Consider the following 56,973-nt stretch of genomic DNA (forward strand, 5'->3'; position numbering starts at 1 on the left):
TGACGCTGGCGGAAATCGTCGCGAAAGTGGATACCGGTGCGGAAAAACGCGCGGCGGAAGAGCTGAACAAACGTGATGTTTACGATGTGCTGATCGTTGGCTCCGGCCCGGCAGGCGCGGCGGCAGCGGTGTACTCCGCGCGTAAAGGCATTCGCACCGGCCTGATGGGCGAACGCTTTGGCGGCCAGGTGCTGGACACCGTAGATATTGAAAACTACATCTCCGTACCGAAAACCGAAGGCCAGAAGCTGGCGGGTGCGCTGAAGCAGCACGTTTCTGATTATGAGGTTGACGTCATTGATTCCCAGAGCGCCAGCAAGCTGACGCCAGCGGCCAGCGAAGGCGGCCTGCATCAGATTGAAACCGCCTCCGGCGCGGTGCTGAAAGCCCGCAGCATCATCATTGCTACCGGTGCAAAATGGCGCAACATGAACGTACCTGGCGAAGATCAGTATCGCACCAAAGGCGTGACCTACTGCCCGCACTGCGACGGCCCGCTGTTTAAAGGCAAACGCGTGGCGGTGATCGGCGGTGGCAACTCCGGTGTGGAAGCGGCTATCGATCTGGCGGGTATCGTTGAACACGTGACGCTGTTGGAGTTTGCGCCAGAAATGAAGGCTGACCAGGTGTTGCAGGACAAAGTCCGCAGCCTGAAAAACGTCGATATCATTCTGAACGCGCAAACCACCGAAGTGAAAGGCGACGGCAGTAAAGTGGTTGGCCTCGATTACCGCGACCGGGTGAGCGGCGATGCGCACCACGTCGAGCTGTCGGGCATCTTCGTCCAGATTGGTCTGCTGCCGAACACCACCTGGCTGGAAGGCGCGATTGAGCGCAACCGCATGGGCGAAATCATCATTGACGCCAAATGCGAAACCAACGTGAAAGGCGTGTTCGCGGCGGGCGACTGCACCACAGTGCCGTACAAGCAAATTATTATCGCCACGGGTGAGGGCGCGAAGGCTTCCCTGAGCTCGTTCGATTACCTGATACGCACCAAAACGGCGTAATACAAAAAAAGTAAGACACACCTGCAATGTGAAGAGGCTACCGAAAGGTAGCCTCTTTTTTTGTTTCAGCGCATTGTCGGGTCGTCGATCGCCTGGCGGCGCTGCGCTTGCACAGGCCTACAAAACCCGTAGGCCGGGAAAGCGAAGCGCCTCCCGGCAAGACGTCACCGAACCACCAGCACCGGAATATGCGCATGGCGAATCACGCTGGAGGCATTCGACCCCAGCAGATGCGTAGCAATGGATGGATTGCGTGAGCCAATTACCACCACGTCGGCGTGCAGCTCTTCGGCAAGATCGTTGACTACGTCGCGCACGTTGCCCATTCGCACGTGCATTTTGATGCGCGAAGGGTCGATGCTGAAATGGTCCACCATGGTCTTCAGGCGCGTTTCCGCCTCCTGATGCAGATGCTCTTCAAAGCGGCGTAAGTCGGCAGCGAAACGGCTCATGGTCAGGCTGGCGGAGCCGGGCAAAACGTGTAGAAGGTGGATAACGCCTTCCTGCTGGGCAAGAAATTCCGCATGACGAACGGCCTTATCGCTCAGCGCCATTTCAAAGACGTCCACCGGCATAATGATCGTGTTGTACATAGCAATTCCCTCCTTGTAACAGATGATTTAATACAAGCATATCCGACGAAGAATTTATGACATTCAGGTCGCAAATATGGGTAACGCAGCGCAAAGGGAGGGTAAAGTTTTGTTAGAAGGAGAACGGAAAGAGGATGTGGGTACATCCTCTGAAATCGGCGGGTGAGCGGCGATTAGCGGTGAAATTCACCGGCGGCTTCAGGCTGGTAGATAAGCTCCAGCACCTCGAGGTGGGTTTCGGTGCCGTTGGGCAGCGTCCAGTGAATGGCATCACCTACGCGCAGGCCAAGCAACGCCGCGCCGACCGGGGCCAGGACGGAAAGCTGCGTTGCGCTGTCAGTCATATTGGCTGGGAACACCAGCGTGCGCACGCGCTCTTCGTTGGTGGTTAAATCGCGAAAGCGAACCTGGCTGTTCATGCTGACCACGTTGTGCGGCATCTCCTGCGGAGGACACATCTGCGCGCGATCCAGTTCATCATTCAGCGCCTGAGCGACCGGGGAGTTCGCCCATTCTGGTTTCTCAAGAAGCCGGTCGATGCGTTCGGCATCAAACTCGTTAATGATAATGGTGGGTCTGGTCATTGGTTACTCCATGTTTTTCCAGGAACCTGTTTCCAAAAGAAAACCCTCGTCGTACAGGACGAGGGTTTAGGGTCCGATCATCATACTGACTGTGATCGGTTCTTTGAAGTGATTTTGCTCACATTAGGCGATCGAATGCGTTCCGTATTCTTTTTCTGCTGGATGAATGTTGTGCGAAAAACGTTACCGATTTCAAATCTGGCATATCCTTGTTATGCAGCGCTGTGCCGCCCGGTATCAGCACATCCATGAAACAGGAGATCCCATGAGTGGTTATGACGCATTGACCCTGAAAGATGGCAGCACGCTCCACTTCAAAGACTGGGGAAGCGGGCAGCCAGTGGTATTCAGCCACGGCTGGCCACTGACGGCCGACGCCTTCGAAGATCAAATGTTGTTTTTAGGCAGTAAAGGTTTTCGGGTGATTGCCCACGACAGGCGAGGCCATGGGCGCTCTTCGCAGCCCTGGGACGGCCACACGATGGATCAGTACGCCGACGATCTGGCGGAGCTGACGGCACAGCTGAATCTGAAAGAGGCGGTCCACGTAGGGCATTCGACAGGCGGCGGTGAAGTGGCGCGCTACATTGGCCGTCACGGCACCTCGAGAGTGGCGAAAGCGGTGCTGATTGGTGCGGTTACGCCGATCATGGTGAAAACCGATTTTAACCCCAATGGCGTGCCGAAAGAGGTCTTCGACGGCATTCGTGACGGCGTGGTGAACGATCGCGGCGCATTTTTCCATGAGCTGACGATGGCCTTTTACGGCTACAACCGGCCCGGAGCGAACGTGTCCGAGGCCGTGCGGGCGAGCTTTGTCGCGCAGGGGCTTCAGGGCTCCATCAAGGCGCTTTATGACTGCGTGAAGGCATTTTCCGAAACCGATCTGCGTGAAGATCTGAAGCGTATGACCATCCCGACGCTGGTCATTCACGGCGATGACGATCAAATTGTGCCGTTTGAAACCTGCGGCAAAGCGGCGGCGGAGATTCTGCCAGATGCGCAGCTGAAGGTTTACCCTGGCGGCTCCCATGGGATTTGCACCACCCACAAACAGCAAATCAACGACGATCTGCTGGCCTTCCTCAAAGGCTGAACCCGTGGCCCGGTACGTGATGTGCCGGGCATACAGCCGCTCTGCTACCGGTTACACTCTCATTTTTCGACTCTTCAGAGCAAAACGATGCCTTTTACTGACCTGCCCGCCGACCGCCGCTTCTTCGCCGACCTGCTGAGCGGGCTGGTGCTCAATCCGCAGAGGCTTGGCCGCGTGTGGTTTGCCGGTGCGCCGAAAATGCTGCCCGCGGGCGCGCTATGTCTCGACATGCCGCGTCTGGAAGTGGTGCTACGCGGGGAGTACGGCAACCGGCTTGATGAGGGTCAACGGCATATGACTCAGGGTGAAATGCTGTTTATCCCGCCGCGCGCCGCTAATCTGCCCGAGTTTACCCGTCCGGCGATGGTGCTGAGCATGGTGTTTGCCCCGGCGTGGACCGGCATGGCGTTTTACGACAGCCGCGGCGGCGGCACGCCAGCACCGCTGCGTAAAATCGACGTGCCGCATCAGCAAAGAGGCGAGGGTGAGGCGATGCTGACCGCATTGACGTTGCTGAGCCGTTCGCCGCAGGATCAGGCGATTATTCAGCCGCTGGCGCTGAGCTTTCTGCACCTGTGCCGCAAAAGTTTGCTGACGCAGGATGATGTAACCCCCTCACGCCCGCAGTTTCTCTATCAGAGCATCTGTAACTGGATTCAGGATAACTACGCCCGTCCTCTGACGCGCGAGGACGCTGCCGCCTTTTTTAACATCACGCCGAACCACCTTTCCCGCCTGTTCAGCCAGCAGGGAACGATGGGGTTTGTCGACTATCTGCGCTGGGTGAGGATGGCGAAGGCGAGGATGATTTTGCAGAAGTATCAGCTGTCGATTGGCGACGTGGCGCTGCGCTGTGGCTATCCGGACGGGGACTACTTCAGCCGATTATTCCGGCGCCAGTTTGGCCTGACGCCGGGAGAGTATCGCGCGCGTTTCCAGTAAACGCTTAAAAGGTCAGTTCCTGATTGAGCAGATCCAGGATGCCCTGGGCATCCGGGGCTTCCATCAGCGACTGCCGGAAGGTTTTGTTCACCAGCTTGCGCGCCAGTTGCGAAAAGACCTTCACGTGGTTGAGGCCTTCGTATTCGCCAAGCGTGAGCATAATCACCAGCTCCACTTCACCCATTTCTGACTGCCAGTCGGTGAGGGCCGGAAGCCGTGCGATACTGATGCTCGAGTGGCGGATCCACGCCGATTTGGTATGCGGGATCGCCACGCCGAACCCGACGCCGGTAGTGACAATCTCTTCGCGCTGCCAGATATCTTCTTCCAGCTCCAGCGGGTGCTCCGTGCGTCCGGTTACCGCCAGGTTGCCGCACAGCAGCTGGATAATCTGCTCTTTGCGATAAGGCTTGTCGGTGAACAGAATGTTCTCCAGCGCCAGCAGCGGACGTGCCTCCTCCTGCGGCGTGAAGTCGCGCAGTAGCGTTTCTATCTCTTCGGCGCTGCGGCATTCGCAGGCTTTATCGGCCAGTTCCCGGCAGGCGTCGCTGTCGAGCTGGCGCAGCAGGCTTTTCACGGCCGGAATGCGCGGCCCGCTCATGCTGAGTTCATCCAGTCCCAGGCCAAGCATCAGCGGCAGATAGCGGCTTTCTCCACCCAGTTCGCCGCAGATACCGACCCATTTCCCGTGACGGTGGGCGACGGTGACAATCTGGCTCAGCATACGCAGGAAGGACGGCGTGATGGGGTTATACAGCGGTGACACCCGCGGATTGTTGCGGTCGACGGCGTAGAGATACTGCGTCATATCGTTTGAGCCGATGCTGAAGAAATCCACCTCGTCGCAGAAGTGATCGATGATGTAGCACACCGACGGCACCTCCACCATGATGCCGAGCGGCAGCGATTCGGCGTAGCGCAGGCCCTCAGCCTGCAGCTCGGCTTTAACTTCTCTTAGCTGATTTTTTACCCACAGGATCTGATCGAGGCTGTGCACCATAGGGATCATTAATTGCGCATTGCCCTGCGCACCAGCGCGTAATACGGCGCGCAACTGGGTGCGAAACAGCCCGGCAAATTCAGGATAAATGCGCACTGCGCGATAGCCGAGGAACGGGTTCTCCTCCTGCGGAATATTCAGGTAGTTCAGCTGCTTGTCGCCGCCGATGTCCATGGTGCGGAAGATGACGGGTTTGTCGCCCGCCGCCAGCAGCACCTGCTGATAGGCCTCAAATTGTTCCTGCTCGTCGGGGGGAGCCTGGCGGTCCATATAGAGCATTTCGCTGCGGAACAGGCCAATGCCCTCCGCGCCGGACTCAAACGCGCCGGGAGCTTCCAGTGCGCTGCCGATGTTGGCGGCAATTTCCAGTCGATGCCCGTCCCGCGACAGCGCCGTTAAGGCGGCATCGCGGATCTGACGCTCAACGCGTTTATCCGCCAGCTCACGGGCAAGCCGGTAATAGCCCATCACCGCCTCGTCGGGCTCCGGCACCAGTACGCCGCATTCTCCGTCAAGCACGGCCTGGCGGTGCTCCAGGGCGCTCAGCTCCGCCACGCTAAAGCCGCTCAGCACCGGAATGGACGATGCGCGGGCGAGGATCAGCGTATGCGAGGTTCGGCCCGTTTTCTCCAGCACCATGCCCTTAAGCTGCGTTAAATCGAGCCCCAGAAACTGGCTTGGGGTCAGATCTTCTGCCACCAGCAGGGTCGGCTTAGTCAGACGCAGCACGTTCTGATTGCGGTATTCGGGCCAGGTAATGTGCAGCAGACGTTCGCTAATATCGCGAATGTCGCTGGCGCGCTCACGCAGATAATCGCTGCTGGAGGCCAGCAGTTTGTCACAGATGGCTTCCATATTGTCGATGATGGCGGCAGCCAGCCCCTGCTTTTTGTCGCGCATCAGGCGTCGAATGTTGCTGGCAAATTCCTCATCCTGAATCAGCGACAGGTGCGCGCTGAGGATCGTTTTGCTCTCGCCGCCGAGCAGACGCAGCTGCTGGTTGAGGCTGTCGGCAAGCTCCGCCAGGCTGTGTTCCAGTCGGGTCATATCCTCCGGGCTGGCGGGAATGGTGCGGTAGCGCTCAAGGCTGTCGCTGCGCCAGAGCGTAATCTCACCAAAGCCGATGCCGCTTGCGAGGAGGGTGCCTGGCAGAATATGCGGATGCAGCCTTGAGAGCGAGCGCGGCAGCGGATAGCTTTGCGGCGCGGCGCTCGCCGGGATTTCGCTGTCGCTGTCGATAAAATCTTTATCGATCCAGCTTTCCAGCGCCCGGCGTGCCTGCTCTTCATCGCTGCCGCTGATCTCCAGCGAACAGCTGTCGTTAAACAGCGTACCGGTGCTCACCAGCGCCAGTGAGCTCTTCGCATCGGCGTGGCTGTTCAGGCGATGATTAATAAAGCGGATGTCGCTTCGCCACGCGCTGCATTGCTCTTTCAGCGCCCAGGCGGGGCGGGCGTGCAGGCCGTTGGGCAGCGGGCAAAGAAAATCGAGAGTCAGCATAACAGTTCCTGTAAGCGCAAAATCAGCATCTGAAGTCCGTCAGATGAGAAACGGTTTTGGCATTCACGTCATGAAGCAGGGCCACCAGCAGCTGGTGGGTTAAATCAATATCGCCCACGTCGGCGATAGACGCCGCGCAGTGTCCGTGGCGGGTTGGCGGGCCCAGCACCACAGTCGGGATCCCGGTGCCGCTCAGGTGTACCGCACCGCCGTCGGTGCCGCCGTTGCTGAACATATCCCGCTGCAGGGAGATGGCGTGGCGGGCGGCGGTCTCTTCGACCCAGGCGGTAAGCTTCGGTGGGGCGATCAGCGTTTTGTCGTACATCACCAGCATCGGGCCTTCGCCAATCTGGCGATGGTTGTCGCTGCCGTAATCAAAATTTTTTGCCCAGCAGGCGGTGTCGAGTACGAGGGCCAGATCGGGATTGAGCTTGCGGGTTGCGGTTTGCCCGCCGCGCAGGCCGACTTCCTCACTGGAGCTGGCGACCAGCCAGACTTCGGCGTTCAGCGGCGTGGCGTGCAGCTCTCGCAGCAGGCTGACCAGCAGATAACAGCCAAGGCGGTCGTCAAACGCTTTGCCCATCACCCGGTTATGCGGCAGTTCGGCGAAGGGGGTAGCGAAGGCGACGCGATCGCCGGGTTCCACGCCCGCTTCGGCAACTTCATCGGCGCTGCATGCGCCAATATCAACCCGCAGTTTTGTCACTTCAGCGCCGTGCCGCTCTCCGTCGAGCAGCCCCTGAATTTTACGGCCATAGCGCGTGGTGATGCGCACTGGCTGAAGTTCGCGGGCGGTCATCCTGACGTTACCGACAGGGATGACGTCGATGGCGCCTTCGCGGGAAATGCTGCGCACCATAAAACCGACTTCATCCATGTGCGCGCAGATCATCACCTTTGGGCCTGCGCTTTCGTTGAGGCGGATCAGCACTGAGCCGAGCCCGTCGAACTGCACCTCTTTGCCAAGCGCATCGGCTTCCCGCAGCAGAATTTGCCGCACTTCCTGCTCGGAGGCCGCAATGGCGTCGGCTTCGCTCAGCGCTTTCAGTAAGGCAATATCCATTAATTCTCCCCCGTCAGAAGCAGCGTTTTCGGCATCCGGTAGAGCACTTCAGCGCCGGTTTCAGTGACCAGCACCACGTCTTCTATGCGCACGCCACCTTCATTTTCGAGATAAATGCCGGGCTCCACGGTCAGCAGCATGCCGGAACGCAGCAGCGTGGTGTCCGTTGGCGAGAAACGCGGATCTTCGTGAACGTCAATGCCGATAGCGTGTCCGGTGTTGTGGCCAAAGTTCGGACCGTATCCGGCGCGGGAGATGTGCTCACGCGCGGCGGCATCTACCGTGTGGCACGCCACGCCGGGGCGCACCGCAGCAATGGCGGCCAGCTGCGCTTCCAGCACGGTCTGATACACCGCATACAGCGGAGATTGTTCAGGATACTCATAGCGCCCCGCGACCAGGAAGGTACGGGTCATGTCAGAACAATAGCCCTGGTATTGGGCACCAAAATCAAGCGTCACCAGTTCGCCCGCGACGATAACTTTCTCAGACGCCTTGCCGTGGGGCAGCGCGCCGCGAGGGCCGCTGGCCACGATGGTGTCGAATGAGGGCTTCTCCGCCCCCCGTTGCTTCATAAACCATTCCAGCTCTGCGGCCACTTCGCGCTCGCGCAGGCCGGGCTGAATAAAGCGACGGATATGGCTGGCGGCGGCATCGGCTATCCGGCAGGCTTCGCGAATAAGGGCGATTTCGCCGGTGGTTTTCACCTGACGCAAAGGCTCCAGCGATACGCTGACCAGCTCCGGACGCAGGGCTTCGCGCCATGCGTTACCGCTCTGCCAGCTCACGTGTTCGCCCTCAAAACCAATGCGTTGCAGACCTTCCTCCCCGGCAATCAGGTTGACGATGTCCGCCATCGACCGCCCGCTTTCCAGCCGATGAAGCTGATAGCCGTGCGTGCGGGCCGCGATTTCACCGTAGTAGCGAAAATCCACCAGAATATGCGCGTGCTGCCTTGTTACCAGCACGAAGCCGGAGCTGCTCGAAAAGCCAAAGTGCGGCAGCTTGTTTTGCCGGGACGAAATGAGCATCGCGTCGGTGCGCTGGTGCATCATCCTGTCGCGGATCGCCGTCAGAATTGCCATATCCGTCTCCTTCTCAGATGCCGTCGATAGCCAGCTTGCCGCGCTTGTGCATGCCATTACGGATTAACACGACCAGCAACGCCGTGATAATTGCCCCTACCGCGATGCCCGCCATGTAGCCGCCAAGGTTGCTGACCAGCGGCCAGGCCCAGATGGCGGATTCCGGGAACCATTGCACGGCCCCGAAGGCGGTGGCTGTCATCGCCCCGGCAATCGCGCCAACCATGTAGGCAGGCAGCGTTGCAATCGGGTTCTCCAGCAGGAACGGAATAGCCCCTTCGCTGATGCCCATAAACGCCAGAAACATCGCCGTTTTCCCCTGCGGATAGAGCTGCGGGCTGAACAGACGTTTGCCGGTCAGGCGGTGGTCAATCAGCGTGGCGAGCCCCAGGCCGATCGGTGGGATCACGATAGCCACCGCGCGCGAAGTGATGGGCAGTACGTGATCGGTGGTAAAACCGAGAGCCACGAAGCCAGCCGCTTTGTTGATTGGGCCACCGAGGTCAATCGCCGTGGCGGCCGCCATGCCGACGGCATACATCACCGAACCTGCCTGGCCTGCTGCCAGCAGCAGCGTGCGCATGCCGCCGTTCAGCCAGCCGCCAATGGGTGTGATGACGTAATACATCGCCAGCATCACGAACAGCGCGGAAAGAATGGGGATCAGGAAGGTGCTTTTGAACGCCAGAAGATACTGCGGCACCGAGATTTTCGCGTTCAGCCATTTGACCAGATAGCCTGCCGCAATGGCGATGATCAGCGCGCCAATAAAGGTGGAAGGCACGGGCTTAGTGGCAAGCCAGCTCAGTTTTTCCGGATCGAAGTTCAGCACCAGCGTCGGCTGCGTGGCGACCAGGCCGCCGATAAAGCCCGCCGGGAACGCCAGTTTGCCGCCGATGGAGTTGGCCACAAAGGCCGAAAACATCGGGATGGCAAAGCTGAACAGCAGCCCGCCGAAGGATTCCGTCAGGTAGCCAAACTTCAGCACAGACAGGTTAAAGCCGGTAAATTTTCCGGAGTTCAGGGCGTCCAGAATGCCGGTATCAGGCGGGATCTCCAGCCAGACGTAGGCGATAAGCTGTGATATGGCGAGGATCACCCCGCCCATGATGAGGGTCGGCACCATGCGGGAAATCCCCGACATGATGTGCTGTGGGAGCTCTTTCCAGAAGGCGGAACCGGATTCTACGGGCGCTGTTGCCAGCGCAATGGCTTCGCCGTCAGGCGAAGCAGGACGAATGGCACTGCGTTTTTTTATTGCCATTTCTGACACCCTTGCGGTTGAGGATTATGGTTATTCAGCGGCGATCAGCTCTTCGATCTCTTTCAGGGTGCCCGCAGCATTTTTAATGGCGTCCTGGAGGGAGATTTCGTACACGTCGCGCGTCTCGAAGCGCTCGTTGTCTTCGGGCGTGATGGCGATGGCGTGGATAATGACATCTGCGCTGGCAATATCCTGAGCGGTCAGGCGGTTCTGGATCCCGTCTGCGCCCTGGGTTTCAATCTTGACTTCGTAACCGGCTTCGATCGCTGCTTCTTCCAGCGCCTGTGCGGCCATAAATGTGTGGGCCAGCCCCATCGGGCAGGCGCAAAGTGCAATCAGTTTCTTCGCCATGTTCAGCTCCCGGTTCTTTGAAATAATGCTTTGAATAAGACATATCAGACAGGGCGATTATGGTCAGAGTTTTCTGGGGAGAGTTACCGGGCAGATGATGCATTTTCATGACATTTGATGCGTTTATGGCGAAGTGTGATACAGGTCCGGCTATAAGGAAAGGCGATGAAAGAGGGGACTTGTTGAGGGGAATTGCCCGGCGGTGCTGGCGCTTGCCGGACCTGCAAATCGGGTTGATGTTGATTTTGTAGGCCCGGTAAAGCGTAGCCGCCACCGGGCAATGGAAACTCAGTTTCCTGCTTTATCAATCACAAACTGCTGGCCGCAGTTGCCCGGGTGAGGCTGAGGCAGCAGCGAGCCCTCTGCCAGCGGGGCATTGATGGCCTCAGCTTTGATGGCAATCTGTATTTCGGTTAACCAGGCAGGGTGACCGTTACAGGTGAGTTTGAACGCTTTTACGCCTTCTTTACCGTAGCTTTTGGCAACGGCCGCGTTGAACGCATTGCGGGACACGGTTTTGCCATAGTTTTGCGCCAGGAACGTGCCTAATGCGCTCTGCTTCACTTCGCCGTTCAGGCGTACCATGGTGCCGAAGTAGGCGTCCGGGTCGAAGCCGAAGCAGACACCGTGCTTGGCGTATTCATAGCGCTCAAGGCAGGAGTCGCCGCCGCTTCCCGGCATGACGTTATTAAGCTTGTTCGCCATCTCAAGCGACAGTCCTGTTTCGGCCGCCGAGCATTTACGGCTGGCGCGAGCTTCAGGCAAGTTCGGTACCGGGCGCGTTGCGCAGCCGAAGCGCATCCAACGACGATCGTCCACGCCGCGGCTGGCAACAGATTTCGGCAGGCCTGGCCACAGACCGTGTACCGTCAGATAGCTGGTTTTATCCTTCACCTCTTTTTGCAGCCGACATTCGTCAGGCTCGTTCCGATCGCGATCCTGCATGCTCTGGCAAAAGCCGGTTTGCCAGGAAAGCGCCAGCACGTAGCGATCAAAATCGCCGTACTTTGTTGCGGTTAAAGGGTCGGCGTGCGTGAGCGGGGCACCCAGAATGAGCGCCATGGCGCAAAGGGCGGCTATATCCTTCCTGAACATGGTTTTTCCTGATAACGGGATGAAAGATTTCTGGAAATATTAAAGCACAAAAAAGGCGCCCTCAGGCGCCTTTTCGTTGCTGTCAGTAATCAGTGAACCATGGCGGCAGGCACCATCAGTTCAGTGGCGATGATGACCACGATCAGGCCTACCAGAATCGGAACGGATGTGCGTTTTACCACTTCAAACGGCGAGATTTTTGCCATCCCGGATACCGCCACCACTACGCCAGAAACCGGGGAAATAGTGCGGCCCAGGTTGGAGGCCTGAAGCATGGGAATCGACAGGTACGCCGGGTTGATGCCGGAGCTGTGCGCCAGTTTCGGGATCATCTCGACAAAAGCGTAGAACGGCGCGTTGCCGGAACCGGTGGTCATGGCCGCCAGCATGGTCAGCACCACCAGCACCAGCATCAGGATGATGCTTGCGGAGCCGAACGAGGTGGCAATAGAGATCAGGCTGTCGATAAAGCCGATAGTGCTGAGGCCCTGGGCAAAGACGCCCGCCGCCACCAGCAGCATCACAACGCCCGCGAAGGCATCAGCCATGCCGCGGTAGGCGACTTCCAGGCCAGAGAACACCTTCTGGGTGTTAAAGCCACGGCAGAATTCCAGAATTGCCGCCAGCAGCATGCAGATTACCAGAATGGTAATAATGTGCAGTTCCGGGCCCCATTTACCGTCAAAGATCAGCACGCCGATAATCGGGGTAAACGGCAGGATGGCGTAAAATGACGGCGCATTGGTGGTGATTTCGTTGACGTCGAGCATCTCGTGGGAGATGTTTTCTTTGTTATCGAGATAGCGCTGCCAGAAGAAGTGCGCCACCGCCATACAGACAATGGCGGCAATGGAAATCGGCAGAGTGGTTTTGAAGGCAAAATCGATAAGCGGCATTTCCGCGGCCTTAGCGGCCAGCACTACGTCGCCGGAGGTTGGCGAGAGAATAATCGCCGCTGGAGAGGCGCAGATGGCGGCAGCCGCGCCGCGACTAATGCCGACGTTTACCATCACCGGGAACAGCGTCCCCATCAGCAGCACGCCAAGACCCGTCGCGGAAGAAACGGCCAGCGACATCAGGCACGCCACAAAGTAGGCGGCAATCATCAGGATGTACGGGGAGTTGATGTAACGCAGCGGTTTGGAGGTCAGTTTGACCACCATGTCGTTAGCGCCGATGTGGGTCATGTAGGCGGCAAACCCGCACAGCATCATGATCATCATGCCGAGGTCGCCGCCGCGGCTCATCAGCAGAATTTTGATGTATTCGACAATGTCCGTCGCTGAGTAGCCGGTGCTGCTGGCGCTGGCTGGCAGGATTTTGTGGCCCATCAGGGCGCTGGCAATCAGCAATGCCAGGCCGCCGACAAACAGCACGCCCGTCGCGGAATAGCCCTTAATGATATAGCGGGCGACGCCCACAATGACGACCACTCCGATAAGGAGTTCAAACAACGTTAGCATGATGGATTCCTGTCTTCCTGCAGCCCAAAGAAAATATTGAATAAGAGAATATTGAAAAAAAGAAGTCTGGGAATGTGCCCAATAAACGGCCAAAACTTACTGACGGAAATCAATAAACTGACGACAACGACCTTCCTGAACGCGGAAACAAAAGCCGCTATCACATTATATCTCCTTATTGGGTGAATATTTCAGGCATCCATTGATACACGAATGAAAAATAAAAGTTAAATAAAATCAGTCTCTTTCTCGCGTTGTGTAAAGAGTTTAAAAATCGCTTCCGGTGTCGTTTTTGTGCTGCGTATACTCGGGGCACTTTCACTTAACGACGCTGATAATGAACGCACACTGGACCTGGCAACTGCGCTTTTTCCGGCGGCATCTTGCGATGCTGCTGGTGGCCTTTGGCGCGCTGGTCCTGCAAAGCCAGCTGGCGCTGGCCGCGCATCAGTGTGACCTCAACCCGCTCGGCGACAGCGTGATGCTCCAGCATGTTGAGCATCAGGGCATGTCGTCGATGGCCATGAAAACGCCGCTGTGTGAAAAACACTGCGTGCCGGACAGCGCTCAGAAAGTGGCCGATCATCCGCCCGTCGTCGCGCTACCGGTCACGCTGACGCTTGCTGTAGTGGAGCACCCTTGCCAGTCCGTCACCCGCACTGACTGGTCCCTTAAACCCCCGGCTATGGGGCCGCCGGCGACGATCCGTTTCTGCCGGTTCCGAGAATAAACACTCCCGATAACTCGCTTAATTTTCATACTTTTAACGATTATCTGGAGAACACCATGACATTCCTGATTCCTGCTGCGCTCGCTGGCGCACTGCTTGTCTCTGCCATTTCCCCGGTACAGGCCGCTGATACCGCGCCTGCTGCTGCACAATCTGCCCCTGTTTATCACGTGAAGGGCGTAATCAAAGCCATCTCCGCCAATGCGCTGACCCTTGAGCACGATGCCGTACCCGAGCTGCAATGGCCGCCGATGACGATGCCGTTTGCGCTGGCTAACGGCCTGGCGCTGCCCGCGATTAACGTCAATGAACCGGTGGATTTCGACGTCAGTCTGGTTGATGGCCGCTACGTAATCACTGCGCTGACCGTTCGCCACTGATCCGGGGATAACCATGAAAAAATTGACGCTGAGCCTGTGGCTCGGCGGGGTGCTGTTCGCGTCCGGACAGGCTTCTGCATTTGCAGAGTCGTGGACGCTCGCTCAGACCCTGACTGCCGCACGCCGCTATTCCGCTGAACTTTCGGCCAGCCGCAATGAAGCACGCGCGCTGGAATCTATGGCTGATTCTGCCCGCCAGTTGCCCGATCCAAAGCTCAAGTTCGGCATTGAAAACGTGCCGGTGCAGGGCAGCAACGACCGCCGCTTCACCCGTGAAGGAATGACCATGCAGCGCATTGGCATCATGCAGCGCTACGTGAGCGAAGAGAAACGTGACCGCAAGGCGCAAACCCTCGAGGCGCAGTCGCGCGGGGTGAACGCGCAGGCGCAAACGCTGCTGGCTAATCTGCAACGCGATACCGCCCAGGCGTGGCTGGATTTGGCGCTGTCGCAGCAGGCCCTTTCTGCGGCCCGCACGCTTGTAAGTGAAACTGAACGCCAGCTTGGGGTGCAGAAAGCAAGCGTAGGTGCGGGATCGTCCGCGCCGGACAGCGTACTGACGCTGCGTGTGGGCTTAAGCGAGATGCACGACAAGGTCACGCTTGCAGAACGTGATGTGCGCCTGGCGCAGGCCCGCCTGATGCAGCTGACCGGCGAAGAGGTTACCGATATCAGCGGGGCTATGCCTGCCTGGCAGCGGCTGCCCGCCGACGAAAAAACGCTGAACGAAGGGATTGCGATGCATCCGGAAGTGATTGCGGCGGTGCGGGAGGCCAATACGGCGAAAGCCCGCTCGTCAGAGTCGGCGATTGCGGCGATTCCTGACGTTGACGTGGAGGTCTACTACGCGCACCGCTCGGAGGACTACGACGACATGGCCGGGGTGATGTTCACCGTTGATCTCCCGCTGTTCCAGTCTAAACGGCAGGACAAAGATCACGCCGCTGATGTTTCCCGCACGATGCAGGCGAACGATCGGCTGGCCCTGATGCAGCGCGCGCATGCCGCACAGCTCAGCACGCTGATTGCTGAGTATCAGGCTGCGCAAACGCTGTGGCTGCGTCAGCGCGATGAGGTGCTCCCTTTGCAGCAGCAGCGGGTGAAGCTGCTCAACGCTCAGTACCGCGCGGGGCAGTCGGACCTGTCGGCGTTGCTTTCTGCCCGCCGCGATCTGCTGGATTCTACGCTCGCCACCAGCGTTGCTGAAAAAGCCGTTGCCCGTAACTGGGCGGCCATTAACTACCTGATCCCTCAGGAGAGCGCCCTGTGAAAAAAATGATTTTGATGACGGTGAGTGTTGCCCTGCTGGCGGCAGGCATCGGGTATTATGCGGGCTCGCGTGGTGAGGAACCCGCTGAGCATCCCGGGAAAGCAGAGCGCAAAGTCCTCTACTGGTACGATCCTATGGTGCCAGGCCAGCGTTTCGATAAACCGGGTAAATCGCCGTTTATGGATATGCAGCTGGTGCCGCGCTACGCCGATGAAGGCCAGAGCCCGGCGCAGAGCGGCGTGAGCATCAGCCCTCAGCAGCAGCAAAATTTAGGGATGGTGGTGCAGGCGGCGCAGATGCGCAGCCTGACGCCTGCATTTCAGGCCTGGGCGACGGTGACAACCGATGAGCGCAGCCTGCAAACCGTGCCGTCGCCCGCCAGTGGGGTGGTGGAAAAGCTGTTTGTCCGCGCGCCGCAGCAGTGGGTAAAAGCGGGAGAGCCGCTGGCGCAGCTTTGGATCCCGGCGTGGACCACGGCGCAGCAAGAGTATCTGGCTGTCCGTCAGCTGGGCGATGCCGCCCTGACGCGTGCGGCCCGCGAACGGCTGGCGCTGCAGTTTATGCCGGAGGCGATTGTCCGCGAGGTGGAGCGCAGCGGAAAACCGCAGACTCGCCTGACGCTTCGGGCACAGAACGCCGGGTATGTGGCAAAACTCGATACCCGTGAAGGCGCACAGGTGGCCGCGACCGCACCGTTGTTCGAGCTGGCAAGCCTCGATCCGATCTGGCTGGTGGTTGATTATCCGCAAAGCCAGGCGGCGGGAGTGGCGGTGGGCAGTGAAGTTATCGCCACGTCGGAAAGCTGGCCGGGGCAGACGTTTCACGGTCGCATCAGCGAACTATTGCCACAGATGGAAACCGCCACCCGCACGCTGAAGGCTCGTATCGTGCTGGATAACCCGGAGCAAAAGCTGAAACCGGGGATGTATCTGCGCGTGGAGCAGGCTAAAAAGCCGGCGTCTGCGCCGGTTCTGGCTGTTCCTGAAGAAGCGCTGATTGCGACCGGGAGTAGCAATCGGGTGATTGTTGCCGGGGAAGAGGGGCATTTCCAGGCGGTGAACGTCACGCCGGGCCTGAGCGCCGACGGCTGGACCGCAATCCGCAGCGGCCTCAAAGAGGGCGATCGCGTAGTGACTTCGGGGCAGTTCCTGATTGATTCCGAAGCGAGCCTGCGCAGCGCGCTGCCGGAGGCGCCTGCCGCAGATACCCATGCGCATCATGACGGGGAGGCTGCACAATGATTGCCGCAGTGATTCGTGGTGCGTTGCGTAATCGCCTGCTGGTGATTGTGGCGGCGCTGGGTATGGCTCTCTGGGGCTGGTGGTCGGTGCAGCGTGCGCCGCTGGATGCATTGCCTGATCTCTCGGATGTCCAGGTGATTGTCCGTGCGAGCTATCCTGGTAAAGCGCCGCAGGTGATTGAAGATCAGGTCACCTGGCCGCTGACAACGACCATGCTTTCCGTGCCCGGAGCGAAAACTGTGCGGGGCTTTTCGATGTTTGGTGACGCCTATGTGTACGTGCTGTTTGAGGACGGGACGGATATCTACTGGGCGCGCTCGCGCGTACTGGAGTATTTAAGCCAGATTCAGTCGCAGTTTCCTGAAGGCGTCAAGGTGGCGCTGGGGCCGGATGCCACAGGCGTCGGCTGGATTTATGAATACGCGCTGGTGGATAAAAGCGGTAAGCACAGCCTGGCGGATTTGCGTGCGCTTCAGGACTGGACGCTCAAGTATGAGCTGAAAACCGTGCCGAACGTTTCAGAAGTGGCGAGCGTTGGCGGCATGGTGCGCCAGTATCAGGTGGTGGTGGATCCCGACAGGCTTCGCGCGCTGAACGTCACCCATCAGCAGTTGGTTGCGGCACTAAAAGCCGCAAATCAGGAAAGCGGCGGCGCAGTCATGGAAATGGGCGAAGCCGAGTACATGGTGCGTACGACGGGCTACCTGAAGGGGCCTGACGATTTTCGCCATGTGGTGATTGCCAGCCGTGACGGCGTGCCGGTGATGCTGTCTGACGTCGCTAAGGTGCAGATCGGACCGGAGATTCGTCGTGGCGTGGCGGAGCTGAACGGTGAGGGTGAAGTTGCGGGCGGTATTATCGTCATGCGCTATGGTAAAAACGCGCTCGATACGTTGCACGCGGTGAAGGCTAAACTTGCCGATCTGCAAAAAACGCTGCCGCTGGGTGTGGAGATTGTGCCGGTTTACGATCGCTCCGGGCTGATTGAGCATGCGGTTGAGACGCTCACCCATAAGCTCATCGAGGAGTTTATCGTGGTGGCGCTGGTCTGCACGCTGTTCCTGTTCCACTTCCGTTCGGCGCTGGTGGCAATTGTTTCGCTGCCGCTCGGTATTCTCGGCGCGTTTATCGTGATGCACTATCAGGGCATTAACGCCAACATCATGTCGCTGGGCGGGATAGCGATTGCCATTGGCGCGATGGTCGATGCGGCGATTGTGATGATCGAGAATATGCACAAGGTGCTGGAGCAGTGGCGACACGACTATCCCGACGATGAGCCGAACTACTGGCGAATCGCCGAAAAAGCCGCGGTGGAAGTGGGGCCCGCCCTGTTTTGCAGCCTGCTGATTATCACGCTGTCGTTCATTCCGGTGTTTTCGCTAGAGGCGCAGGAAGGGCGGATGTTCTCGCCGCTGGCGTTCACCAAAACCTGGTCGATGGCGATGGCCGCCGGGCTTGGGATCACGCTTATCCCCGTGCTGATGGGCTATTTTATTCGTGGCAAGATCCCCGATGAGCAGGCCAATCCAATTAACCGTGGGCTGATTCGCGCTTATGAGCCTCTGCTCGATAAGGTGCTGGCCTGGCCGAAAACCACGCTGGTGATGGCGATGGCGCTCCTGGTGCTGACGCTCTGGCCGCTGAGTCGACTCGGCAGCGAGTTCATGCCGCCGCTCGATGAGGGCGACCTGCTGTATATGCCGTCCACGCTGCCGGGCATTTCGGTGCGGGAAGCGGGGCGACTGCTTCAGCAGACGGACCGGATGATCAAAACGGTGCCGGAAGTGGAGAGCGTCTTCGGGAAAGCGGGGAGGGCAGACAGCGCAACCGATCCTGCGCCGCTGACGATGCTGGAAACCACCATTCACTTCAAACCACGTGACCAGTGGCGGCCGGGCATGACCACTGAAAAGCTGATTGAGGAACTCGATAAAACGGTGCAGGTGCCGGGCATTGCTAATGTCTGGGTGCCGCCGATCCGTAACCGTCTTGATATGCTGGCGACGGGAATCAAAAGTCCGGTAGGTATCAAGGTGAACGGCAACAATCTGGCGGATATTGAGCGCGTTGCGCAAGAGATTGAAGGCGTGGTGAAAACCGTTCCGGGCGTGACCTCTGCGTTGGCTGAACGCTTGTCCGGCGGACGCTATGTCGATATTGCCATCAACCGCCAGCAGGCTGCTCGCTACGGCGTTTCGGTGCAGGAGCTACAATCGCTGGTCAGCACATTGGTTGGTGGGGAAAACGTTGGGCAGACGCTTGAAGGACGTGAGCGTTTTCCGATTAACGTTCGCTATCCCCGCGATCTGCGTGACAACGTTGAAAAGCTGCGTCAACTGCCGGTGGTGACGGCGAATGGCAGCCAGGTCACCCTCGACGAGCTGGCTGACGTGCGTATCAGCGAAGGGCCGCCGATGCTCAAGAGCGAAAATGCCCGCCTGTCGAACTGGATTTATGTCGACCTGCGTGGGAGAGATCTGAAGTCCGCCGTGGAAGAGATGCAGCAGCGGGTGGCGCAGCAGGTCAAACTGCCGCAGGGTGTCTCGCTCGCCTGGTCTGGGCAATTTGAATATCTTGAGCGGGCAATGGCAAAACTAAAAATAGTATTGCCGGTGACGCTGATGATAATTTTCATGCTTTTGTGGCTGACTTTTCGTCGTATTTCCGACGTGTTACTGATTATGGGGACGCTACCATTCTCCTTGATTGGTGGCGTCTGGCTCTTGTGGCTGCTGGGATATAATTTATCGGTTGCGAGTGCGGTTGGGTTTATTGCTTTGGCGGGGGTCGCGGCTGAGTTTGGGGTTATTATGGTGCTATACCTGAATACGGCGCTGACTAAATATCAGGATCCAAAAGGGAAAATGGGAAATGCCGCGTTATTGCACGCCATTCACGAAGGCGCAGTGCTTCGCGTTCGCCCGAAGGTGATGACCGTGGCAACCATCATGGCTGGCCTGCTGCCGATTATGTGGGGCAGTGGCACCGGGTCCGAGGTGATGAGCCGCATTGCGGCACCGATGATTGGCGGTATGGTCACTGCACCGCTGCTTTCGATGCTGGTTATTCCGGCGGTCTATAAACTGCTGCATCGAACGCGCCAGGATATTTCCTAATATCATCTCTCTAATTGATATATAAACAGCGCCTTAACGGCGCTGTTTTTTTACAAAAGAGATTATTCCGCTGTCGTTAAGGTTTCATTAATTTTAAGATGGTTACACTGTTCAGGTATGAACGTTAAATGGTTATTTTTGGTGTCCAGATTGATTAAATTCTTAACGCTTGCAGGGTTATTGACAAGCCAGCTGCTGTTCGCCGTTTCGGCCAAGGCAAATATGACGTCCAGCGTCAGCGATGCGTTTTCTACGCTCGGCGATAACATTGCGCAAACGTGGCAGTCGCCAGAACACTATGATTTATATGTGCCTGCGATTACCTGGCATGCGCGCTTCGCCTACGACAAAGAGAAAACCGATCGCTATAACGAGCGTCCCTGGGGCGCGGGTTTTGGCCAGTCGCGCTGGGATGACAAAGGGAACTGGCATGGCCTCTATCTGATGGCCTTTAAGGATTCCTATAACAAGTGGGAGCCTATCGGCGGCTACGGCTGGGAGAAAACCTGGCGCCCGCTGGCAGACGATAAGTTTCATCTGGGATTGGGTTACACGGTCGGTGCGACGGCTCGTGATAACTGGAAGTACATCCCGATCCCGGTGCTGCTGCCTTTGGCTTCCGTCGGCTATGGCCCGGCGACGTTCCAGATGACTTACATTCCGGGCACTTATAACAACGGCAACGTTTACTTTGCGTGGATGCGTTTCCAGTTTTAAGGTGCAAAAAATGTGATTGACGGCAGTGGTGCCAGAGACGCGTGTAAAAACAACGACTAACTCCCGGTTTAAGTAAAAATAAGCGACTTTTATCACTTTTTCGTTAACTTAAGCTGGACAAAAGGCACCACAATTGCTGTACTGTTAGCCGACACAGCATTTGTGTCCATTTTCATGTAAAGGTAATATTGATGTCTAAGATTAAAGGTAACGTTAAGTGGTTTAATGAGTCCAAAGGCTTTGGTTTCATTACTCCGGAAGATGGCAGCAAAGATGTATTCGTACACTTCTCTGCAATCCAGTCCAACGGTTTCAAAACTCTGGCTGAAGGTCAGCGTGTAGAGTTCGAAATCACTAACGGTGCCAAAGGCCCATCTGCTGCAAACGTAATGCCTATCTAAGCATTTCGTCAGTAGAATACAAAAACCCGTCATTGACGGGTTTTTTTTCGTCTGTTGTTTCTGATGATCGTTCCGGTAAATTGTTAGCGCGCCGCTGAAAAAATCCACATTGCCGCTGCCGTCATGGCAAACGAACCCAGCAGGTTAACGGCCACGTTCATCAGCGCCCAGCCAAAACGCCCGTCCTGCATCAGGAATACCACTTCCGCTGAGAATGTCGAGAAGGTAGTCAGGCCGCCGCAAAAACCCGTTGTGATAAGCAGTTTCCACATCGGATCGATATGAGTCATCCGGTTAAACCACGCCAGCCCGGCGCCGATAATAAACGCCCCAAGCAGGTTAGCGGTCAACGTACCGAGCGGGAGTGCATGATGCAGTGGATTCAGACGCATACCGAGTAACCAGCGCATGACGCTGCCGGTGCCCCCGCCAATAAAAACTGCTAAAAGGATTTGTAACACCGCCAATTCCTGCTATTTGAATACTAAAGCGGATATCTTAGCGTCGTGCCGCACAATTGGCTACGACGAGAACCCTGGAGACTTTATGCGCGTTGCTGCCGGACAATTTGCGGTCACCCCTGACTGGCCCACGAATGCCCAGACCTGCGTATCTTTGATGCAGCAGGCACAGGCCTCTCAGGCGTCGCTTCTGGTGCTGCCAGAGGCGTTGCTGGCCCGGAGTGATAATGACCCTGACATGTCAGTGAACTCGGCTCAGGGGCTGAATGGCGGCTTTTTAGCGCTATTGCTCGAAGAGAGCCGTTGCAACACACTGACGACCGTTCTGACTCTGCACGTGCCGACGAGCGAAGGGCGTGCCGCTAATACGCTGGTGGCGCTGCGCGGGGGCGAAATCATCGCGCAGTATCAGAAACTTCATCTCTACGATGCGTTCAGTATTCAGGAGTCAAAGCGGGTAGACGCCGGGAACGCACTACCGGAGCTTATCGAGGTGGAGGGCATGAAGATTGGTCTGATGACCTGCTACGACCTTCGTTTCCCCGAAATGGCTCTGGCGCAGGCGCTAAAAGGCGCAGAGCTTCTTGTTTTGCCGACCGCCTGGGTACGCGGCCCGTTGAAAGAGCATCACTGGGCTACTCTGCTGGCGGCGAGAGCGCTCGATACAACCTGCTACATTGTGGCGGCGGGCGAATGCGGCAACAAGAATATTGGGCAAAGCCGGATTGTAGATCCATTGGGCGTGACGTTAGCGGGGGCTGGCAGTATGCCGCAGCTGATTTTCGCTGATATTCAGCGTGATGTGGTTCAGCAGGTCCGCGACCAGCTGCCGATCCTTAAAAACCGGCGCTTTGCGCCACCGCAAATTATGCGCTGATTTTTTAATCAATGCTTGATTCACCTTGTTACAGATTGCTATTGTGTGCCCTCGCGAAATGACCGTTAATTAGCTACGGTTTTGTTGGCGCGTTTTGTAGCCTGTTTTAATCAAGAAGGTATCTATGGGTGAGATTAGTATTACCAAGCTGCTGGTGGTGGCCGCACTGATCGTGCTGGTGTTCGGCACCAAAAAATTGCGTACGCTGGGCGGAGACCTGGGTTCGGCAATTAAAGGCTTCAAGAAAGCCATGAGCGAAGACGACACCGCCGCGAAGAAAAGCGCGGAAGACGAAGTCCCGGCAGAAAAACTCTCTCATAAAGAGTAACGGCGCAGCCGAAACAGCCGGAAGTTAGCGTTTCTCTTCACAGGTCTGTTTACCGACGCCACGAGTTTAACAGAGAGGCCGCAACAGGGTCCGTTGCGGCCTCTTGTCGTTTTTCAGGTCATTGACTGAAAACGTTGCAACTAACTGTTACACCACTTCGTTGGGCTGGGTTTAGCAGGACGAGAAAACAAAAAGGCCGCTGCTTTTACGCAGCGGCCTTTTTGTCAGCAGAGCGAATTACTTCACTTCCATGCCTTTGGCTTGCAAATCTGCATGGTAAGAAGAACGCACGAAAGGCCCGCAGGCGGCGTGGGTGAAGCCCATCGCCAGCGCTTCGGCTTTCATTTCATCAAACTCATCCGGGCTGACATAGCGCTGTACCGGCAGGTGGTGACGGCTAGGCTGCAGATACTGGCCCAGGGTCAGCATCGTTACGCCGTGGCGACGCAGATCGCGCATGACTTCAATGATTTCAGCGTTCGTTTCGCCTAAGCCAACCATCAGACCTGATTTCGTCGGGATATCCGGATGCGCTTCTTTAAAACGCTCCAGCAGCTTCAGAGACCAGTTGTAGTCTGCGCCTGGACGTACCTGGCGGTAAACGCGTGGAACGTTCTCCAGGTTGTGGTTGAAGACGTCTGGTGGCGTGGCGGTGAGGATCTCCAGCGCGCGATCCATACGACCACGGAAATCCGGGACCAGCGTTTCGATTTTAATATTCGGGCTTTTTTCACGGATGGCGTCGATGCAGTCCGCAAAGTGCTGAGCACCGCCGTCGCGCAGATCGTCGCGGTCAACGGAGGTAATCACCACGTAGCGCAGCGCCATGTCGGCGATGGTTTGTGCCAGCTTCTGCGGCTCATTAGCATCCGGTGCAACCGGGCGGCCGTGGGCTACGTCGCAGAACGGACAGCGGCGGGTGCAAATTGCACCGAGGATCATAAAGGTGGCTGTGCCGTGGTTAAAACATTCCGCGAGGTTCGGGCAGGAGGCTTCTTCGCACACTGAGTGCAGGCCGTTTTTACGCATGGCCGCTTTGATACCCTGAATACGGGTGGAATCAGCCGGCAGTTTGATTTTCATCCACTCCGGTTTTCTCAGCAGCGCTTCGCGCTCAGTAGCCACGTTTTTAACCGGGATAAGGGCCATTTTATCGGCGTCGCGGTACTTAACACCGCGTTCCATCACAATGGGTTTACTCATAGCGTGCGTGTTCCAGTTGCGAGTAACGAAGGAAAGCGTTTCAATTCAAGGGAATGTTGTATTTATCAACTATTTTTGAATCAGATGGCTGGCAGTATAGCATTAATCAGGTGGATAAAGCAGCCTGCCAGCCCGGCAATTTGTAAAGCAGATGTTGCTTTATGTGCTTAATCACGCTGGATAAAGCAGATGAAAGGCGGGGTTCAGCCGGCTCAGAAGGCCTGGCGAATAGCGGTAATGACGCTTTGCAGTACCGGGTCACGCATGCTGAGCTTATTGTAATGCAGTGAAAAATCGACAGATTCATCTCTTAATGGTGCGAAATCCACCACCTGCAACGGCCAGCAGCGGGCGAAAAGTTCAAAGCAGCGGGCTGGCATCAGGCCAACGAGTTCGCTGCTGCCGATCAGGGCGGCAATCGTCACAAGGTTGTAACTGCTGAAGCTGATACGCTGATCGGGGAACATTTCATGCAGCCGCTTGCGTAAATCGGTATGGGCGGCGCCCTCCATCATCAGCAACGTATATTCATAGTGACTCAGCGACTCTTTGGTGTGCGGCGTTTTAAACAGCGGGTGCCCGGCGCGTGCCACCAGCACGATCCGGTCGTTATACAGCACATGATGGCTCAGGGCGCGTGCGTTGTGAACATTGCTGTCGATGATGAGATCCGTCTGGAACTGGCTCAGCTGGAGGCCGACGTCGGTGATCGGGATATTACGCAGCAGAAGCTGCGGGAATTTATCTTTAATGGTCTGGTAGATGGCTGGCATCACCACAGCACCTACCGTTGGCGACGTACCAATGGTGATGGTGCGCTGTTTATCATAGCTGCCGGTTAAATCGAGCGCGCCCAGAATCGACTCGAGGCCCTGGCTGATGTATTCATGGAGATGCGTGGCGTAGGCCGTGGGGGTCACGCCCTGGCCTTTGCGGATGAACAGCGGATCGGGAAATATTGTGCGCAGCTTCTGAATAGACTGGCTAATAGCCGATGGCGTGAGATTCAGAATTTTCGCAGCATTAACGATGCCTTTGTGTACATATACGGCTTCGAAAATCGTCAACAGGTTGAGATCGATATTTCGCAGCGTCCGGAAGATTTGCGGCGTATCACTCTCAAGACGAGGATTTATTCGGCTTTCCGGCTGATCGTTATATTCCACACTTGTACTCCGTATTCATTCACAATATGAATGATAGTTGAAAAGGTATTTATTGTTATTATGCTTTTGAGAAATCGGTTTACGCGGAGACAGGATTTAGTTCACGTTGAACAATGAGTTACATCTTGGACTGCGGAACCTTCTCGCTTTTTGGTGGTGGTGTTAATGTAAAATTTTGTTTGTGGCGAAGTAACTTTGCCGCCTGGCGAAGGAAAAATATAGAAAGTCAGGTTTAATGTAAAGGAAAACCAGGCAAAAGGGGCTGGGACCCGACACAATATCAGGTCCGCTATATAATATATTAAGCCGTAATATATTTATGAGGTGGATTGTTTAGCAGTGCTAAAAACTTAGAGATAAGGACCGGTGAAATATTTTCCGGTCTGGCGTCCGCACGCCATTGTTGCATTTGCGTCATTTCCATCCCGGCATAGCCACACGGGTTTATGCGTAAAAACGGCGATAAATCCATGGCGATATTCAGCGCCAGCCCATGAAATGAGCAGCCTTTACGGATGCGCAAGCCCAGAGAGCAAATCTTCTTTTCCCCTACGTAAACGCCCGGGGCATCGGCACGAGGGTGGGATTCAATATCAAACTCTGCCAGGGTGTTAACCACGGTTTGCTCAAGCAGAGTGACCAGTTCGCGCACGCCCAGCTTGCGGCGTTTTAAGTCCAGAAGTACATACATGACCTGCTGGCCTGGCCCGTGGTAGGTCACCTGGCCGCCGCGATCGCTCTGAATAACGGGAATGTCGCCCGGCACCAGTACATGCTCCGCTTTCCCGGCCTGGCCCTGGGTAAACACAGGCTGATGCTCAACCAGCCAGATTTCGTCCGGAGTGGTTTCATCGCGCTGGTCGGTAAAGTCATGCATCGCCTGAGAGACAGGCTCATAGGGCTGTACGCCAAGCTGGCGGACGAGAAGGGTGTTGAGATCCAAAACGACAACTCCGCGGAAAGGGAAAACAGGAGTGGGAGTATATCACAGCGGGAGGAAGAGATTGCCCGGCGTGTGCCGGGCAAAGGGATTACAGCACCATACGAACGATTTCGATATTTCCCAGCTCTTCGTACAGGGTTTCAACCTGCTCGATGTGGGTTGCGTTGATGGTGATAGAAACCGAGTGGTAGTTGCCTTTGCTGCTCGGTTTTACCTGTGGAGAGTAATCACCTGGCGCATGGCGCTGCACCACTTCCACCACCTGGTCAACCAGCTCAGGCTTCGCCAGACCCATCACCTTGTAGGTGAATGAAGTAGGGAATTCAAGCAGTTCGTTAAGTTTGGTTTTCATGTCAGCTCCGGTGGTTTTAAAAGCACTGCTCCCGCGCAGGGCACGGGAGCAGTAATAGTCATGCGTAGTATATGGGGATGGAAATCACACTTTCAAGCGTCTATTTTTTAACCAAACCAGTGGTGGAACATTAATTTAATGTAATCAATGATCTTACCGAAGAAGTTGCCTTCCGGGATTTCCTGGAGCACCACCAGAGGACGCTGTTCAATGGTTTTGCCATCAAGCTGGAAGTTGATGGTGCCGACGACCTGGTTTTTCTGCAGCGGAGCGTGCAGCTCGGTGTTGTTCAGCACGTAGCTTGCTTTCAGATCCTTCATGCGACCGCGTGGAATAGTCAGGTAAACGTCTTTATCTACGCCCAGCGAGGCGCGATCGGTGTCACCAAACCAGGCGGGTTCAGAGGCAAACTCTTTGCCTGCTTTCAGTGGGTTGACGGTTTCGAAGAAGCGGAAGCCCCAGGTCAGCAGCTTTTTACTTTCCGTTTCGCGGCCCTTGAAGGTACGTCCGCCCATGACGGCAGAGACCAGACGCATCTGTCCTTCCGTGGCGGAAGCCACGAGGTTATAGCCCGCTTTATCCGTGTGGCCGGTTTTGATGCCGTCCACGTTCAGGCTGTTATCCCACAGTAAACCGTTACGGTTCATCTGGCGGATGCCGTTAAAGGTAAACTCTTTTTCTTTGTAGATGGTGTACTCGTTCGGCACGTCACGGATCAGCGCCTGGCCAATCAGCGCCATATCGCGCGCCGAGCTGTACTGACCGTCAGCATCCAGGCCATGAACGGTCTGGAAGTGGGAGTTTTTCAGGCCCAGCGCGGCGACGTAGCTGTTCATCAGACCGACGAACGCATCCTGACTTCCGGCAACGTAATCGGCCATCGCGACGCAGGCATCGTTGCCGGACTGCAGGTTGATCCCACGAATCAGCTGGGAAACCGGCACCTGCATGCCTGGCTTGAGGAACATCAGGGAAGAGCCTTTGAATACCGGGTTACCGGTCGCCCAGGCGTCGGTACCCACGGTCACCAGATCGGATTCCTTGAACTTACCCGCTTTCATTGCCTGACCGATGACGTAGCTGGTCATCATTTTGGTCAGGCTGGCAGGATCGCGACGAGCGTCTGCGTTCTGCTCGGCGAGGACTTTGCCTGAGTTGTAATCGATCAGAATGTAGGATTCTGCGTCAATCTGCGGAACGCCAGGAATCATGGTTTTGATGTTCAGGTCATCAGCGTGTGCGGCGGAAGTCAGTGCGGCAACGGACAGCGCAGTGATGAGTAAACGAGCAGAGAAAGAGGTCTTCATGGTCAGAACAACGACATCCGTGATGGAGTGAAAAAAGTGCCTAACTATAGCAAATGCGCTGAGGGCAGGCATCCTGCAATGCGTATGAGATTGTTAATGGTTATAACATTCGCACGGCGTTAAGGATGCCTTTCCCGATTAGTTGGCGTGAGTAATGAATGACTGCAGCTGCGCCTCGCTTTGCAGACGCTGCTGTAAGGTACCTGCCTCGGTCTTGCTGCTGAACGGACCTAACTGGATACGCCAGACGGCACCGTTTTGCGTCACACGGCCCGGCACGGAAAATTGCTGGCTCAGACGCTGCTGGTATTGCTGTGCACGGCCCTGATCGCTGACGGCGCCCACCTGAACAACGTAGCTGCCGCTGGATGCAGCAGGCGCGGCAACTGGCGCAGCTGCCGGAGCTACGGCACCTTGCGTAGAGCCAGGTGCCGTAACCGGTGCGTTCTGCGTGGCGACAGGCTGAGCTGCGGGTTGTGCAGTAACCGGCTGTGCAGCAGCAGGTTGTGCAGCAGGTTCGCTGCCTTCCAGAACGCCGTTGTTAAGCGGTGTTGGCGCGCCGAGGAAGCCGCTGCTGTTAACTGGTGCGCCCGTGCTGTCCTCCGGTTTTAGCGTGTCGTTGCTTATCGCGCGCACGTTGCCCTGCGGAGTCTGATCTTGTGGAACCGAGGAGGCGCTACCCATGCCGCCATTCAAATCCGGGCGAGCGGGCAGGGCGTAAGTCTGTTTGGCGATGGTCGTACAGGTGGTACCCGGGCCGGACATCGTGCCGTCCTGCGCCACAATAATCGGGTCGATCCGCACTTTGGTGTTGTTCGACGTATTCAGGCGATCGGCTGCGGCGCGGGAGAGCGAGATGACGCGATCGTTGCCATAAGGGCCACGATCGTTAATGCGCACAATCAGCATGCGACCGTTCGCCAGGTTGGTGATACGTGCGTAGCTTGGGATTGGCAGCGTTGGATGCGCCGCAGTGAGCTGTGTCGGGTCAAAGGCTTCGCCGGAGGCGGTCAGGTTACTGCCGGGTTCCGCATCGTAAATTGCCGCAAAGCCTGCCTGGCTGAAGTTGGCCGGATCCTGAACGATTTTAAAGTTCTTGCCGTCGCGCTGGTAATCCTGATTCACCGTTGGATTCGGGAGTTCATAGCGTGGCTCAGCGCCCGTGATTTCTGTTACGGGGCCGTTGCAGACTGCCGGCTGCGGTGCGGTGATGGTCTGCTGCTGCTGCCCATCATCACTTGAACACGCGGCGAGCATACCCGCGGCAATACAGATCCCAAGCCATTGTTTACGCATCATTGCGCACCCCTTATACGCTTTTCGACAACATTTTTCTGTGGGTGTGGATCGACATCACGATACCAAACCCGGCCATCAGTACGATCAGGGCAGAGCCCCCATAGCTGACCAGCGGCAGCGGTACGCCAACCACCGGCAGGATCCCACTCACCATACCAATATTTACGAAGACATAAACGAATAAAATCAACATTAAACCTCCGGCCATCACGCGACCAAAGGTAGTTTGTGCCTGGGCGGCAATCCACAGGCCACGCATGATGAGCAGGACGTAAAGCGCCAGCAGCACCAGGAAACCTATCAGGCCGAGCTCTTCGGCAAGGACCGCAAAAATAAAGTCGGTATGGCGTTCGGGCAGGAATTCAAGCTGCGACTGGGTGCCGTGCAGCCAGCCTTTACCGCGCAGGCCACCGGAGCCAATCGCAATTTTAGACTGGATGATGTGATAGCCTGCGCCGAGCGGATCGGTTTCCGGGTCGAGCAGCATCATCACGCGCTGGCGCTGATAATCGTGCATCAGGAAGAACCAGAGGATTGGGATAAACGCCGCCACCAGCACCACGGCAACGCCAATCAACCGCCAGCTCAGGCCGGAGAGGAACAGCACGAACAGGCCGGAGAGGGCAATCAAAATGGAGGTGCCAAGATCGGGCTGTGCAGCAACCAGCAGCGTTGGCAGGAAGATCAGCACCAGCGCAATAGCCGTGTTCTTGAGCGAAGGAGGACACACGTCACGGTTGATAAATCGGGCTACCATCAGCGGCACGGCGATTTTGGCTATCTCAGACGGCTGGAAGCGCACCACGCCCAGATCGAGCCAGCGCTGTGCGCCTTTCGAGATGGCGCCGAAGGCGTCTACCGCGACCAGTAAAATGATACAGAAGATATACAGCCACGGCGCCCAGCCTTCGTATACGCGAGGCGGGATCTGCGCCATCACCACCATGATGACAACGCCCATCGCGATCTGGCCGATTTTGCGCTCCATCATGCCAATGTCCTGTCCGCTGGCGCTCCAGATGACCAGCGCGCTGTAGGTCAGTAGCGCCAGCAGGATCAGCAGCATGGTCGGATCCAGGTGGATTTTATCCCACAGCGATTTCTTGTTCGGATTGTCCGTCATAATTATTGGTCCTCCGCCGCGGTGGCTGCCGGGTTTTCCGACGGCAGTACGGTATTGTTATCACCAAGCATGATGTGATCGAGGATCTGGCGCATTAACGTCCCGACTGCCGGGCCCGCGCCGCCGTTCTCGAGGATGATGGCGACGGCGACTTTCGGGCTGTCGTATGGGGCAAACGCCGTCATCAGCTTATGGTCACGCAGGCGTTCCGCAATGCGGTGCGCGTTATAGGTTTCGTTTGCTTTCAGGCCAAAGACCTGGGCTGTACCGGACTTGGCCGCCACTTTGTAAGGTGCGCCCGCGAAGTATTTGTGCGCCGTCCCGTTAGGGCGGTTAGCAACGCCATACATTCCGTCTTTGGCAATTTCCCAGAAGCCGGAGTGAATGTCGCCGACGGGCGTTTCCTGCGGCTGCTGCCACGGCACCTGCTTCCCTTCCTCGGTAGTGCTCATCAGCAGGTGCGGCACTTTCACCACACCGTCGTTAATCAGGATCATCAGTGCTTTGCTCATCTGAATCGGCGTCGCCGTCCAGTAACCCTGGCCGATACCTACCGGAATGGTGTCACCCTGATACCACGGTTTTTTAAAGCGTTTCAGCTTCCATTCGCGGGTTGGCATATTCCCGGAGCGCTCTTCGGAGAGGTCAATGCCGGTGTAATGGCCGTAGCCAAATTTGCCCATCCACTCAGACAGGCGGTCGATACCCATATCGTAGGCGACCTGGTAGAAGAAGGTGTCGGCAGATTCTTCCAGCGCTTTGGTGACGTTCAGGTGGCCGTGGCCCCATTTTTTCCAGTCACGATAGCGTTTATCGGAGCCCGGTAGCTGCCACCAGCCCGGATCGAACAGGCCTGTATTACGGGTGATCACGCCTGCGCTCAGGGCAGAAACGGAGACGTAAGGCTTAACCGTTGACGCTGGCGGGTAAACGCCCTGCGTGGCGCGGTTCACCAGCGGCGTATTCGGGTCGTTCAGCAGAGAAGAGTAATCCTTGCTGGAGATCCCATCCACAAACAGGTTCGGGTCGTAGCTTGGCATGGAGACCAGCGCGAGGATGCCGCCGGAACGCGGATCGGTCACGACAACGGCGGCGCGGCTCCCGGCCAGCAGCGTTTCGATATACTGCTGCAGCTTCAAATCGAGGGTCAGGTAGATATCGTGCCCGGCCTGCGGAGGCACTTCTTTCAACTGGCGAATCACGCGGCCGCGGTTGTTGACTTCGACTTCTTCATAGCCCGTCTGGCCGTGCAGCACGTCTTCGTAATAGCGCTCAATACCCAGCTTGCCGATATCGTGCGTGGCGGCATAGTTGGCGAGCTTGCCTTCTTTATCGAGGCGGTCGACGTCTTTATCGTTAATTTTCGACACATAGCCGATGACGTGCGTTAGTGCCGAACCATACGGGTAGTAGCGGCGCTTATAACCTTTTACTTCCACGCCGGGGAAGCGGTACTGGTTGACGGCGAAGCGGGCGACCTGCACTTCGGTCAGGTTTACCTTGACCGGAATCGAGGTGAAGCGGTGCGAACGGGCTCGCTCTTTCCTGAAGTTGGCGATGTCGTCGTCGGTGAGATCAACGACGCTGCGCAGATCGTTCAGCGTCTGCTGCAGGTTATCGACCTTCTCCGGCATCAGCTCCAGCTGATAAATGGTGCGGTTCAGCGCCAGCGGCGTGCCGTTGCGATCGTAAATGATGCCGCGGCTGGGCGGGATGGGCACCAGCTTGATGCGGTTTTCGTTAGAGCGGGTTTGATAGTCAGTGAAACGGACAATTTGCAGATTATAGAGGTTAAACACCAGCACGCCGCTGAGTGCTAAAATCCCAAGAAAAGCGATTACCGCCCGGCGCACAAACAGCGCGGACTCAGCCGTGTAATCGCGAAAAGAATTCTGTAATTTCATCCGCTGCTTAATCTAACCTGGTCATCATTACTCGCGGTGGTAAGGGTGGTTGGTGGTAATGCTCCACGCCCGGTACAGGCTTTCGGCGACCAGTACCCGAACAAGCGGGTGAGGGAGCGTCAGCGCGGAGAGGGACCAACTTTGTTCTGCTGCGGCTTTACAGGCGGGCGATAAGCCTTCCGGACCCCCGATAAGCAGGCTCACGTCACGGCCATCCTGCTTCCAGCGCTCGAGTTCCTGAGCAAGCTGAGGGGTGTCCCATGGGCGGCCTGGAATATCCAGCGTGACAATGCGGTTCTTACCCGCCGCCGCCAGCATCAGCTCACCTTCTTTCTCCAGAATGCGTTTGATATCGGCATTCTTGCCGCGCTTACCGGCGGGAATTTCCACCAGCTCGAACGGCATATCTTTGGGAAAGCGGCGCAGGTACTCCGTGAACCCGGTCTGAACCCAGTCCGGCATTTTTGTGCCCACGGCAATCAGCTGCAGCTTCACGCATTAACCCCAGAGTTTTTCCAGTTCGTACAGGCGACGGCTCTCTTCCTGCATCACGTGGACGATGACGTCACCCAGATCAACCACAACCCAGTCGGCGACGTTTTCGCCTTCAACGCCCAGCGGCAGCATGCCAGCAGCGCGGGATTCCTGAACGACGTGGTCTGCAATAGACATCACATGGCGGGTGGAAGTACCGGTACAAATGATCATGCAGTCGGTGATGCTGGATTTGCCGTGAACATCGATAGCCACGATATCCTGGCCTTTAAGATCGTCGATTTTGTCGATAACAAAATCCTGAAGTGCTTTACCCTGCAAGTTTCCCCCTGGTCAGGTGATAAAAAAGATAAACAGCCCGTAAGTATACCTGAAACCAGGACGAAGTCGGACAAATGTCGCCAGCCGGACATAACCGGCGGGCTATCATCCCATCCCATGGCCATGATTGCATCGCCATTTTTGTAAAACAATTTCTGTAAATCAGCGGGGTGGGATGAGTCAGGCTGCGGAGAATAGCAGCCTGTCAGGGGGTGTTCAATGGTCTGGAGGGGCGTCAGTAAAGAAAATGGAACATTCGTATCGATTACGGATATTTCGCGAGCGTTATCGGTACAGTCCCTGTTGATTGATGTAGTCGAGCACGGCCTGAGGCAGCATCTGCGCGCAGGATTCACCGTGCTGTAAACGTTCGCGAATGAGCGTCGCGGAAATATCAAACCACGGCGTTTCCGCGAGGTAAATTTTTCCGGCAGGTGTGTGGTGCAGATCGTCAGCGTGGTGAGTGAGGTGGCGTTCTAGCCACTGCTGATGCGCCTCCTCTTTCATCGTCATCGGGTAGCCTGGGCGGCGGCACACCAGCAGGTGTGCGTTTTCCAGAATGCTTTCATAGTCGTGCCAGGAGGGAAAATTGAGCAGCGAATCCTGGCCGATGATAAAGGCTAATGGCTGCACAGTCCCCTGTTCCAGACGCCACTCTTTTAGCGTCTCTGACGTGTACGAGGGTGTATCACGATTAAGCTCCCGTTCATCGAGTTCAAACAGCGGCTTGTCCGCAATCGCCAGCTCCAGCATGTGTTTGCGCTGAGTACTGGTCGCTTCCGGCTGAGGGCGATGGGGAGGGACGTTGTTCGGCATGATTATCACGCGGGACAGACCAATGAGATTTGCCAGAATCTCAACCGGTTTGAGGTGTCCGTAGTGAACGGGATCGAATGTGCCGCCGTAAAGCGCCTTTAACGCCGTCATATTATCCTTCGAAGAAAACGTCGGGCAGGTTTTTGTGGCACAGCAGCAGCGACAGGCCGTCAAGTTCGGCCCAGACTGACTGGCCGTAATCCTGCTTGAGCGTCAGCTCGGTGCGTGCCAGCAGAGCAACCGCATGGCGCAGCTGTTCCTGGCTCAGGCGGTTCAGCGCTTCCGTAAACAGGGGACGACGGTTCTGCCAGACGCGGTGCTTATCAAACAGCGTGCGAAGCGGCGTGGAAACCGACTGACGTTTCATATTCACCAGCAACAAAAGCTCACGCTGGAGGGTGCGCAGCAGGATCACCGGTTCGCTGCCTTCCTGACGAAGCTGCTGAAGAATGTGCAGCGCACGCTTACTTTTTCCGGCTAACAGCGCATCAAGCCAGTGGAACGGCGTGAAATGGGCGGCGTCGTTTACCGCCTGCTCAACGCGCGGCAGCGTAAGCTTGCCGTCAGGCCACAGCAGCGCCAGGCGCTCAAGCGCCTGAGCCAGTGCCAGCAGATTGCCTTCATAGCAGTAGCAGAGCAGCTGGCTTGCGGCCTCATCAAGCTGAAGATTGTGCTGCTTAGCACGAGCCGCCAGCCAGCGAGGCAGCTGCGCCTGTTCTGGCGTCTGGCAGGAAACCTGCACTGAGCGTTCAGACAGCGCACTGTACCAGGCGGCGTTTTCCTGCGCTTTGGTCAGCTTATTACCGCGAACGATCAGCAACAGGTCGTCGTGGAGCCGTCCTGTCAGCGCGGTAAGCTGCTCGTTAATCGCGGCGTTGGGGCCGTTTTCCGGCAGGATGAGCATCAGCGTCTGACGGCTGGCAAACAGGCTACGTTCCTGGCTCAGGGAAAACAGCGCATTCCAGTCCGTGCTGGTATCGATGGAAACGGTATGGTGTTCATCAAAGCCCTGCGTAGCCGCCGCGTGGCGGATGGCGTCCTGGCTTTCCTGAAGCAGAAGGGGATCGTTACCGAGGAGAAGATACGCCGCGCGCAGTCCTTCAGAGATCTGCGCGCGGAGTTGTTCCGGGTACAACCGAATCATCAGTTACCCAGCGTGGTGGAGACGCGAGTGGAGTCAGGAGCCGCGGTGCTGCTGGCGGCTGACTGCTCTTCCTCTTTAGTGGCTTCAGCATCCGCCACTTTGATGCTTGGCAGCTTACGAATCAGCTGTTGAGCGGCTTTGTCATACATTTCCTGAATGATGATGTCCTGCTCGGAATCTTTCGCCAGCGCCTTTTGCGGGTTATCGAAGAACGAACGATAGACCTTAGTGCTGATTGGATAGATATCGTGGCCCGGGATCAGCACGCTGGCCCTGACGGTCATCACCATCTGGTATTCTGCCGTCTGACCGTTCTGGAATACCGATGCGGTATCTTTGCCGATAGACGCACCGCCCAGACGCAGGGACGGAATGTCCTGACGTATGGAGCTACCTTCAACGATCTCAATGCCGTTCAGACGAAGCTGGTTACGGACTGAACGACTCAGCGGACCGTTAGGATCGCTTGAGACAAAGATCATCTTTTTCATGTTGTCCGGCACCTGCGTGGTACTACGCAGATGCCAGCCACAGCCTGCGGTGACCAGCACCGCAAGAGTGACCACTAACGTTGTCAGAAATCGCACGCTTCCTCCCGCGCTTAGCCAACGACCAGGTTGAGCAGTTTGCCCGGTACGTAAATGACTTTACGCACGGTCACGCCGTCCAGATATTTTGCGACCAGAGGTTCCTGGCCTGCACGTTCACGAACCTGTTCTTCCGTTGCATCCACCGGCACGGTGACTTTACCGCGGACTTTACCGTTAACCTGTACCACGACGAGCGTGGTGTTTTCCACCATCGCTTTTTCGTCTGCGACCGGCCACGGTGCATTGTCCACATCGCCTTCGCCGCTGAGGATCTGCCACAGGGTGAAGCTGACGTGCGGTGTGAACGGGTTGAGCATGCGCACGACGGCCAGCAGCGCTTCCTGCATCAGAGCGCGATCCTGCTCACCTTCAGCCGGGGCTTTCGCCAGCTTGTTCATCAGCTCCATAATCGCCGCGATAGCGGTGTTAAAGGTCTGACGACGACCGATATCATCGGTTACTTTGGCGATAGTCTTGTGAACGTCACGACGCAGCGCCTGCTGATCTTCGCTCAACGCATCGACGTTCAGCGAGGCAACCGGGCCTTTAGAGGTGTGCTCGTAAACCAGTTTCCAGACGCGTTTCAGGAAGCGGTTTGCACCTTCCACGCCGGATTCCTGCCACTCGAGCGTCATATCTGCTGGTGAAGCGAACATCATGAACAGACGCACGGTGTCTGCGCCATAGCGCTCAACCATAACCTGCGGATCGATGCCGTTGTTTTTGGACTTGGACATCTTGCTCATGCCGGTATACACCAGCTCATGACCTTCGGCGTCTTTCGCCTTAACAATACGGCCTTTGTCGTCGCGCTCAACAATTGCATCAACCGGAGAAACCCAGTTGCGCTCGCCGTTTTCGCCGACATAGTAGAACGCATCGGCCAGCACCATGCCCTGACACAGCAGCTGTTTGGCTGGCTCGTCAGAGTTCACCATGCCCGCATCACGCATCAGCTTGTGGAAGAAGCGGAAGTAGAGCAGGTGCATGATGGCGTGTTCAATACCGCCAATGTAGATATCAACTGGCAGCCAGTAGTTTGCGGCATCGGAATCCAGCATGCCTTCCTGGTAGTCCGGGCAGGTGTAGCGTGCGTAGTACCAGGAGGACTCCATGAAGGTGTCGAAGGTATCAGTTTCGCGCAGCGCAGGCTGGCCGTTGACGGTGGTTTTCGCCCACTCAGGATCGGCTTTAATTGGGCTGGTGATACCGTCCATGACCACGTCTTCCGGCAGGATAACCGGCAGTTGATCTTCAGGCGTTGGCATCACGGTGCCGTCTTCCAGGGTCACCATTGGGATTGGCGCGCCCCAGTAGCGCTGACGGGACACACCCCAGTCGCGCAGGCGGAAGTTGACTTTACGCTCACCCACGCCCATTGCTGCGAGCTTATCGGCGATGGCGTTGAAGCCTGCTTCGTAGCTCAGACCGTTGAATTCACCTGAGTTGAACAGCGTGCCTTTTTCGGTCAGCGCTTGTTCAGACAGATCGGGCTCGGAGCCGTCGGCTGCGAGGATAACCGGCTTGATGTTCAGGCCGTATTTGCTCGCAAATTCATAGTCGCGCTGATCGTGGCCCGGAACGGCCATCACGGCGCCTGTGCCGTACTCCATCAGCACAAAGTTAGCGGCCCAGACCGGGATGGCTTCGCCGGTCAGCGGGTGAATCGCTTTGAAGCCAGTGTCGACGCCTTTCTTCTCCATGGTCGCCATGTCTGCTTCGGCAACCTTGGTGTTGCGGCACTCATCGATGAAGGACGCCAGCGCCGGATTGTTTGCCGCTGCCTGCTGTGCCAGCGGATGACCCGCCGCCACGGCCAGGTAGGTGCAGCCCATGAAGGTGTCCGGACGGGTGGTGTACACGGTCAGTTTGTCCGCGTAATCCGCTACGTCAAAGGAGATTTCCACACCTTCGGAACGACCGATCCAGTTGCGCTGCATGGTTTTCACCGTGTCAGGCCACTGATCCATTTTGTCCAGATCGTTCAGCAGTTCATCGGCATAGGCCGTGATTTTGATGAACCACTGTGGGATCTCTTTACGCTCAACTTTGGTGTCGCAGCGCCAGCAGCAGCCGTCGATAACCTGCTCGTTCGCGAGAACGGTCTGGTCGTTCGGGCACCAGTTAACGGCGGAGGTTTTTTTGTACACCAGACCTTTTTTGTAGAGCTCGGTGAAGAACTTCTGCTCCCAGCGGTAATATTCCGGGGTGCAGGTTGCCAGCTCGCGGCTCCAGTCATAGCCAAAGCCCAGCATTTTGAGCTGGTTTTTCATGTACGCGATGTTGTCGTACGTCCATGGAGCTGGCGCGGTGTTGTTTTTCACCGCGGCACCTTCAGCCGGCAGGCCGAACGCATCCCAGCCGATTGGCTGAAGCACGTTTTTACCCAGCATACGCTGGTAGCGGGCAATCACATCACCGATGGTGTAGTTACGCACGTGGCCCATGTGTAGTCGGCCAGAAGGATAGGGGAGCATCGACAGGCAGTAGTATTTCTCTTTACTGTTGTCTTCGGTCACTTCAAACGTGCGCTTTTCGTCCCAGTGTTGCTGGACTTTCGATTCTATCTCTTCCGGGCGGTATTGCTCTTGCATGGCAGCCAGTGGTCCTGTTTTCAATACAGCTACAAACGTAGCCAATGGATGTGGTCATTCAGATCCGCATAGCATAGCCCAAACGGGCACGTCAAAACAGCCTTTCACACACTCCGGCCTTGCGTTTATTTACCGGGTCTGTGGCGTAGCTGACAAAGCTTCCGGGAAATAAGGTCTATCATTAGAGGACGTTAACCGTCCGGGAGATGAAACAATGAACAAGGTTGCTCAATATTATCGTGAACTGGTGACGGCGCTGACCGAGCGGCTGCGTAATGGAGAGCGCGATATTGACGCGCTGGTTGAGCAGGCAAGAGCGCGAGTCAGCCAGACCGGGGAGTTAACGCGAACAGAAATTGACGAGCTGACCCGGGCCGTCCGCCGCGATCTGGAGGAGTTTGCGGTTAGCTATAACGAAAGCCAGGATGAAGTGAAGGATAGCGTGTTCCTGCGGGTGATTAAGGAGAGTATCTGGCAGGAGCTGGCGGATATCACCGACAAAACGCAGCTTGAGTGGCGAGAAGTGTTCCAGGACCTGAATCACCACGGCGTTTATCACAGCGGAGAAGTGGTCGGGCTGGGGAATCTGGTCTGCGAGAAATGCCATTTCCACCTCGCTGTTTACTCGCCGGATGTGCTACCGCTGTGCCCGAAATGCGGTCATGACCAGTTCCAGCGGAAGGCCTTTGAGCCCTAGGTAAATGCGTTCCTCCTGTAAGGAGGAACTAGTGTTTGCACCCTCTCCTTTTGGGAGAGGGGCGGGGTGAGGGGATCAGGCCGCAGAGGATCAGTGCAGAATCTTCGCCAGGAAATCCTTCGCACGATCGGACTGAGGATTATTGAAGAAATCGTCCTTGTCGGAGTCTTCCACAATCTTCCCTTCATCCATAAAGATGACGCGGTTTGCCACTTTGCGGGCGAAGCCCATTTCGTGAGTTACCACCATCATCGTCATTCCTTCGTGCGCCAGTTCGACCATGACGTCCAGCACTTCGTTGATCATCTCAGGATCGAGCGCAGAGGTGGGTTCGTCAAACAGCATGGCGACAGGATCCATGCACAGCGCACGGGCGATCGCCACACGCTGCTGTTGGCCGCCGGAAAGCTGTGCCGGGAACTTATCGGCGTGAGCAGAAAGACCAACGCGTTCCAGCAGCTTCAGGCCTTTAGTGCGGGCGGCGGCTTTATCGCGCTTGAGCACTTTGACCTGCGCCAGCGTCAGGTTTTCGATGATCGACAGGTGCGGGAACAGCTCGAAATGCTGGAACACCATGCCGACGTGCGAACGCAGCTTAGCCAGATCCGTTTTTTTGTTGTTTACCTGCGTGCCGTTCACCAGGATCTCACCCTGTTGTACAGGCTCAAGGCCGTTCACGGTTTTGATAAGCGTGGATTTACCGGAGCCTGACGGGCCGCAAACCACCACTACTTCACCTTTTTTCACTTCCGTGGAGCAGTCGGTCAGCACCTGAAAGTGGCCATACCATTTCGAAACATTTTTCAGGGAAATCATTACACGGTCCTTTTCTTCAAATAGCTGACCAACAGCGAGGCGCTTAAGCTGATAACAAAATAGACGGCCCCGGCGAACAGGATCATCTCAACCTGGGTACCGTCACGTTCGCCAATGGTGGACGCGGTACGGAAGAAATCGGCAAGGCTCAGAACGTAAACCAGCGAAGTATCCTGGAACAGGACGATCCCCTGCGTCAGCAGCAGCGGCACCATCGCACGGAACGCCTGTGGCAGAATGATGAGCTTCATTGACTGCCACTGCGTCATTCCGAGCGCCAGCGCAGCGTTGCCCTGGCCGCGGGAGACGCTCTGGATACCGGCGCGGATAATTTCTGAATAATAGGCCGCCTCAAACATAGAGAAGGCGACCATCGCTGACACCAGGCGGATGTCGGTTTTTGGTGAAAGGCCCAGCACGTTTTGCAGAAAACCAGGGACGATCAGGTAAAACCACAGCAGCACCATCACCAGTGGAATAGAACGGAATACGTTCACGTAGGCGATGGCAAACCAGGCGACTGGCTTAAAGGTCGACAGCCGCATCACCGCCAGCAGCGTACCCCAGACGATGCCGAAAACCACGGCGGTAACCGTAATCTTCAGCGTAATCACCAGGCCTGCCAGCAGATAAGGCATAGAAGGAACGATGGAACTCCAGTCAAAATCGTACATTATTTGCCTCCCATGTTGCCGGGCAGGCGAACTTTACGTTCAACCAGATTCATTGCCAGCATAATCACGGCGTTGATCAGGACATAAGCCAGCGTAATCGCCGTGAAGGATTCCCAGGCGTGTGCGGAATAGTCCAGCAGCTTGCCGGCCTGCGCGGCCATGTCCACCAGGCCAATTGTCGAGGCGATGGCCGAGTTTTTCACCAGGTTCATCATCTCCGAGGTCATCGGCGGCACAATCACGCGATAGGCGTTAGGCAGCAGTACGTAGCGATACGCCTGCGGCAGGGTCAGCCCCATCGCCAGCGCCGCGTTTTTCTGTCCTCGCGGCAGCGACTGAATCGCCGCGCGCACCTGTTCGCACACGCGAGCCGCGGTAAACAACCCCAGGCAGAGCATCGACGAAACGAAGAACTGAATGTTGGGATCGAGCTCAGACTTAAACCACATGCCGATATTTTCCGGCAGCAGTTCCGGTATCACCAGATACCAGGTAAAGAACTGAACGATCAAGGGAACGTTACGGAACAGTTCAACGTACAGCGTGCCGATTCCGGAGAGGAAGCGGTTGGGCACGGTGCGCAGAATGCCGAACAATGAGCCAACGAGGAAGGCGATAATCCAGGCCGTGACGGAGAGCGCCACGGTGACCTGAAAGCCGCTCCACAGCCAGCCGAGATAGGTGGTGTTGCCGAACGGGGCCTGTTGCAGAAAAATACCCCAGTTCCAGTCGATTGACATAAATGCACTCCGAAAAAAAAAAGGGTAGCAGCGCTACCCTCGAAGACTGCTAAGGAAACCTTTACCCGTTATCCTTTTCGGCATTCAGGGTATTGATATTTCATGCCCGCTGGGGAACGACCAGCCGACACTGAGTCTGTCCGTGTTTCCTCGCAATCGAGAGGGCAGGCGAACCCGCCCATCGTTTTTCTAATTAGTTAAGAGCTTTGTCGTTTGGTTCTTTAAACAGTGCCTTCATGTCGTCAGACAGTTCGAAGTTCATGTTCAGGTTTTTCGGTGGGATCGGCTGCTTGAACCACTTGTCGAACCATTTCGCGGCTTCACCGGAGGTTTGCGCCTGTGCGATGGTGTCATCCATCAGCTTCTTAAAGGCCGGATCGTCTTTACGCAGCATGCAGCCATAGGCTTCTTTAGACTGAGGCGTACCGATGATTTCCCAGTTGTCTGGTTTCTTCGCCTTCGCACGTTCGCCCGCCAGCAGCGCGTCATCCATCATAAACGCCACCGCACGGCCGCTTTCCAGGGTACGGAAGGAGTCGCCGTGGTCTTTCGCGCTGATGATGCGCATCCCCATTTTCTTCTCGTCGTTCATTTTGTTGAGCAAAATTTCTGATGTGGTACCTGAAGTCACCACCACAGCTTTGCCTTTTAGATCGTCGAAATCTTTAATCGGGCCGCCTTTTTTCACCAGCAGACGCGTGCCGATGATGAAGATGGTATCGGAGAAGGCCGCCTGTTTCTGACGCTCAAGGTTGTTGGTGGTGGATCCACATTCGAAGTCATAGGTACCGTTCTGCAGCAGCGGGATACGGTTCTGTGACGTAACCGGGATCAGCTTGACCTGCAGATCAGGCTTGTTCAGTTGCTTCTTGATCGCATCAACGATAGCGTTGGAGTAATCCTGAGAGTAGCCAACGACTTTCTGCTGGTTATCGTAGTAAGAAAACGGTACAGAGGATTCACGGTGGCCGACCACGATCACCCCATTTTTGGCAATTTTATCCAGCGTGCTGCCCGCTGCAGGTGCGTCTTCTGCATGGACAACGCTCGCGGACATTCCCATCACCAGCATGGCCGCGGCCAGTTTACGTAATTGCATATCCAACTCCTTATCGTGGCGTCAGCGACGCGCAGATACCCGTGTGAGTGTTGTGTTGTTATAGCCTGCCACTTGAGTGTGCAGTATTAAGCCAGTTTGTTAACATTTAGTTTGGCTTAATGTAAAGATTTTGCTGCATTATTGTTTGTTTTTGCGAGATGCGCCGCACCGTTTTGAGGCAAAAATGCTCTTATGCACCGAAAGGGTGCTACCGGTGGGGGCTGGTGGTGCAACTCAGTTGCACGATCGCCGATAACGCAAATCTCTGAAAGGATTAAGCAATTGGCGTGCCAGAAGTGAATGCAGGATTATTTGAAAGGAGGGTGCGGTCTGATGCCCTCACCCCGACCCTCTCCCACAGGGAGAGGGTGAATACACTAAACACTGTCCGGTAGAGACAGTTTTACAATTTACCTCGACGCTGTCTCAGGCTCATTACCAGAGCACCAAAACCAAACAGAGCGGTCAGGATCCACAGCGGCCAGTTGCCGGTGCGCGCATAGGGCGTCAGGCCAGTGGTCGGCGTAACGGTAGTCGTCAGCACTTCGCGAGTAAACTGCGGGATCATCGCCTGTACATCGCCGCGTGGATCAATGACAGCCGTAATACCGTTGTTGGTGCTACGAAGCAGTGGGCGAGCCAGCTCCAGAGCACGCATACGCGCCATCTGGAAATGCTGCCAGGGACCGATGGATTTCCCAAACCAGGCATCGTTAGAGATGGTCAGCAGGAAATCGGTATCCGGTCGGAAGTTATCGCGTACTTGCTCACCGAGAATAATTTCGTAGCAGATAGCCGCCGTCAGCTTCAGATTATGTGCCGACAGCTGTGGCTGAATGTACGGCCCACGGCTGAAGGACGACATGGGTAAATCGAAGAACGGCGCGAGCGGGCGCAGAATGGATTCCAGCGGCACAAACTCGCCAAACGGCACCAGATGATTTTTGTTGTAGCGATCGGTCGAATCGTAGCTGTACGGGTTGTCTTTGCCGAGCGTGATAATAGTGTTGTAGGTATCGTAACGGTTTTGCGCGTTAAGACGGGAATCTACCACGCCGGTAATCAGTGAGCTGTTTTTGGCACGCAGCATATCATCCATCATGCTGAGCAGGCGCTGCTGATTGATTTCCAGGTCCGGAATAGCGGACTCCGGCCAGATAATCAGCTGTGATTTGCCCATCACTTTTTCCGTCGAATCGAGATAAATTTTGAGTGTGTTGATCAGCTCTTTTTCATCCCACTTCAGCGACTGTGGAATATTACCCTGCACCAGCGAGACTTCCGTCGTGCGGGCGGGAAGCAATTGATACCACTGGATATAACGCAACGGGAAAGGCAGAGCGAACAGCACCACCGCAGCAACCAGCGGACGCCAGCTGCGGGTGACCAACGCCAGCACCAGCAGGCCGCTCACCATCATCAGCAGGAAGTTGATGGCTTCGACGCCCATCACCGGCGCCAGGCCTTTCAGCGGACCGTCAATCTGACTGTAGCCGAACTGTAGCCAGGGGAAACCGGTCAGCACCCAGCCGCGCAGGAATTCAGTCAGCTGCCAGACCGCCGGAGCGGCAATGGCGACGCGCACCCAGTTTGCTTTCGGCCACAGGCGCGAGAGTATCCCGGCAAACAGCCCGGTATAAAGCGACAGATACGCGGCGAGCAGAACGACGAGGAAAACGTTCACCGGGCCCGGCATCCCGCCGAACTGCGCGATGCTGACGTAAACCCAGTTAATGCCGGAGCCAAACAGCCCAAGCCCCCAGAAATAGCCAATCCAGGCGCTTTGCAGCGGACGGCGGTTGAGCGTCAGCCCCTGAAGCCCCATCAGCGAAACGATCGCCGCAGGCCAGATATCGTAGGGGGAGAAAGCCAGCGTTCCGCAGGCACCAAAAAGCAGCGCCAGCAGCAGGCGAATGCGCTGGCGTTCAATCAGAGAGGCAAATGCCATTTAGCGTTGTCGTCCCGTTAATTAGTCTTCCAGATTGGGCTGTGGCGCATCTTCCGGAAGTTTGACGTGTACCTGGATGATACGGCGGCTGTCAGCCATCGCAACTTTGAACTGGTAACCATCAATGTCAATGGATTCGCCGCGCGCAGGCAGGTGCCCGAATGCCTGCATCACCAGACCGCCGATGGTATCCACTTCGTCATCGCTGAAGTGCGTGCCGTAGGCTTCGTTGAAGTCCTCAATGGATGCCAGGGCGCGAACGGTCCAGGTATGACGGCTCAGCTGACGGAAATCGATGTCGTCTTCTTCATCGTATTCGTCTTCAATTTCGCCGACGATAAGTTCGAGGATGTCTTCGATGGTCACCAGACCCGAGACGCCGCCAAATTCGTCAATCACAATCGCCATGTGATAGCGCTGAGAGCGGAACTCCTTCAGCATGCGGTCAACCCGCTTGCTTTCCGGCACCACCACAGCCTGGCGCAACACTTTTTCCATGCTGAAGGCTTCGGCGTCGCTGCGCATAAACGGCAGCAGATCCTTGGCCATCAGAATCCCTTCAATGTGATCTTTATCTTCGCTGATCACCGGAAAACGCGAGTGGGCGGACTCGATAATGACATCGAGGCATTCATCCAGGGTTTGATTGCGTTTCAAGGTAACCATCTGAGAGCGGGGGATCATGATGTCGCGGACGCGCTGGTCGGCGATATCCATTACCCCTTCGAGCATGTCGCGCGTATCTTCATCGATAAGATCGTTCTGCCCGGAATCACGGATCAGCGCCAGGAGTTCATCACGGTTTTTTGGTTCGCCGTGGAACAGTTGGCTCAGTAAGAGGGAGAAGAATCCCTTTTTGCTGTTTAAGGTGTCGTTACTGTGTGAGTTGTCGTCGCTCATGGCGTCGTATGGGGTCTCATGTTAGTGAAATCATCTGCCGCGCGTAAACTCAGCTGCTGGCAGCATAAAATCCCCTCGCAGCGGTTAGCTGCCGCAGGGTTACTCTTTCTCGGCAATGTACGGATCATCATAGTTCAGAGCAAGCATTATCTCTGTTTCCAGACTTTCCATCTCTTCGGCTTCGTCGTCTTCAATATGATCGTAACCCAGCAGGTGCAGGCTGCCGTGTACCACCATGTGCGCCCAGTGGGCTTCGAGTGGTTTACCCTGCTCCTGAGCTTCGCGTTCCACCACCTGGCGGCAGATGATGAGATCGCCGAGCAGCGGCATCTCAATACCTGGCGGCGCCTCAAACGGGAAGGAAAGCACGTTGGTTGATTTGTCTTTGCCGCGATAGGTGAGGTTGAGCTCATGGCTTTCCGCTTCATCAACCAGGCGAATGGTCACTTCCGATTCGGCCTGAAACGCCGGGATTGTCGCATCCAGCCAGCGCTGGAATTGCGCTTCCGGCGGCAGGCCGTTTTCATCTTCGGTGGCTATCTGTAAATCTAAAATTACCGAGCTCATTTTTGCTCCTGAGACTGCGCGGTCAGCGCTTCGCGTTTACGCTCTGCGGCTTCGGCAGCTCTGCGCTTTTGATCTGCTTCTTCCCAGGCTTCATAGGCGTTAACGATGCGGGCGACCACCGGGTGGCGCACCACGTCTTCACTGTGGAAGAAGTTGAAGCTGATTTCATCCACTTCCGCCAGCACTTCGATGGCATGGCGCAGGCCCGATTTCATATTACGCGGCAGGTCAATCTGGGTGATGTCGCCGGTGATCACGGCTTTGGAGTTAAAGCCAATACGGGTCAGGAACATTTTCATCTGTTCGATGGTGGTGTTCTGGCTTTCATCCAGAATGATGAACGCATCGTTCAGCGTACGGCCACGCATATAAGCCAGCGGGGCGACTTCGATGACGTTGCGCTCAATCAGCTTTTCGACTTTCTCAAAGCCGAGCATTTCGAACAGCGCGTCGTACAGCGGGCGCAGATACGGATCCACCTTCTGGCTCAGATCGCCTGGCAGGAAGCCAAGTTTTTCACCGGCTTCCACCGCCGGACGAGTCAGCAGAATGCGGCGAATTTCCTGGCGCTCAAGGGCGTCCACCGCAGCGGCAACCGCAAGGTAGGTTTTGCCGGTTCCCGCAGGACCTACGCCAAAGGTGATGTCATGGTCGAGAATATTAGCGATGTACTGCGCCTGATTTGGCGTACGCGGCTTAATGACTCCACGCTTGGTTTTGATATTGATGGCTTTGCCGTAGTCCGGTACGCTCTCGGCGCTTTGTTCCAGCACGCGGGCTTCTTTAATCGCCAGATGAATCTGCTCAGGTTCGATATCCTGGGTCTGGCCACGCATCGGGGCTGTATCAACATACAGAGAGCGCAGAATATCGGCTGCTGCATTCACGCAGAGGGCGCGACCGGTGAGTTTGAAGTGGTTATCGCGGCGGTTGATTTCGATGCCCAGTCGACGTTCGAGGTGCTTGACGTTGTCATCAAACGGGCCACACAGGCTCAGCAGGCGTTCGTTGTCTGCCGGCTCAAGGGTGATTTCACGGGTTTCTGTATTCAAACTGTTCCTCTTTATACCTGGCGCCACGGAGGGCTTTTATGGACCTGCTTAAAGGAAATTATTCTCGCAAGCGTTTAAAGGTGCAAGCATTGCCATGGATGTGGGGGCAGGGCGGGGAAATGCAAGGGCCTGCCGCGCACGGCAGGCCGGGCGATTACGGCTGGAAGGTACCGACGCCGAGGTCATTTTCTTTGCGGGTACGGGCAATCACGGACTCAGGAGATTCCACGATACGTAGCCCCATTTCCGCCTCCGTGCGTACCAGTTTACCGCGCAGGGAGTTGGTGTAGACGTCGACGATTTCCACATCCACGAATTTGCCTACCATCTCCGGCGTACCTTCAAAGTTCACCACGCGGTTGTTTTCGGTACGCCCGGTGAGCTCCATAATGCTTTTCCGGGAAGTGCCTTCCACCAGAATGCGCTGGACGGTGCCGAGCATACGGCGGCTCCAGGCCATGGCCTGCTGGTTAATGCGTTCCTGAAGGATATAAAGGCGCTGCTTTTTAACCTCATCCGGCACGTCGTCGACCATATCGGCCGCCGGAGTACCCGGGCGTGCGGAGAAGATAAAGCTGTAGCTCACGTCCATATTGACGTCGGCAATCACCTTCATGGTCTTTTCAAAGTCTTCGTTGGTTTCGCCAGGGAAGCCGACGATAAAGTCTGAACTTATCTGGATATCGGGCCGGGCTTCGTACAGCTTGCGGACAATGGCTTTATACTCCAGCACCGTATGCGTGCGGCCCATCATGTTCAGCACGCGGTCCGAACCGCTTTGTACCGGAAGATGCAGGAAGCTCACCAGCTCCGGTGTATCACGATAGACGTCGATAATGTCGTCGGTGAATTCGATCGGATGGCTGGTGGTGAAGCGAAGGCGGTCAATACCATCGATGGCGGCGACCAGGCGCAGCAGTTCGGAGAATGAACCGGTGCTGCCGTCATAGTTTTCACCGCGCCAGGCGTTAACGTTCTGCCCCAGCAGGTGGATTTCACGCACGCCCTGGGCCGCCAGCTGAGCGACCTCAAACAGAATGTCATCAGTAGGTCGGCTGACTTCTTCGCCGCGGGTATAAGGCACGACGCAGTAGGTACAGTATTTGTTGCAGCCTTCCATAATGGAAACGAACGCGGTTGGCCCCTCAGCACGAGGTTCAGGCAGGCGGTCGAATTTTTCAATTTCCGGGAAGCTGACGTCGATGATTGGCTTACGGCGATCGCGCATGCCGCGAATGGTGTCGATCATTTCCGGCAGGCGATGCAGGGTTTGCGGGCCAAAAATGATGTCAACGTAGTGAGCACGCTGGCGGATAAGCTTGCCTTCCTGAGACGCTACGCAGCCACCGATGCCGATGATTACGTCAGGTCTTTTCGCCTTGATAAGCTTCCAGCGCCCCAGCTGGTGGAACACTTTTTCCTGCGCCTTCTCACGAATTGAGCAGGTGTTCAGCAACAGCACGTCGGCTTCATCCGCGTTTTCAGTCAGTTGATAGCCGTGAGTGGCATCCAGCAGATCGGCCATCTTGGATGAATCGTATTCGTTCATCTGACAGCCCCAGGTTTTTATATGGAGTTTTTTTGTCATCGACTTTGCTTTGCTCGGGGAAAACGCAGGGGTGCGTATTGTAATGCTTTGCGGCGAGCGTGACCAGTATGACTGAGCTTACGCCCAAAGCCTGAAAAATCCGGTAAACTGAAGAGATTGAGTTTTAAGGACAATGAGCCATGAGCAATCACTCTACAGATATCGCCATCGTGGGCGGCGGAATGGTCGGCGGGGCGCTGGCGCTGGGACTGGCGCAGCAGGGATTCAGCGTGATCGTTATCGAACGCGCCGCGCCGCCGGAATTTGATGCGGGAAGCCCGCCAGATGTGCGCATTTCGGCTATCAGCGCCTCCTCCGTGGCGCTTCTGCGCGGGCTTGGCGTCTGGGAAGCCATTCAGGCGATGCGAACGCACCGCTATCGTCAGCTGGAAACCTGGGAATGGGAGAATGCGCATGTGGTGTTCAATGCCTCTGAGCTGAAGCTGCCTGAACTCGGGTATATGGTGGAGAATAACGTGTTGCAGCTAGCGCTGTGGCGCGCGCTGGAGGCGCAGGAGAAGATTACTCTGCGAGTTCCGGCTTCGCTGGAAACGATGCTTCACGGAACGGAAGGCTATTCGCTTGGGTTTACGGACGGCAGCGAACTGCAGGCGAAGCTGGTTATCGGTGCCGACGGTGCGAATTCGCAGGTTCGCCAGATGTCGGGTATCGGCGTCCATGCATGGCAGTATCCGCAATCCTGCATGCTGATTACCGTCGAGTGTGAAAATGAGCCGGGTGACAGCACATGGCAGCAGTTTACGCCGGACGGACCGCGAGCGTTTTTACCGCTGTATGACAATTGGGCATCGCTGGTGTGGTATGACACACCTGCGCGTATCCGCCAGCTTCAGGCGCTGTCGCTGGAACAGCTGGAACAGGCGATCGCCCATACTTTTCCGTCGCGGCTGGGAAAAGTGAAAGCCGTTGCCGCCGGGGCCTTCCCGCTAACGCGCCGCCACGCGCTTCGTTATGTGCAGCCAGGGCTGGTGCTGGTAGGTGATGCGGCGCACACCATTCATCCTTTGGCCGGGCAGGGCGTGAATCTGGGCTATCGTGACGTGGACGCATTAGTGGATGTGCTGGCAAGCGCGCGTAGCCACGGTGAAGCATGGGCGAGTCTGCCAGTGCTCAAGCGCTATCAGACCCGCAGAATGGCGGATAACTATCTGATGCAGTCCGGCATGGATCTGTTTTATGCCGGCTTCAGCAACGATCTCGCCCCACTGCGTATGCTGCGCAATATTGGCCTGATGGCCGCAGAACGTGCAGGCGTCCTGAAACGTCAGGCGCTGAAGTATGCATTAGGTCTTTAAATTTTATTTTGCCGGGAGGCGCTGCGCTTTCCCGGCCTGGAGAAAACGTTGGCACGTGCAAATAAGTCCCGCCGGGCACTGGACACGTAAAAACAAAAAAGCCCGCATAAGCGAGCTTTTTTGTTTTATTGGCTGGGGTGCAGGGATTCGAACCCCGGAATGCTGGTATCAGAAACCAGAGCCTTACCGCTTGGCGACACCCCAATAAATTTTTTACTGCTTAACGATGTTAGTTGAAAAGTGGCTGGAGTGCAGGGATTCGAACCCCGGAATGCTGGTATCAGAAACCAGAGCCTTACCGCTTGGCGACACTCCATCCGATTTTCTTTTCACTTTCTACATCGTTTACAACTTGGCTGGGGTGCAGGGATTCGAACCCCGGAATGCTGGTATCAGAAACCAGAGCCTTACCGCTTGGCGACACCCCAAGAATTTGGTGGCTACGACGGGATTCGAACCTGTGACCCCATCATTATGAGTGATGTGCTCTAACCAACTGAGCTACGTAGCCTGAATTTTTATGCCAGAACAATACTGGCTGGGGTACCTGGATTCGAACCAGGGAATGCCGGTATCAAAAACCGGTGCCTTACCGCTTGGCGATACCCCAATGACTCACGTGTTAAAACGCTTAGTCAGGGAAAAGTGGCTGGGGTACCTGGATTCGAACCAGGGAATGCCGGTATCAAAAACCGGTGCCTTACCGCTTGGCGATACCCCATCCGTGCAACGCTTACTGGGAATGGTGCGGGAGGCGAGACTTGAACTCGCACACCTTGCGGCGCCAGAACCTAAATCTGGTGCGTCTACCAATTTCGCCACTCCCGCAAAAAGATGGTGGCTACGACGGGATTCGAACCTGTGACCCCATCATTATGAGTGATGTGCTCTAACCAACTGAGCTACGTAGCCATCTTTTTTTCGCGTTACCTTATCGGCGTTGCGGGGCGCATTATGCGTATTGAGCCTGGTAGCGTCAACTTCTTTTTCAAGGAAAATAGCCGGAATGTGACTGTTTGGTTAGGTTGCGAACAGCAAGGCGAATTTATCGGCAATAATTGATTCTAACGCCTTTTTTGCCGCCAGATGAGTACCCACAAACGGCAAAAGGGCCCCGAAAGGCCCTTTGTCAAAAACGTGACATTATTTGTAGGCAGACTGATGCACGCCGACGGCACGGCCTGATGGATCGTTCATGGTTTTGAACGCTTCGTCCCACTCGATCGCTTTCGCAGAAGAGCAGGCTACGGACGGGCCGCCTGGTACACATTCCGCCGCGCTTGGCAGCGGGAACAGCTCTTCAAAGATTTCGCGATACAGATAGGCTTCTTTTGAAGATGGCGTGTTGTACGGGAAGCGGAAGCTTGCAGTTTCCAGCTGTTTGTCGGTGATTTGCTTCGCAGCCACTTCTTTTAACGTATCAATCCAGCTGTAGCCCACGCCGTCAGAGAATTGTTCCTTCTGGCGCCACGCCACGCTTGCCGGCAGATAAGATTCAAAGCATTCGCGCAGAATGTGTTTTTCCATTTTGCCGTTGCCGCACATTTTATCCTGCGGGTTGATACGCATCGCCACGTCGAGGAATTTCTTGTCGAGGAACGGCACGCGCGCTTCAACACCCCAGGCAGACATCGCTTTGTTTGCGCGAGCGCAGTCAAACATATGCAGAGCCTGAAGCTTACGCACAGTTTCTTCATGCAGCTCTTTGGCGTTCGGCGCTTTATGGAAGTAGAGGTAGCCGCCGAACAATTCATCGGAGCCTTCGCCAGAAAGCACCATTTTTATGCCCATCGCCTTGATTTTACGCGACATCAGATACATTGGCGTCGAGGCGCGAATGGTGGTCACATCGTAGGTTTCGATGTGATAAATCACGTCGCGAATGGCATCCAGACCTTCCTGCACGGTGAAGTGAATCTCATGGTGCACGGTGCCCAGATGATTTGCCACTTCCTGCGCAGCTTTCAGGTCCGGTGAACCTTCCAGGCCAACGGCGAAAGAGTGCAGCTGCGGCCACCAGGCCTCAGATCGCTCCTGATCTTCCACGCGGCGAGCGGCGAATTTCTTGGTGATGGCGGAAATAACGGATGAATCCAGACCACCGGAAAGCAGCACGCCGTAAGGTACGTCAGACATCAGGTGGCTTTTCACGGAGTCTTCCAGCGCCTGACGCAGTTCGTTTTTGTCGGTGACGTTGTCTTTTACCGCCTCATAGTCGAACCAGTCGCGCTGATAATAAGGACGGATTTCGCCGTCCTGGCTCCACAGGTAGCTGCCAGCAGGGAATTCTTTGATGGTGCGGCACACCGGCACCAGTGCTTTCATTTCGGAGGCAACATACAGGTTACCGTGCTCGTCGTGACCCATGTACAGCGGGATGATCCCAATGTGATCGCGGCCAATCAGGTACGCGTCTTTTTCGCTGTCGTACAGGGCGAAGGCGAACATACCTTGCAGATCGTCGAGGAACTCCGGGCCTTTTTCCTGGTACAGCGCGAGGATCACTTCGCAGTCGGAACCCGTCTGGAACTGGTAACGGTCGCCATATTCAGCGCGCAGTGCCTGATGGTTGTAGATCTCACCGTTCACGGCCAGCGCATGGGTTTTCTTTTCGTTGTAAAGCGGCTGGGCACCGGCGTTGACGTCGACAATCGACAGACGTTCGTGAGCAAGAATAGCTTTATCGCTGGCATAAATACCGGACCAGTCCGGGCCGCGGTGGCGCATCAGGCGGGACAGTTCCAGCGCTTTTTTACGCAGCTCAACCGCGTCCGTCTTGATATCCAGTACACCGAAAATAGAACACATAGCTACTTCTCCGTTAATGCTGTTGCGTGTTGTTGGGGCGTTGCATGCTTTAAAAAATGCCGTAAAGCGTAAGCGTGCGCAAGAGGATTACGGGGCTAAACGAAAATAGTGCAATGAGGATTAGCGAATAGTGAAAAAGGCGCAGGCTTTTAGTTCTGCTATTGACGGTTTCTCAATAAACTACGTCTTTTATTAGACGTTGGTGCATTTTTGAAGTTGAAAAATAAAAAACCACGCCGCAGGACGTGGTTTTGAACTCAGATGATGTCGATTTCGGCAACCGACGGGTAAATCCACGACGGCCGGAAGGGCATATTGTCGATGTCATCGACGGTGGAGACACCGGAGAGCACCAGAATCGTTTCCAGACCGGCCTGGAAGCCTGCCAGAATATCGGTGCGAAGATTGTCGCCTACAATCACCGTTTCTTCAGAGTGGGCCTGCATTTTGTTCAGCGCGGCGCGGATTATCCACGGGCTTGGCTTACCAACGACAAAAGGTTTACGACCTGAGATTTTCTCAATACCAGCACAAAGCGCCCCGCACGCCGGATAATAGCCACGGCCGTGGGTATCCGGGTTGGTGGCGATAAAGCGTGCGCCGTTGGCGACGAAGAACGCAGCCTTGTGCATCATTTCCCAGTTAAAGGAGCGCGTTTCGCCGACAATCACGAAGTCCGGGTTGACGTCAGTGATGGTGAATCCGGCTTTATACAGTTCGTGGATTAGCGCGCCCTCACCGACAACGTAGGCTTTTTTCCCTTCCTGACGGCGCAGGAAGTCGGCGGTGGCCATGGCGGAGGTATAAAACACGCTGTCCGGGACGTCGATGCCCGCGGTAGCGAAACGGTTTGCCAGATCCTGACCTGTTTGTGACGGGTAGTTGGTCAGGCAGACAAACGGCATGCCTTTATCCAGCACGCGCGCAACGAAATCAGCAGCGCCCGGTACGGCTACGTTATCGTGCATCAGCACGCCGTCAATATCGCAAATGATGTTCTTGAGGGTCATGGACAGTCCAGCGTCTTTGTTCAGGAAAGGCGTAATTATACACATTATCCTCCCTCATGCCCGAAGCGCGGGAGGAGGGCGGGTTAGCCTTCGAGCAGATGCTGCAGCAGCAGGCCGTTGAGCATTGAACGTTTGACCAGCGCAAACGCGCCAATGGCCGAACGATGATCGAGGGCCGAGCGCACGACGGGCAGATTCTGGCGAAACGCTTTCAGCGCCTGAGTGTTGATGCAGCCTTCGACGGCGGGCAGCAGCACTTTTTCGGCTTCGGTGATTTCACCGGCAATCACCACTTTTTGCGGATTAAACAGATTGATAGCAATGGCGATGGTTTTACCCAAATGGCGGCCAACCTGCTCAATCACTTCGCTTGCCAGCGCATCGCCTTTATTCGCGGCTTTGCAGATGGTTTTGATGTTGCACTCATCCAGCGTGACTTTGCTCTGATAGCCTTTTTCCAACAGCTGACGAACCTTAAGTTCGATGGCGGCATTGGCGGCGACGGTTTCCAGGCAGCCAAAATTGCCGCAGTGGCAGCGTTCGCCGAGCGGGTCGACCTGAATATGGCCAATCTCGCCGACGTTGCCGTTGCGGCCGATAAAAATGCGCCCATTGGAGATGATCCCGGCCCCGGTTCCTCGGTGAACACGCACCAGAATAGAGTCTTCGCAGTCCTGTGTTGCACCGAAGTAGTGCTCTGCGAGCGCCAGACTGCGAATATCGTGACCGACAAAACAGGTGACGTTAAAGCGTTTTTCCAGCGCGCCCACCAGACCCCAGTTCTCCACCTGAATGTGAGGCATATAGCGGATGACGCCGCTTTCCGGATCGACCAGCCCCGGCAGGATAACCGAGATTGCGATCAGTTCGCGGATCTTGCGCTGGGTGTGCTCAATAAAGGTGGCGATGGTGTCGAGGAGCGCATACTCAAGCGTTTCCTGCGTGCGTTGTGGAAGCGGGTAGTGCTCTTCAGCAAGCACCTTGCTGCTCAGATCGTAAAGCGTGAGCGTGGTGTCGTGGCGACCAAGACGTACGCCGATGGCGTGAAAATTGCGGGTCTCGGTAACGATAGAAATGGCGCGGCGGCCTCCGGTGGAGGCCTGCTGATCGACTTCTTTGATCAGGCCGCGTTCAATAAGCTGACGCGTGATTTTGGTCACGCTGGCGGGCGCAAGCTGGCTCTGTTCGGCAATCTGAATGCGCGAGATTGGCCCATGCTGGTCAATCAGGCGGTAAACGGCCGCACTGTTAAGCTGTTTAACGAGGTCAACATTACCAATTTGAGCTTGTCCGCCTGATGTCATACTTTACTTACTCAGTTAACGACCTCGTTACCATTAACGATGGTCTTGGTGATTTTATAATCGCGGGTGAACGCGGTCAGGTTCGCCACCTTGCCTGGCGCAATGCTGCCGAGCTGTTTTTCCACGCCGATGGCGCGGGCAGGATAGAGCGTAGCCATACGCAAGGTTTCATCCAGGGCGATGCCGCAGTGTTCTACCAGATTACGCACGCCTTCAATCATGGTTAGCGCCGAGCCGCTCAGGGTGCCGTTCTCATCCACGCAGAGCCCATCGCGGTAGTATATTGTTTTACCAGCAAAAATGAACTCTTCAATGTTTGCCCCCGCCGGCGCGGTGGCGTCGGTCACCAGGCACAGCTTATCGCCTTTCAGGCGTTTGGCGTTGCGGACGTTGGCGAAATCGACGTGCAGACCGTCAACGATAATGCCGCAGTAAACGTCTGCTTCATCAAAGATGGCGCCAGCAAGGCCCGGCTCGCGTCCGGTGATGTACGGCATCGCGTTATAGAGGTGTGTGGCGAAGGTGATGCCCGCACGGAAGCCCACTTTGGCTTCTTTCAGCGTGGCATTGGAGTGACCCGCAGAGACCACGATCCCGGCATTCACCAGACGAGTAATCACCTCGGCAGGTACCATTTCAGGCGCAAGTGTGACCTTGGTTATCACATCGGCGTTGGCGCAGAGGAAGTCCACCAGTTCATTGTCTGGTTTACGAACGTAATCCGGATTGTGGGTCCCTTTCTTGACGATGTTCAGCCACGGGCCCTCAAGGTGCAGACCGAGTGCCTGATTTGGGTATTTCGCCAGGTATTCACGCATTACGCGGATACCCTGCTTCATCAGGTCGTCGCTGGAGGTAATCAGCGTTGGCAGGTAGCTGGTGCAGCCAGATTTTTCGTTGGCTTTCTGCATGATTTCCAGCGTTTCAACGGTCACCGCGTCCGGGCTGTCGTTGAACTGCACGCCGCCGCAGCCGTTTAACTGCACGTCAATAAAACCGGGAGCGAGGATGGCGCCATTCAACGAGCGTTGCTCAATCCCGGACGGCAAGTCGGCCTGTGGGCAGATACGTTCAATCAGGCCATCGGCAATCACTACCGCATGGTCATCCAGAATTTCGTGGCCGGTATAGATTCGGCCCTGAGTTAATGCATACATTACGACCCCCGGTTCTTAAAAATGCGACCGCCCCTGAAAACAGAGGCGGGGATTCAATTACAGACCTTTGATGTTTTCAGCTTCTAATTCGTTGAAGTACTTCAGCGTCTTCACTTTCAGCTCCATGGTGGACGGCTCGTCACACACCATGACCGCTTTCGGATGCAGCTGCAGGCAGCTGATAGTCCACATATGGTTGACGTTACCTTCAACGGCGGCCTGCAGCGCCTGTGCTTTCTGGTGGCCCAGCACCAGAATCATCACTTCTTCTGCGTCCAGCAGCGTACCCACACCCACGGTCAGTGCGTATTTAGGCACTTGAGTCACGTCGCCGTCGAAGAAGCGGGAGTTTGCCACGCGGGTGTCATGAGTCAGGGTTTTAATGCGGGTACGGGAAGCCAGGGAAGAGGCAGGTTCGTTGAATGCGATGTGACCGTCGTTGCCCACGCCGCCCATGAACAGGTTGATTTTACCGTAGGAGCGGATTTTTTCTTCGTACTGGCGGCACTCTGCGTCGATGTCTGGCGCGTTGCCATCCAGCAGGTTAATGTTTTCAGCTGGAATATCAACGTGATCGAAGAAGTTGCGGTGCATGAAGCTGTGGTAGCTTTCCGGATGCTCCTTCGGCAGGCCAACATATTCGTCCATGTTGAAGGTGACAACGTGTTTGAAACTAACCTGGCCCGCTTTATGCATATCAACCAGAGCTTTGTATGCTGTGAGCGGGGTGCCGCCGGTTGGCAGACCCAGAACGAACGGACGATCCGCCGTTGGTTTAAACGCATTGATGCGGTTGACGATATGACGGGCGGCCCATTTGCCTACTTGTTCTGCTGTCGCCAGGGGAATCAGTCTCATTGTTCACCTCAATAGTTAATATAAACGGTTGGCGGATTGGCACCGAATCTCAGTTAAGAGTAACCTGGTTTGGCAACGAGAGGGGGCAATCCGTCCTGATTTTTCGAATGATAAAATAAGTTTTCCCTGTTAGCCAGTCGGATGAGGGGGGGATGACGATATTTGGTGATAAAAATCACAAAAAAGGTGCGTTTAATTTGCGAGACGAATTAATTTTCCACACACTCTCAAAGCAAGTGGTATGTCGCTGTGCTTTTAAGATAGTCACACTATAAAAATACGGCTTTAACGAAGTCGGATCGGGGTCTCATAGGGGGAAGAAAAGTGAGTGTTCTAGGTTATTTACAAAAAGTGGGCCGCGCACTGATGGTGCCAGTGGCCACGCTGCCTGCCGCAGCCATCCTGATGGGTGTCGGCTACTGGATTGACCCGGTAAGTTGGGGCGGCGATAACGCCTTAGCGGCGCTGTTTATCAAATCTGGCTCGGCCATCATCGATCATATGTCCGTGTTGTTTGCGATCGGTGTGGCTTACGGTATGTCCAAAGATAAAGACGGTGCAGCTGCGCTGACCGGCTTTGTTGGTTTCCTCGTTTTAACCACCCTGTGCTCT

At 56.1% G+C, this 56,973-nt stretch carries 53 protein-coding genes and 8 tRNA genes (2 of these 61 cut by a window edge); 15 read left to right on the forward strand and 46 right to left on the reverse strand.

Translation table 11 applies throughout. The features are described from left to right. A protein-coding gene (ahpF, locus tag AB1287_RS04460; protein WP_435617084.1) for an alkyl hydroperoxide reductase subunit F crosses the window boundary here: on the forward strand, window positions 1-1,010 show its 3' portion. Its footprint begins 556 nt before the window's first position; 1,010 of the gene's 1,566 nt are visible here — the last part of the coding sequence; its start codon lies beyond the left edge, outside the window; its stop codon occupies window positions 1,008-1,010. A gap of 164 nt (window positions 1,011-1,174) precedes the next feature. Here ahpF and uspG read toward each other — a convergent pair whose 3' ends face one another. Next, on the reverse strand, window positions 1,175-1,603 hold the full coding sequence (uspG, locus tag AB1287_RS04465; RefSeq protein ID WP_312624507.1) for a universal stress protein UspG: 429 nt from the start codon (window positions 1,601-1,603) through the stop codon (window positions 1,175-1,177). Window positions 1,604-1,776: 173 nt separating this feature from the next. Further along, window positions 1,777-2,187, reverse strand: a complete 411-nt coding sequence (rnk, locus tag AB1287_RS04470) for a nucleoside diphosphate kinase regulator (protein ID WP_312624505.1) — start codon at window positions 2,185-2,187, stop codon at window positions 1,777-1,779. Window positions 2,188-2,452: 265 nt separating this feature from the next. Between rnk and AB1287_RS04475 the strand changes: the two genes are divergently transcribed. Both AB1287_RS04475 and AB1287_RS04480 read left to right on the forward strand, forming a co-directional pair. Continuing rightward, complete coding sequence (locus tag AB1287_RS04475) at window positions 2,453-3,283, forward strand: alpha/beta fold hydrolase (protein WP_435617085.1); 831 nt, start codon at window positions 2,453-2,455, stop codon at window positions 3,281-3,283. An 87-nt stretch (window positions 3,284-3,370) separates the two neighbouring features. Beyond that, window positions 3,371-4,225, forward strand: a complete 855-nt coding sequence (locus AB1287_RS04480) for a helix-turn-helix transcriptional regulator (protein ID WP_435617086.1) — start codon at window positions 3,371-3,373, stop codon at window positions 4,223-4,225. A gap of 4 nt (window positions 4,226-4,229) precedes the next feature. Here the strand turns inward: AB1287_RS04480 and ptsP are convergent, their stop codons facing one another. From ptsP to dcuC, 7 genes are all read right to left on the reverse strand, one after another. After that, window positions 4,230-6,725, reverse strand: coding sequence for a phosphoenolpyruvate--protein phosphotransferase (gene ptsP / locus AB1287_RS04485; RefSeq protein ID WP_435617087.1), 2,496 nt, complete (start codon window positions 6,723-6,725; stop codon window positions 4,230-4,232). Between the two features lie 22 nt (window positions 6,726-6,747). Then, window positions 6,748-7,788, reverse strand: a complete 1,041-nt coding sequence (ypdE, locus tag AB1287_RS04490; RefSeq protein WP_435617088.1) for an aminopeptidase — start codon at window positions 7,786-7,788, stop codon at window positions 6,748-6,750. Then, window positions 7,788-8,873, reverse strand: a complete 1,086-nt coding sequence (gene ypdF, locus AB1287_RS04495) for an aminopeptidase (RefSeq protein WP_435617089.1) — start codon at window positions 8,871-8,873, stop codon at window positions 7,788-7,790. The genes ypdE and ypdF overlap by 1 nt, the downstream gene beginning before the upstream one ends. Window positions 8,874-8,886: 13 nt before the next feature. Continuing rightward, on the reverse strand, window positions 8,887-10,137 hold the full coding sequence (locus AB1287_RS04500; RefSeq protein ID WP_435617090.1) for a PTS fructose transporter subunit IIC: 1,251 nt from the start codon (window positions 10,135-10,137) through the stop codon (window positions 8,887-8,889). A 30-nt stretch (window positions 10,138-10,167) separates the two neighbouring features. Next, on the reverse strand, window positions 10,168-10,488 hold the full coding sequence (locus tag AB1287_RS04505) for a PTS fructose transporter subunit IIB (RefSeq protein WP_312624493.1): 321 nt from the start codon (window positions 10,486-10,488) through the stop codon (window positions 10,168-10,170). Between the two features lie 288 nt (window positions 10,489-10,776). Continuing rightward, window positions 10,777-11,583, reverse strand: coding sequence for a ribonuclease I (rna, locus tag AB1287_RS04510; RefSeq protein WP_435617091.1), 807 nt, complete (start codon window positions 11,581-11,583; stop codon window positions 10,777-10,779). Between the two features lie 89 nt (window positions 11,584-11,672). Continuing rightward, entirely contained in the window at window positions 11,673-13,046 is a 1,374-nt protein-coding gene (gene dcuC, locus AB1287_RS04515) for an anaerobic C4-dicarboxylate transporter DcuC (RefSeq protein ID WP_435617092.1), read from the reverse strand. 337 nt (window positions 13,047-13,383) lie between these two features. Between dcuC and AB1287_RS04520 the strand changes: the two genes are divergently transcribed. The 7 genes from AB1287_RS04520 (at window position 13,384) to cspE (ending at window position 20,904) form a co-directional block, all read left to right on the forward strand. Next, complete coding sequence (locus AB1287_RS04520; protein ID WP_435617093.1) at window positions 13,384-13,776, forward strand: DUF2946 domain-containing protein; 393 nt, start codon at window positions 13,384-13,386, stop codon at window positions 13,774-13,776. 56 nt (window positions 13,777-13,832) lie between these two features. Then, window positions 13,833-14,156 (forward strand): copper-binding protein, encoded by a 324-nt coding sequence (locus AB1287_RS04525; RefSeq protein WP_312624488.1) that lies wholly within the window; start codon window positions 13,833-13,835, stop codon window positions 14,154-14,156. 13 nt (window positions 14,157-14,169) lie between these two features. Then, window positions 14,170-15,426 (forward strand): TolC family protein, encoded by a 1,257-nt coding sequence (locus AB1287_RS04530; protein WP_312624487.1) that lies wholly within the window; start codon window positions 14,170-14,172, stop codon window positions 15,424-15,426. A gap of 5 nt (window positions 15,427-15,431) precedes the next feature. Beyond that, a complete protein-coding gene (locus tag AB1287_RS04535; RefSeq protein WP_435617174.1) occupies window positions 15,432-16,667 on the forward strand; it encodes an efflux RND transporter periplasmic adaptor subunit in 1,236 nt (411 codons plus the stop codon). After that, a complete protein-coding gene (locus tag AB1287_RS04540) occupies window positions 16,664-19,786 on the forward strand; it encodes an efflux RND transporter permease subunit (RefSeq protein WP_435617094.1) in 3,123 nt (1,040 codons plus the stop codon). Before AB1287_RS04535 ends, AB1287_RS04540 begins: the two co-directional genes overlap by 4 nt. A gap of 192 nt (window positions 19,787-19,978) precedes the next feature. Then, window positions 19,979-20,503 carry a lipid IV(A) palmitoyltransferase PagP gene (pagP, locus tag AB1287_RS04545; protein ID WP_409438213.1) on the forward strand — a complete coding sequence of 175 codons (525 nt, stop codon included), beginning with the start codon at window positions 19,979-19,981 and terminating at the stop codon, window positions 20,501-20,503. A 191-nt stretch (window positions 20,504-20,694) separates the two neighbouring features. After that, complete coding sequence (gene cspE, locus AB1287_RS04550) at window positions 20,695-20,904, forward strand: transcription antiterminator/RNA stability regulator CspE (RefSeq protein WP_004100146.1); 210 nt, start codon at window positions 20,695-20,697, stop codon at window positions 20,902-20,904. An 83-nt stretch (window positions 20,905-20,987) separates the two neighbouring features. Here cspE and crcB read toward each other — a convergent pair whose 3' ends face one another. Further along, window positions 20,988-21,365, reverse strand: coding sequence for a fluoride efflux transporter CrcB (gene crcB / locus AB1287_RS04555; protein ID WP_312624482.1), 378 nt, complete (start codon window positions 21,363-21,365; stop codon window positions 20,988-20,990). 85 nt (window positions 21,366-21,450) lie between these two features. Between crcB and AB1287_RS04560 the strand changes: the two genes are divergently transcribed. Beyond that, entirely contained in the window at window positions 21,451-22,242 is a 792-nt protein-coding gene (locus AB1287_RS04560) for a deaminated glutathione amidase (protein ID WP_435617095.1), read from the forward strand. A 124-nt stretch (window positions 22,243-22,366) separates the two neighbouring features. After that, window positions 22,367-22,570 (forward strand): twin-arginine translocase subunit TatE, encoded by a 204-nt coding sequence (gene tatE / locus AB1287_RS04565; RefSeq protein WP_312624478.1) that lies wholly within the window; start codon window positions 22,367-22,369, stop codon window positions 22,568-22,570. A 237-nt stretch (window positions 22,571-22,807) separates the two neighbouring features. On the opposite strand, the gene lipA is transcribed toward tatE, so the two are convergent. The 14 genes from lipA to leuS form a co-directional block, all read right to left on the reverse strand. Then, complete coding sequence (lipA, locus tag AB1287_RS04570) at window positions 22,808-23,773, reverse strand: lipoyl synthase (protein WP_312624476.1); 966 nt, start codon at window positions 23,771-23,773, stop codon at window positions 22,808-22,810. 212 nt (window positions 23,774-23,985) lie between these two features. Further along, window positions 23,986-24,939, reverse strand: coding sequence for a YbeF family transcriptional regulator (locus tag AB1287_RS04575; protein WP_312624474.1), 954 nt, complete (start codon window positions 24,937-24,939; stop codon window positions 23,986-23,988). Window positions 24,940-25,240: 301 nt separating this feature from the next. Beyond that, entirely contained in the window at window positions 25,241-25,882 is a 642-nt protein-coding gene (gene lipB, locus AB1287_RS04580; protein WP_312624472.1) for a lipoyl(octanoyl) transferase LipB, read from the reverse strand. An 88-nt stretch (window positions 25,883-25,970) separates the two neighbouring features. Further along, complete coding sequence (gene ybeD, locus AB1287_RS04585; protein WP_097164602.1) at window positions 25,971-26,234, reverse strand: DUF493 family protein YbeD; 264 nt, start codon at window positions 26,232-26,234, stop codon at window positions 25,971-25,973. 107 nt (window positions 26,235-26,341) lie between these two features. Continuing rightward, window positions 26,342-27,541 (reverse strand): D-alanyl-D-alanine carboxypeptidase DacA, encoded by a 1,200-nt coding sequence (gene dacA, locus AB1287_RS04590; RefSeq protein ID WP_312624469.1) that lies wholly within the window; start codon window positions 27,539-27,541, stop codon window positions 26,342-26,344. A gap of 138 nt (window positions 27,542-27,679) precedes the next feature. Beyond that, window positions 27,680-28,837, reverse strand: coding sequence for an endolytic peptidoglycan transglycosylase RlpA (gene rlpA / locus AB1287_RS04595; RefSeq protein ID WP_312624899.1), 1,158 nt, complete (start codon window positions 28,835-28,837; stop codon window positions 27,680-27,682). Between the two features lie 13 nt (window positions 28,838-28,850). Beyond that, complete coding sequence (gene mrdB, locus AB1287_RS04600; protein ID WP_312624468.1) at window positions 28,851-29,963, reverse strand: peptidoglycan glycosyltransferase MrdB; 1,113 nt, start codon at window positions 29,961-29,963, stop codon at window positions 28,851-28,853. Window positions 29,964-29,965: 2 nt separating this feature from the next. Next, entirely contained in the window at window positions 29,966-31,867 is a 1,902-nt protein-coding gene (mrdA, locus tag AB1287_RS04605) for a peptidoglycan DD-transpeptidase MrdA (RefSeq protein ID WP_435617096.1), read from the reverse strand. 27 nt (window positions 31,868-31,894) lie between these two features. Then, window positions 31,895-32,362, reverse strand: a complete 468-nt coding sequence (gene rlmH, locus AB1287_RS04610; RefSeq protein WP_312624466.1) for a 23S rRNA (pseudouridine(1915)-N(3))-methyltransferase RlmH — start codon at window positions 32,360-32,362, stop codon at window positions 31,895-31,897. A 3-nt stretch (window positions 32,363-32,365) separates the two neighbouring features. Then, complete coding sequence (gene rsfS, locus AB1287_RS04615; protein ID WP_312624465.1) at window positions 32,366-32,683, reverse strand: ribosome silencing factor; 318 nt, start codon at window positions 32,681-32,683, stop codon at window positions 32,366-32,368. Window positions 32,684-32,968: 285 nt separating this feature from the next. Then, entirely contained in the window at window positions 32,969-33,610 is a 642-nt protein-coding gene (nadD, locus tag AB1287_RS04620; RefSeq protein ID WP_312624463.1) for a nicotinate-nucleotide adenylyltransferase, read from the reverse strand. A 1-nt stretch (window position 33,611) separates the two neighbouring features. Then, window positions 33,612-34,643: a DNA polymerase III subunit delta gene (gene holA / locus AB1287_RS04625; protein WP_435617097.1), complete on the reverse strand. Its 1,032-nt coding sequence runs from the start codon at window positions 34,641-34,643 to the stop codon at window positions 33,612-33,614. Continuing rightward, window positions 34,643-35,230 (reverse strand): LPS assembly lipoprotein LptE, encoded by a 588-nt coding sequence (lptE, locus tag AB1287_RS04630; RefSeq protein WP_312624459.1) that lies wholly within the window; start codon window positions 35,228-35,230, stop codon window positions 34,643-34,645. Before lptE ends, holA begins: the two co-directional genes overlap by 1 nt. Window positions 35,231-35,244: 14 nt before the next feature. Then, on the reverse strand, window positions 35,245-37,827 hold the full coding sequence (gene leuS / locus AB1287_RS04635; protein WP_435617098.1) for a leucine--tRNA ligase: 2,583 nt from the start codon (window positions 37,825-37,827) through the stop codon (window positions 35,245-35,247). Between the two features lie 214 nt (window positions 37,828-38,041). Here leuS and AB1287_RS04640 point away from each other — a divergent pair, with 214 nt between their 5' ends. Next, the gene (locus tag AB1287_RS04640) at window positions 38,042-38,524 is read left to right on the forward strand and encodes a zinc ribbon-containing protein (RefSeq protein WP_312624457.1); all 483 of its coding nucleotides are present in this window, start codon (window positions 38,042-38,044) and stop codon (window positions 38,522-38,524) included. Between the two features lie 90 nt (window positions 38,525-38,614). On the opposite strand, the gene AB1287_RS04645 is transcribed toward AB1287_RS04640, so the two are convergent. The 9 genes from AB1287_RS04645 to miaB all read right to left on the reverse strand — a co-directional run bounded on the left by AB1287_RS04645 (window position 38,615) and on the right by miaB (window position 47,908). After that, window positions 38,615-39,340 carry an amino acid ABC transporter ATP-binding protein gene (locus AB1287_RS04645; protein WP_435617099.1) on the reverse strand — a complete coding sequence of 242 codons (726 nt, stop codon included), beginning with the start codon at window positions 39,338-39,340 and terminating at the stop codon, window positions 38,615-38,617. Then, window positions 39,340-40,014, reverse strand: a complete 675-nt coding sequence (gene gltK, locus AB1287_RS04650) for a glutamate/aspartate ABC transporter permease GltK (RefSeq protein ID WP_435617100.1) — start codon at window positions 40,012-40,014, stop codon at window positions 39,340-39,342. The genes AB1287_RS04645 and gltK overlap by 1 nt, the downstream gene beginning before the upstream one ends. After that, complete coding sequence (gene gltJ / locus AB1287_RS04655) at window positions 40,014-40,754, reverse strand: glutamate/aspartate ABC transporter permease GltJ (protein ID WP_312624455.1); 741 nt, start codon at window positions 40,752-40,754, stop codon at window positions 40,014-40,016. Before gltJ ends, gltK begins: the two co-directional genes overlap by 1 nt. 193 nt (window positions 40,755-40,947) lie before the next feature. Beyond that, window positions 40,948-41,853, reverse strand: coding sequence for an amino acid ABC transporter substrate-binding protein (locus tag AB1287_RS04660; RefSeq protein WP_435617101.1), 906 nt, complete (start codon window positions 41,851-41,853; stop codon window positions 40,948-40,950). Window positions 41,854-42,256: 403 nt separating this feature from the next. Next, window positions 42,257-43,801, reverse strand: coding sequence for an apolipoprotein N-acyltransferase (gene lnt / locus AB1287_RS04665; RefSeq protein ID WP_312624452.1), 1,545 nt, complete (start codon window positions 43,799-43,801; stop codon window positions 42,257-42,259). A gap of 21 nt (window positions 43,802-43,822) precedes the next feature. Continuing rightward, complete coding sequence (gene corC / locus AB1287_RS04670) at window positions 43,823-44,701, reverse strand: CNNM family magnesium/cobalt transport protein CorC (protein WP_312624449.1); 879 nt, start codon at window positions 44,699-44,701, stop codon at window positions 43,823-43,825. A gap of 99 nt (window positions 44,702-44,800) precedes the next feature. Next, a complete protein-coding gene (gene ybeY, locus AB1287_RS04675; protein WP_312624448.1) occupies window positions 44,801-45,268 on the reverse strand; it encodes an rRNA maturation RNase YbeY in 468 nt (155 codons plus the stop codon). Next, window positions 45,265-46,320: a PhoH family protein gene (locus AB1287_RS04680; protein ID WP_435617102.1), complete on the reverse strand. Its 1,056-nt coding sequence runs from the start codon at window positions 46,318-46,320 to the stop codon at window positions 45,265-45,267. The genes ybeY and AB1287_RS04680 overlap by 4 nt, the downstream gene beginning before the upstream one ends. 154 nt (window positions 46,321-46,474) lie before the next feature. Then, on the reverse strand, window positions 46,475-47,908 hold the full coding sequence (gene miaB / locus AB1287_RS04685; protein ID WP_312624446.1) for a tRNA (N6-isopentenyl adenosine(37)-C2)-methylthiotransferase MiaB: 1,434 nt from the start codon (window positions 47,906-47,908) through the stop codon (window positions 46,475-46,477). Window positions 47,909-48,048: 140 nt separating this feature from the next. Between miaB and ubiF the strand changes: the two genes are divergently transcribed. Beyond that, on the forward strand, window positions 48,049-49,224 hold the full coding sequence (ubiF, locus tag AB1287_RS04690) for a 3-demethoxyubiquinol 3-hydroxylase (RefSeq protein ID WP_435617103.1): 1,176 nt from the start codon (window positions 48,049-48,051) through the stop codon (window positions 49,222-49,224). Window positions 49,225-49,353: 129 nt separating this feature from the next. Here ubiF and AB1287_RS04695 read toward each other — a convergent pair. From AB1287_RS04695 to nagB, 13 genes are all read right to left on the reverse strand, one after another. Next, window positions 49,354-49,428 (reverse strand) — tRNA-Gln (locus AB1287_RS04695). A 37-nt stretch (window positions 49,429-49,465) separates the two neighbouring features. Further along, window positions 49,466-49,540 (reverse strand) — tRNA-Gln (locus tag AB1287_RS04700). A gap of 37 nt (window positions 49,541-49,577) precedes the next feature. Continuing rightward, window positions 49,578-49,652 (reverse strand) — tRNA-Gln (locus tag AB1287_RS04705). 6 nt (window positions 49,653-49,658) lie between these two features. Then, window positions 49,659-49,735, reverse strand: a tRNA-Met gene (locus tag AB1287_RS04710). A 24-nt stretch (window positions 49,736-49,759) separates the two neighbouring features. Then, window positions 49,760-49,834 (reverse strand) — tRNA-Gln (locus tag AB1287_RS04715). 36 nt (window positions 49,835-49,870) lie between these two features. Continuing rightward, a tRNA-Gln gene (locus AB1287_RS04720) sits at window positions 49,871-49,945 on the reverse strand. A gap of 22 nt (window positions 49,946-49,967) precedes the next feature. Next, window positions 49,968-50,052, reverse strand: a tRNA-Leu gene (locus AB1287_RS04725). 7 nt (window positions 50,053-50,059) lie between these two features. Then, a tRNA-Met gene (locus AB1287_RS04730) sits at window positions 50,060-50,136 on the reverse strand. Between the two features lie 231 nt (window positions 50,137-50,367). Next, window positions 50,368-52,032, reverse strand: coding sequence for an asparagine synthase B (gene asnB / locus AB1287_RS04735; RefSeq protein WP_435617104.1), 1,665 nt, complete (start codon window positions 52,030-52,032; stop codon window positions 50,368-50,370). A gap of 257 nt (window positions 52,033-52,289) precedes the next feature. Then, window positions 52,290-53,042 carry an HAD-IIA family hydrolase gene (locus AB1287_RS04740; RefSeq protein WP_435617175.1) on the reverse strand — a complete coding sequence of 251 codons (753 nt, stop codon included), beginning with the start codon at window positions 53,040-53,042 and terminating at the stop codon, window positions 52,290-52,292. 83 nt (window positions 53,043-53,125) lie between these two features. After that, window positions 53,126-54,346, reverse strand: a complete 1,221-nt coding sequence (nagC, locus tag AB1287_RS04745; RefSeq protein ID WP_312629206.1) for a DNA-binding transcriptional regulator NagC — start codon at window positions 54,344-54,346, stop codon at window positions 53,126-53,128. Window positions 54,347-54,357: 11 nt separating this feature from the next. Continuing rightward, window positions 54,358-55,503, reverse strand: a complete 1,146-nt coding sequence (gene nagA, locus AB1287_RS04750; RefSeq protein WP_312629204.1) for an N-acetylglucosamine-6-phosphate deacetylase — start codon at window positions 55,501-55,503, stop codon at window positions 54,358-54,360. Window positions 55,504-55,560: 57 nt separating this feature from the next. Further along, window positions 55,561-56,361 (reverse strand): glucosamine-6-phosphate deaminase, encoded by an 801-nt coding sequence (gene nagB, locus AB1287_RS04755; protein ID WP_312629203.1) that lies wholly within the window; start codon window positions 56,359-56,361, stop codon window positions 55,561-55,563. A gap of 324 nt (window positions 56,362-56,685) precedes the next feature. Between nagB and nagE the strand changes: the two genes are divergently transcribed. Then, window positions 56,686-56,973, forward strand: the 5' end (the start) of a protein-coding gene (gene nagE / locus AB1287_RS04760; protein ID WP_435617105.1) for an N-acetylglucosamine-specific PTS transporter subunit IIBC. Its footprint extends 1,734 nt past the window's final position; only the first 288 of its 2,022 coding nucleotides appear in the window; the start codon lies at window positions 56,686-56,688; its stop codon lies beyond the right edge, outside the window.

Source organism: Scandinavium sp. UTDF21-P1B, from assembly GCF_040750395.1.
Classification (GTDB): domain Bacteria; phylum Pseudomonadota; class Gammaproteobacteria; order Enterobacterales; family Enterobacteriaceae; genus Scandinavium.

What these genes read in the sequence shown, in the direction of transcription:
- uspG (WP_312624507.1), bottom strand. Translation starts at nt 1,603, where the DNA reads ATGTACAACACGATCATTATGCCGGTGGACGTCTTTGAAATGGCGCTG.
- rnk (WP_312624505.1), bottom strand. Translation starts at nt 2,187, where the DNA reads ATGACCAGACCCACCATTATCATTAACGAGTTTGATGCCGAACGCATC.
- AB1287_RS04475 (WP_435617085.1), top strand. Translation starts at nt 2,453, where the DNA reads ATGAGTGGTTATGACGCATTGACCCTGAAAGATGGCAGCACGCTCCAC.
- AB1287_RS04480 (WP_435617086.1), top strand. Translation starts at nt 3,371, where the DNA reads ATGCCTTTTACTGACCTGCCCGCCGACCGCCGCTTCTTCGCCGACCTG.
- ptsP (WP_435617087.1), bottom strand. Translation starts at nt 6,725, where the DNA reads ATGCTGACTCTCGATTTTCTTTGCCCGCTGCCCAACGGCCTGCACGCC.
- ypdE (WP_435617088.1), bottom strand. Translation starts at nt 7,788, where the DNA reads ATGGATATTGCCTTACTGAAAGCGCTGAGCGAAGCCGACGCCATTGCG.
- ypdF (WP_435617089.1), bottom strand. Translation starts at nt 8,873, where the DNA reads ATGGCAATTCTGACGGCGATCCGCGACAGGATGATGCACCAGCGCACC.
- AB1287_RS04500 (WP_435617090.1), bottom strand. Translation starts at nt 10,137, where the DNA reads ATGGCAATAAAAAAACGCAGTGCCATTCGTCCTGCTTCGCCTGACGGC.
- AB1287_RS04505 (WP_312624493.1), bottom strand. Translation starts at nt 10,488, where the DNA reads ATGGCGAAGAAACTGATTGCACTTTGCGCCTGCCCGATGGGGCTGGCC.
- rna (WP_435617091.1), bottom strand. Translation starts at nt 11,583, where the DNA reads ATGTTCAGGAAGGATATAGCCGCCCTTTGCGCCATGGCGCTCATTCTG.
- dcuC (WP_435617092.1), bottom strand. Translation starts at nt 13,046, where the DNA reads ATGCTAACGTTGTTTGAACTCCTTATCGGAGTGGTCGTCATTGTGGGC.
- AB1287_RS04520 (WP_435617093.1), top strand. Translation starts at nt 13,384, where the DNA reads ATGAACGCACACTGGACCTGGCAACTGCGCTTTTTCCGGCGGCATCTT.
- AB1287_RS04525 (WP_312624488.1), top strand. Translation starts at nt 13,833, where the DNA reads ATGACATTCCTGATTCCTGCTGCGCTCGCTGGCGCACTGCTTGTCTCT.
- AB1287_RS04530 (WP_312624487.1), top strand. Translation starts at nt 14,170, where the DNA reads ATGAAAAAATTGACGCTGAGCCTGTGGCTCGGCGGGGTGCTGTTCGCG.
- AB1287_RS04535 (WP_435617174.1), top strand. Translation starts at nt 15,432, where the DNA reads ATGATTTTGATGACGGTGAGTGTTGCCCTGCTGGCGGCAGGCATCGGG.
- AB1287_RS04540 (WP_435617094.1), top strand. Translation starts at nt 16,664, where the DNA reads ATGATTGCCGCAGTGATTCGTGGTGCGTTGCGTAATCGCCTGCTGGTG.
- cspE (WP_004100146.1), top strand. Translation starts at nt 20,695, where the DNA reads ATGTCTAAGATTAAAGGTAACGTTAAGTGGTTTAATGAGTCCAAAGGC.
- AB1287_RS04560 (WP_435617095.1), top strand. Translation starts at nt 21,451, where the DNA reads ATGCGCGTTGCTGCCGGACAATTTGCGGTCACCCCTGACTGGCCCACG.
- tatE (WP_312624478.1), top strand. Translation starts at nt 22,367, where the DNA reads ATGGGTGAGATTAGTATTACCAAGCTGCTGGTGGTGGCCGCACTGATC.
- lipA (WP_312624476.1), bottom strand. Translation starts at nt 23,773, where the DNA reads ATGAGTAAACCCATTGTGATGGAACGCGGTGTTAAGTACCGCGACGCC.
- ybeD (WP_097164602.1), bottom strand. Translation starts at nt 26,234, where the DNA reads ATGAAAACCAAACTTAACGAACTGCTTGAATTCCCTACTTCATTCACC.
- dacA (WP_312624469.1), bottom strand. Translation starts at nt 27,541, where the DNA reads ATGAAGACCTCTTTCTCTGCTCGTTTACTCATCACTGCGCTGTCCGTT.
- rlpA (WP_312624899.1), bottom strand. Translation starts at nt 28,837, where the DNA reads ATGCGTAAACAATGGCTTGGGATCTGTATTGCCGCGGGTATGCTCGCC.
- mrdB (WP_312624468.1), bottom strand. Translation starts at nt 29,963, where the DNA reads ATGACGGACAATCCGAACAAGAAATCGCTGTGGGATAAAATCCACCTG.
- mrdA (WP_435617096.1), bottom strand. Translation starts at nt 31,867, where the DNA reads ATGAAATTACAGAATTCTTTTCGCGATTACACGGCTGAGTCCGCGCTG.
- nadD (WP_312624463.1), bottom strand. Translation starts at nt 33,610, where the DNA reads ATGACGGCGTTAAAGGCGCTTTACGGCGGCACATTCGATCCCGTTCAC.
- holA (WP_435617097.1), bottom strand. Translation starts at nt 34,643, where the DNA reads ATGATTCGGTTGTACCCGGAACAACTCCGCGCGCAGATCTCTGAAGGA.
- leuS (WP_435617098.1), bottom strand. Translation starts at nt 37,827, where the DNA reads ATGCAAGAGCAATACCGCCCGGAAGAGATAGAATCGAAAGTCCAGCAA.
- AB1287_RS04640 (WP_312624457.1), top strand. Translation starts at nt 38,042, where the DNA reads ATGAACAAGGTTGCTCAATATTATCGTGAACTGGTGACGGCGCTGACC.
- AB1287_RS04645 (WP_435617099.1), bottom strand. Translation starts at nt 39,340, where the DNA reads ATGATTTCCCTGAAAAATGTTTCGAAATGGTATGGCCACTTTCAGGTG.
- gltK (WP_435617100.1), bottom strand. Translation starts at nt 40,014, where the DNA reads ATGTACGATTTTGACTGGAGTTCCATCGTTCCTTCTATGCCTTATCTG.
- gltJ (WP_312624455.1), bottom strand. Translation starts at nt 40,754, where the DNA reads ATGTCAATCGACTGGAACTGGGGTATTTTTCTGCAACAGGCCCCGTTC.
- AB1287_RS04660 (WP_435617101.1), bottom strand. Translation starts at nt 41,853, where the DNA reads ATGCAATTACGTAAACTGGCCGCGGCCATGCTGGTGATGGGAATGTCC.
- lnt (WP_312624452.1), bottom strand. Translation starts at nt 43,801, where the DNA reads ATGGCATTTGCCTCTCTGATTGAACGCCAGCGCATTCGCCTGCTGCTG.
- corC (WP_312624449.1), bottom strand. Translation starts at nt 44,701, where the DNA reads ATGAGCGACGACAACTCACACAGTAACGACACCTTAAACAGCAAAAAG.
- ybeY (WP_312624448.1), bottom strand. Translation starts at nt 45,268, where the DNA reads ATGAGCTCGGTAATTTTAGATTTACAGATAGCCACCGAAGATGAAAAC.
- miaB (WP_312624446.1), bottom strand. Translation starts at nt 47,908, where the DNA reads ATGACAAAAAAACTCCATATAAAAACCTGGGGCTGTCAGATGAACGAA.
- ubiF (WP_435617103.1), top strand. Translation starts at nt 48,049, where the DNA reads ATGAGCAATCACTCTACAGATATCGCCATCGTGGGCGGCGGAATGGTC.
- asnB (WP_435617104.1), bottom strand. Translation starts at nt 52,032, where the DNA reads ATGTGTTCTATTTTCGGTGTACTGGATATCAAGACGGACGCGGTTGAG.
- AB1287_RS04740 (WP_435617175.1), bottom strand. Translation starts at nt 53,042, where the DNA reads ATGACCCTCAAGAACATCATTTGCGATATTGACGGCGTGCTGATGCAC.
- nagC (WP_312629206.1), bottom strand. Translation starts at nt 54,346, where the DNA reads ATGACATCAGGCGGACAAGCTCAAATTGGTAATGTTGACCTCGTTAAA.
- nagA (WP_312629204.1), bottom strand. Translation starts at nt 55,503, where the DNA reads ATGTATGCATTAACTCAGGGCCGAATCTATACCGGCCACGAAATTCTG.
- nagB (WP_312629203.1), bottom strand. Translation starts at nt 56,361, where the DNA reads ATGAGACTGATTCCCCTGGCGACAGCAGAACAAGTAGGCAAATGGGCC.